This is a genomic window from Koromonas humicola (assembly GCF_059726255.1).
In genome coordinates, this window is sequence record NZ_AP040873.1 from 2,017,534 (window position 1) to 2,075,204 (window position 57,671).

The window sequence follows — 57,671 nt, forward strand, 5'->3', positions numbered from 1 at the left end:
GGAATATGAAGCACTCGACGCTGCACGTCGCATCATTGACGTTTTCGAGCAGGCAAACGTCGATGTGATCGCGTTGAACTCCGCTGGCTGCGGCTCCAACATCAAGGAGTATGGCTATCTCTTGCGAGACGATCCTGAATACGCAGAACGTGCCAGGGTGATCGCCCGTAAATGCCGGGACGTCAGTGAACTCGTTGCTGAGCTCGGTCAGGATCTGCCAATTAAGAATAGCCTTCCGATGAAAGTCGCGTACCACGACTCGTGTCATCTCCAACACGCGCAGAGCATTCGTACGCAACCTCGGCAGATGCTCAAATCTATTCCAGGCATGGATGTTATTGAATTGCCCGAAGCAGCCATCTGCTGTGGTTCGGCCGGGATTTTCAATCTGATTCAGCCCAAACCGGCACACGAACTCGCCGATCGCAAAGCACGGAACATCATCGCGTCAGGTGCGGATGCATTAGTGTCTGCCAATCCAGGATGTCTTCTACACATCGGGAGTGCATTGAAGCGCGAAGGTCACCCGTTGCCCATTTTTCATGTTGTTGAGGTTATGGACAAAGCACTTCGGTCCGAACGACCCGCCGAGCGGGCTTCTTCAACCAAGGTCGTCGAATTTTCAGGTCGTGAATTCCAGCAGCAGGATGGTGTTCCAAAAGCCAGAACGATTTAGCCGAGGTCCATGGGGATGCGAGTAGCGAAGGCCGCCTTGGGACGGCCTTCCTTTTCATTCATGTCCGGACATCATGCTGCTCTAGCTTCGACGTTTACACTTTGTGCGATCCTGTTTAGTGTTGCGTCTGCTTGCTTCTCCTCGTCGAGTGTTTGCTGCAGCAATCTTGAGACTTCGTGGTTTCCGAGCAGGTCGGCATAAGTTCGAACCGTGCCGTAGCTTGCGATTTCGTAGTGCTCCACCTTCTGCGCCGCAGCGATGATTCCGGCATCGATTACGTTTGGCTCCGCACCGGTCGATAGCAGATCGCTTCCCTCGCTGATGATCCCCTTCATGCCTCTGCAGGTCTCTCCCGAGGACTTCTGTTTCAATGTCCCAAAGATCTGGTCCAATCTGCTGACCTGCTGGCGAGTAATCTGGAGGTGCTGCTGTAAGGCCTGTTTCAGTTCCGGAACCGTCGCCTTGTCAATCATCTTAGGCAGGGCGTCCACGATTTGTTGCTCTGCGTCATACAGATCCCGCAGTTCCTTCAGGAATAGCTCATTGAGGTTATCCAGCTTCAGTGAGAACAGTCCCATGTGCTCCCTCGCTTGTCATTGGGTTTTCTGACTCAGCGGTTGGAGGAAGAGCGATACAAGGGCGTTGCCTTTTCAACCCGCGATTCGCAAGCCCCTCAGCACCCCACGATGCGGAGCAAAGCGATTGCCACGAACATCCGGCCAAAAGAATTCCGGCGCAAGTTGCCTCGCGCCGGATCGAGTTTTCTTCGAGGTTGCAGTTCTCTTAGCAGCAACCCATCTTGACTTCGCCCTTCTCCGTTACTGGTGGACCGAATGCCTCAGCGGGAACCGGCGCACCATTCAGCACCATGAACCAGCGTCGGATGGCATCAATCACCACAAGCACTACGCCGACGATGAAGATCACCATCAGCGTTGTATCCAACAGCCCTGTGAAATGCATGCCGGGCTTCAAACGTAGTGGCCAGAAGATGTTCTGTATCGAAAGCACGCCAGCCGAAATCGTAGTTACTCCAACAAAGCACATGGGGAGAATCGTCAGCCAACAATATCTGGCTTTGCCCATGTTGATGAGAAACGTAGTTGAAACTGCTAGAGCAATCGTCGCTAGCAATTGGTTACCCGTTCCAAAAAGCGGCCATATCGTGGAGATATTTCCCGTCCAGATCAGGTATCCCCAACCAGCGACGACCAGCGTTGTTGCGCTCAGGTTGCTGGGCAGCCAAGCGTTGTTTCCGAGCGGCTTGTAAACCTTGCCCATGAGTTCCTGTAACACGTAACGTGCGACGCGCGTTCCAGTATCGACCGTCGTCAGAATGAACAACGCCTCGAACATGATGGCGTAGTGATACCAGTAGCCCATTAGTTTGTCCATGCCCGGCAGGCCGCGGAAGATTTGCGCCATACCGACTGCGAGGGAAACCGCACCGCCGCTGCGTCCCGCAAGTTTCTCTCCAACTTCGCGCGAGAACATATCCAGGTTCACGGTGTGTAACCCAAGCTTCGCAAACACATCAGGCGGGCAGTTGATCGCAAAGTAGTCGCCAGGATACATCGAGCAGGCTGCAATCAGCGCCAGCACGCCTACCAGCGATTCACAAAGCATTGCGCCATATCCGATGAATCGGGAATCCGTTTCCTTGTCCAGCATCTTCGGTGTAGTTCCAGAAGAGACCAGCGAATGGAATCCGGAAATCGCGCCACACGCAATCGTGACAAACAGGAACGGGAACAGTTTGCCTTTGATAATGGGCCCGCCACCGTGGAGGTATTGGGTGAAGTTCGGGAACTGAATGTCGGGGTGGACGACGAACACGCCCAGGATCAGAATCGCAATCGTGCCCAACTTGACGTACGTGGACAGATAGTCGCGAGGTTCAAGCAGCAACCATACTGGCAACACCGACGCGACGAATCCGTAGATCATCATCATTGCCGTAATCTGGTGTGCGTTGAAAGTTAACGCTCCGGCCATGCCGCTGGCTGCGAACGAATGGCCGCCAACCACGGCTGCGATGAGACACACCACGCCAAAAACACTGGGACCGGTGATTTTGATTTGGCCAGAGGGACTCTTGAACATCCACATGCCCATGATGAGCGCAATCGGAATCGTCATGCCGATGGTAAAGACGCCCCAGGGGCTATTCGCGAGCGCGTTCACCACCACTATGCCCAACCCGGCCAGAGTCACGAGAAGGATGAACAGCACCGCGATCATCGCCACCAATCCTGCAAATGGACTGATCTCAGTTCGCGCAATATCGGCCAACGAGCGCCCTCTGTGCCGAACTGACGCTACCATCACCGTGAAATCCTGGACACATCCGGCCAGCACTGCGCCTATCAGCAGCCACAAAAACCCGGGGGCGAATCCAAACTGCGCCGCCAGCGTCGGGCCAACAAGTGGTCCAGCACCAGCAATTGCAGCGAAGTGGTGTCCAAACAGAACCCACTTCGGGGACGGTACGTAGTTGTGTCCGTCTTCGTAGGTGTGTGCGGGAGTGATGCGCCGATCATCTAGCACCATCGCTTTCGCAGCGATGAATGCGCTGTAATACCGGTATGCCAGGGCGTACACGCAGAGAGCACCTAGCATGATTGGAAAAGTATTCATAGAACCCCCTAGCTTCCAGTCACGACTGCGGATCGGGCGCCGACCACCACATCTTGAAGCGAAAACTATAAAGGGGAGCAGGTCACGGCGCAATCAAATTGTGATCACGTCTAACCACTCCACAATCCCCTGCCTGTGCCCGCCAATTGCGCAGCGAGGCAACAGAATCCACGTGCCACAACGGTCGGCCCCTTTCTTTTGAATCCATTACGGCTGCCGAGTTGCCCGCGATTTGTCGATGTTCTACTCGCGAGATCCACTCCAGCGCCCCTGAGCTTTGAGCGCGCCCACTTCCCTCAATGCCAGATTCCGCAACGCCATGTAGTCCGCTTTGGCGACGCGATTCAACGGAGTCTCTCCGACCTTCAGCAACACATAGTGATACGGTTGCATGTACGACGCTAGACTTCGCGCATGCCGTTCCAACTGCGACACAGCGAGTTCCTTTCCGCCTTGTACCTCAACGAAGGCCACGATCGCCTCAGAGGTGATCGGATGCGGAACTCCCACCACGGAACACAACGCGACTCCCTCCAAAGCTGAGAAATGGTTCTCCACGTCGCCCGGAAACACCTGATACCCAGAAGGCTTGATGATGAGCTTCGATCTTCCTGCCATGTGCAGCCCGGAGTTATCTCTGTACCCCATATCGCCCGTGTAGAGATATCCATCCCTCGAGATCGTGGCTGCCGTCGCTTCGGCGTTGTTCAAATAGCCCAGAAAAGTCTGTGGACCACGGAAGCAGATATGGCCTAGCTCGCCGTCCGGCAATTCTCTGCCAGCCAGGCCGTCTTCGCCCATCTGTTCGCGGATTGTCATTGGGTACACAGGCGTATCCCATCCTAGGCTTGCAGCGCACTCGTCCGCATGTTCACTCGCAGCCCTGATGTAAGTGCAGAATCCTGCAGTTTCCGTCAGTCCTAGCCCTGTTCCGACATTCGCAGCCATTCTGGCCATCTTCTCAATGAATGCCGGAGACACCTGCTGGCCCCCATACGCCGCGAACTCTAGGCCCGAGACATCGAACGACTCAAAATCCTTCAATCTCCATTCGAACTGGAACATTGCCGGAATCTGCCCAATTGCTGTGACCTTGTACTCCGCCACAGCACGCATCGAGCGCAGCGGATCGAAGGTCGGCACAAGCACTGCACACCCGCCATCAAAAAGGGTGCTCATCAGCAACTCCGTCTGACATCCAACGTGACTGGGTGGCAGATTCACGAGTGTGACCAACTCCGGCACCGCGCCATGCAGCAAAACTTTGCTTAGGCACATGTTTTGGCAGCTAATATTCCGATGCGACAAGAGCGCCGCCTTCGGAGATCCTGTCGAGCCAGTCGTGAAAATGACGAGCGCCGGATCGTTCGGCACCACTAACTCAGTAGCAAGCTCATATGCGGCATTCGCAGTATAATCGTGCAGCAAAGGCTGAGCTTTCGCCAGCAGTTCCGCGGCAGAAACTGCGCCCTCTACGCATACTTCCTGCTCTGCAAATTGCGCCGTCAGCTTCAATTCAAATCGCTGCTGCAACTCGGAAATAAACTCATCAGGGTCACCCAGCCCCGGGGTTTTCACGAAAGCGAATCCGGCAGGTTGCACCGTATTCAAGCTCCGCATTAGTTCTTCGCGACCAAGCCGCAAATCCAATGGCACGAACACAACCCCGATACGCAAGCAGGCATATTCCAGGATTATGTGCTCGCTTGTGAGTGGCAAAACGCTGGCGAAGAAATCGCCTTTGCAAAATCCCATTTCAAGCAGCAGCATCGCCATTGCCCGACTCTTTTGGTCAAACTCCGCCCAAGAAACTCGCTGGGTTCGGTCGGAATCAATGAGTGCTATTGAGGAAGGCTTCTCCTGTGCCCACTTCTTTACCGCTCCATGGAGCAGGTGACGATCACTGAATCGCAGTTCAAAATCCTCGAGCGTGAATCGAGGAGGCCGAGTTGAGTGCATACCCTCGATGCTATCGTGCTTTTTGCGAATCGTCGCCGGGCGACAGACGTTGAGAGAACAGTATTCGCGTTCCTGATGCTATTAGTTTTTTCGATTAGCCATTGACATACAAGCTCCAATGGCCGAGCATTTCTTATCCACCGACCGCCCGGTCGGTTTTCATATATAAAGGAGCTTCCTTGGCCACTATCTTCTACGCCCACGACGCCAATCCCGATGCGCTCAAGCCCAAAACCATAGCCGTATTCGGATACGGTAGTCAGGGTCATGCCCAGGCGCTCAACCTGCGCGAGAGTGGGTACAACGTCATCATCGGTCTCGACCCGGAACGCGGAACCGCCAAGCGTGCCCGCGAAGATGGCTTCGAGGTGCTTGCTCCTGCCGAGGCAGCGAAGCGAGCCGATTACCTCCAGATACTTACTCCCGACGAAACTCAGGGCGAGTTGTACGCTGAAGCTGTTCGCCCGTACCTCACCAAAGGCAAGGTCCTCGGCTTCTCGCACGGCTTCTCCATTCACTTCAAGACGATCGAAGCACCTGCCGACGTGGACGTAGTAATGATTGCTCCCAAGAGCCCCGGACATCTTGTTCGCCGCCAGTACACCGAGGGACGTGGCGTACCCGCGCTCATCGCGATTCATCAGGATGCCAGCGGACAGGCAAAGGAACTCGCTCTCGCCTACGCGCACGGTATCGGCTGCACCCGCGCCGGAGTTCTGCAGACCACATTCAAGGAAGAGACTGAAAGCGACCTTTTCGGCGAACAGGCCGTTCTCTGCGGCGGACTCACTTCCCTTATCAAGAAGGGGTTTGAAACCCTCGTCGAAGCTGGATACCAACCCGAAATTGCCTACTTCGAGTGCCTGCACGAGATGAAGTTGATCGTCGACCTCATCTACGAAGGCGGCCTCGATCGCATGCGCTACTCGATTTCGAATACCGCCGAGTACGGCGATCTGACCCGTGGTGAAGTCGTTGTTGGAGATACCACTCGTCAGGCGATGAAGAAGGTTCTAGGCCAGATTCAGAGCGGCGAATTCGCTCGCGAATGGATTGCCGAGCATCGCGGTGGCAACAAGAAGTTCAACGAGCTCCGCGCTGCTGAAAAGACGCTCCAGATTGAAGAAGTCGGAGCCAAGCTGCGCAGCATGATGGACTGGCTGCCCGATGCGACCAAGAGCACCGCAAAGAAAGTAAACGCATAACACCATCACGCAGGATTGAAGGAGCCGGGGCGTCGACCCCAATTTGCGACCCCGGCTGCACTATCAGTCCCACTGCGCCATTGTCACATTGAAGTTCCTTCTTGATCACCGCCCGGCTCTTCCTCTGAATGGAAAGACCTCAATGGACTTGAAACACCGCAGCTCTCAAATCACAGACGGACGCGACCAGGCACCCGCCCGCGCCATGTTCAAAGCAATCGGATTCAATGACGCGGACCTCGCCAAGCCGCTCATCGGCGTCGCCAACACGTGGATCGAAACCATGCCTTGCAATTACCACCTGCGCGATCTCGCAGCCAAGGTGAAGGAGGGCATTCGCCGAGCTGGCGGCACACCTATGGAGTTCAACACCATTGCTATCAGCGATGGTGAAACCATGGGCACCGAAGGCATGCGCGCTTCTCTCGTCAGCCGAGAGATCATCGCTGATTCCATAGAACTTGTTTGCCGCGGCCAGCTCTTCGATGCTGTCGTCTGTATCGTCGGATGCGACAAGACCATTCCGGCTGCAGCAATGGCCCTCGCGCGCCTTGATATTCCCGGCTTCGTCCTATACGGAGGCACCATCGCTCCCGGGAAATTCAATGGCAAGGACGTCACCATCCAGGATGTCTTCGAAGCCGTCGGCGCGAATGCGGCTGGAAAAATGAGCGATGCGGACTTGCTCGCGCTCGAAAACGTAGCCTGTCCCGGTGCAGGCGCCTGCGGAGGCCAGTACACGGCCAACACTATGTCCACAGTGATGGAGTTCATTGGCTTGTCTCCGATGGGGTTCAACAGTGTCCCTGCCCTCTCGCCCGAGAAGGACGCCGTCGCCCTCCAGTGCGGATCGGTTGTTATGGATCTCCTTCGCGCCGGTATCACTCCGCGCAGCATTCTCACTCCGCAGGCCTTCGAAAACGCGATTACCTCTGTCGCGACCACCAGCGGCTCCACAAATGCCGTCCTGCACCTGTTGGCAATTTCTCGCGAGGCTGGCGTCCCGCTCGACATCGACCACTTCCAAAAGATCAGTGAGCGCACACCCATTCTCGCCGACCTCAAACCTGCTGGGCGCTTCGTGGCTGCCGATGTTCACACTGCAGGAGGCAATCGTGTGCTTGCACAGCGCCTACTCGATCTTGGCTTGCTTCATGGCGACGCATTGACTGTCTCCGGTGATACGATCGCCGCAGAAGCCCAAAAAGCCAATGAGACACCCGGCCAAGCGGTCATCGTTCCCGTCAGCCAGCCACTAAAAAACACCGGAGGGCTTGTCATTCTCCACGGCAACATCGCACCCGAAGGCTGCGTCGTCAAAGTCAGCGGGCATGAGCGCCCCACGCATAAAGGTCCGGCCCGTGTCTTTGAAAGCGAAGAGGAGGCGATGGCAGCTGTAACCTCCAAGCGCATACGCGCCGGAGACGTTGTCGTGATTCGCAATGAAGGTCCACGCGGTGGCCCCGGAATGCGTGAAATGCTCTCCGTCACCGCGGCGATTGTGGGAGAAGGACTCGGCGAAAGCGTGGCACTCATCACCGATGGCCGATTCAGCGGAGCGACGCGCGGCCTGATGGTTGGCCACGTCTCACCCGAAGCGGCACTCGGTGGGCCGATTGGGGCAATTCAGGAAGGCGACCTGATCGAGATTGATGTCAACAGCCGAAAAATCGAAGTTGCACTCGATGAACAAACACTTCACCAGCGGCTCACGAGCCTTAAGCCACGTCATCCGCATTATCGCAGTGGCGTGTACGCGAAATACATCGCCCTCGTCGCCTCTGCATCTCAGGGAGCGATCACCAACCCCGGGGTGAATACCCAAGCGCCTTCTCGCAAGGTTTGAAGTCCCACAAGAAGGTCCATCGTGAACTCGCCATGTGCGAATCCACGGTGGGCAGTTCCAACCGACAGAGTTATGCGGGCAGCGTCTTCTGTTGCTTCAGTTCCTGCAACATTTTTTCGATTTGCTGCTCTCGTTCAAGCTTCTCGAACTTCCGCTCGATGTCTTCACCACTCATTTCGATTGTGGCCTGAGTGACGGCCTCTGCATGCAGCACCTTGTTGTTCATGCGCTGGAACACGCCGTAGTTGTCCTTCGAATCCGCTTTCTGACTGGCCATTGCGGCACGTCCGACGGCTTTTGTGCGCCGATGCTGCGCGATGAGAACATCGGCCTTTGCCTCGGCCTCGGAAATCTTTCGCTCCAGAGCATTCAACGCATCTTTGAGAATCTCTACCTGTGATTTCTGATCCTCAATCTGCTCTACAAAGTTGTCTGCAAGCTGCTTGTAACTTATGGCGCGATCTAGTCCGGCGCGCGCGAGCTTGTCATCGCCCTTGCCCACCGCAAGCTCCGCTTTGCGCATCCACTCCCGCTCAAGCCCCAGGTTTTCCTGCTGCTTCTTTTCGAGCAGGTGCAGATCCGCAAGCGCAATCGCAACCTGCGTCTTTACCTGCATGAACTGGTTCTGCATGTCGAGGATGACCTGCTTGATCATCTTCTCCGGGTTCTCGGCACGATCCACCAGTTCATTCAAATTGGCCCGGATTAATGTTGCCACTCGTTCCAGCAGTGCCATATGAAGCTCCTTTAGTAACTCCAGCAAACAGAGGGCGCGACCATCGCGCCCTCCCGCACTTCAATTACTTGCCTGCGCCTTTTGCCAGCGTGTTGCTATCCGTTCCGCCGTCTCCGGGCCTCGGTCCCTTGTCGCCGATTACACGAACCTGCGACATCAGGTCCTTCACGCTCATGCCAGAGAGCGCTTCGAACAGCGCCGGAACCTGTGCTGCCATCTGCGCGATGTCGCCAGTGATTTTGTTCACGCCTGCGCTGTGACCGTCTCCGGTGGAAACCACCGTGATCTTGTCCACCTGTGCCAGCGGAGCAGACAGTGCGCGCACCACTTCCGGCAAGCCAGAGATAAGCTTGTCCACAACCGCAGCTTGGTTGTACTCCTGGTAGGCTTCGGCCTTCACGTTCATTGCCTTCGCCTCAGCCTCACCTTTCTTGAAGATGATCTCGGCTTCAGCTTCACCCTGATCGCGAATGTTCGTCGCCTTACCTTCGGCTTCGAGAGTCAACCGCTGCTTCTCAGCCGCGGCCAGCGTCTCGATCCTCTGACGCTCGATCTCTGCCGGTTTCAACACCGTCGCAATCAATTCCTTCTCGCGACGAGCGATTTCGGCATCTTGCACCAGCACCTGCTGTTCCTTCTCGGCCTTTTGCACTTTCACGGCCTCGACCACCACTTGCTGCTGCATTACGTTTGTCTGGATTTCGTATGCCTTGTCAGCCTGCGCTTGCTGCTTCTTCACCGTTTCTGTGTACTCGGCTCTCTTGATGTCGAGATCGCGCTGTGCCTCGGCCTGCTTTGCCAACGAAAGCGTCTCGGCCGTGACTCGCTCCTGGTCAGCCTGAGCCTTTGCGACCGCGGCTTCGCGTTGCGCAATCGCCCGCTTCATCGCCGTGTCTCGCTCAGCTTCGGCCGTTGCGACGTCGGCATCCCGCTTAATGCGCGCCACATCCGGACGTCCCATATTCGTAATGTATTCGTTCTGGTCGCGCACTTCCTTAATCGTGAACGAAATCACGACCAGCCCCATTTTGTTCATGTCTTCGGCGCAAGTGGACCGCATGCGGTCGCTCACCATTTCTGGCTGCTTCACAATCTCTTCAACCGTCAACTGCCCGATAATGCCGCGCAGGTGGCCTTCCATCACCAACCGGATCAGCCCTTCACGCTCGTCTGGCCCCTTCGTCAAGAATTGCTCGGAAGCGGTCATGATCGATTCCGTATCCGACTTCACCTTGATCTGCGCTACAGCTTCGACGGTGACGGCCACGCCTTGCTTCGTGTACAGATCCTGCTTCGGAGCCACATCGAAGGACATCAGCTCCAGCGAAAGCTCGCGTGCGTTTTCAATCATCGGGATTATGATCGTGCCTTTCCCTTTGATGATTCGCATTCCGCGAAAGCCGTAGACCACCAACGCCTCGTGTGGTCCAGCTTTGCGATAGAGCTTCGCGAACGTCGCAAAAGCGAACATGACCACAAGTACGCACAGCCCAGCTAACACCAGCACTTCTGTCGGGATCTGAAATCCCATATTGCCTCCTCAGGCACAGCCAAGTTAAGAAACTACGATTGCAGAGACTTCGAGCCTACTTCTTCCGCCAACTCGTCCCAGCGCCGCACATATGCAATGCCGCGCTCGTATCGAGTCACAACAACTTCCGTGTCCTTCTCAATTTCGCAGCCATCCTCGCTCCGCGCCGCAACTGCACATCGCGCACCTTGCTGCGTGTACATAATCTCTCCCGTCCCTCCCTGCCGCAGACGCGAACTCACTCGCCCCAACACGCCAACCATCCGATAGTCCGCCTCGTCCATCGGCGCCTCAAACTTCATCAGCACCCGCGTAACAAGCATGAAAACTACCGTCGCACCCACGAATCCGCCGATGATCGCAATCAGCAATGCCACAAGCGCATACATATGCGAATGTCGCGTCAGCAGATAACCAATTCCACCAAACCACGCCAGGAATGCCGTGATCGTACCCAGATTGACCGCAGGAAGTGATCCGCAGCCGCCCGCACTGGCGTGAGGAACATGCCCTACATGTCCGACATGCCCAATATGGAAATGAAATGGCAAATGCAGGTTCAAATGAGCTCCGCCCATCAACATCGACAATACGCTGAGCAGAAATCCCACTAGGAAGCACGTCAAATAGAGTTCTGCAATTGTCATTTTCCGTTCCCTTTCTCCAATCGGCTCTCAAGCGGCAGCGATTCTGGTCGTAATACCTCCATCAGCCTCTCGACCAGTGTTGGAGTCTCGAGGATCGCACCCAGCAGCACAAGACAGCGGCGCGAGTCCTCATGCTTCGCCACCTGTAACAGTGCATGCGCCACTTTCCGGTCGCGCCGGAACCGCTCCGCCCCACTAATTAACCAGAGATCGACCGTGTCCTCCATAATGCGGGCGTCGCTAATCAGCTCCGTGTGATAGCCCTCAGGATCATCCACCATGTACCCCGGGTGAACCTTGAAGAATTTCGCCAGCATCATGCGTGTCGAGTTCGTTAGGTGAGGCCGAGCTCCGCTTTCGAGTTGAGACAGATAACTCTGGCTAAGCGCCTTTCCAGTTTCCTTCTTGATCGCCCGCACAGTCTCCAACTGCGTCATCTCGCGGCCCAGGCCGCGCATAGTGCCTTCCATCAAGCGCAAGTACCGTAATTTCTCTCCGAGCTTCATATAACGGATTGCAATACTAGTATTGCAATTTGCAATACGTCAACAGAAATCGACACGACGCTTCCAAGAAGGAGAGAGGAATTCGCGCTCCCCCGCAGCCCACTTCATCTCCGAAGCCATGCGCTGAGCCGAACCCTCCGCCAATCTCAAGGCGCCTTATGCGTCCCACCTCGGATGAACGCCTGCGCGTTTGGAGCCCCCGTGATCGCTGCCTGCGATGGGGCACCACCTCACCAGAGGTTATAGAATGGTGCGCGGAACAGAGGCATACCGCGTCGAGTGGGGGAAAAAGTGGAGCTGCGGCATCTGAAGTACTTCATTGTTGTGGCTGAGGAGCTAAACCTGAGCCGTGCGGCTGAAAGGCTGAACACGTCTCAACCCTCCCTCGGGCAGCAGATGCGAGCTCTTGAGACGCATATAGGAGTGCTCCTTTTTGAGCGGGAAAAGAATCGGTTTGAGCTAACCGAGGCGGGCCGCGTGCTTAAGCAGGAAGCTCAACGTTTACTTGCCCAATTGGACTCATCCATCCGTCTAGTGCGCGCGGCCGGGCGCGGCGAAGTAGGTGCGATTCGCATCGGCAGTTCTCCATCCGCCGAGGTCAAGGTTCTTCCCATTCTGTTGCCGAAGTTGAGGAAAGACTTTCCCGAGATGGAGTTCAACTTGCGCAGCATGTGGAGCCAGGCAGAACTACTCTCTGCTCTTCTCGAGTACAGGATCGACGTCGCGTTCGTTCGGGGACCTATCGCACATCCTGATCTGGGATCGCTTCTGATTTTGAAGGAGCGTTTTGTCGCCGTATTGCCCGCCGAACACCCGCTGGCACAGCGGGACAAGGTCTCTCTTTCAGAGCTGAAGGTCCTGCCTTTCCTCACCAACCCTCCTGCTTCGCTAAGCCAAGCTCTGCAGCAGGCACTTAAAGAAGCGGGAGTGACAGAGCTGACGACCCGGTTGGAGTGGGACACTCGCAACGTGATTCTTGACCTGAATGTTGTGGGATCGGGGCTTGGCTTCACGTTGTTGCCGGACTACGTCTTCAGGATCGCTCCTCCATCTTGCTCCGTGATCGAATTGGATACCGAGCAGCCGCTCGGAACGGACTTGATGATTGCATATCGCCGCGATAATCGCTCTCATATGCTGAGCTATTTTCTATCCACAGTTCGGCAATGCTTCCCCGATTGTGGCGACCAGCCACCACGCGTCTAATACCCAGACGTCCTGCATATAGAACCTCACTGCTCCTCACGCCAGAGATATCGAGAACTCTGAACGTGCGTTCCTCGCTCGTATTCTCCACGTTCTCAGGTGTTACGCGTGCATGGCTCAGGACACAGCGTGCTCCCCTCCGCTTGCCCGATACTTTGCCTCGGTTAGCAAGAACCAGAGGCTTAAATGATGAAGAAATTCTTTTTGATATTGCTTGCCTTCTGCGCAACCGCCTTTTCGCAAGACATGGGGAAAAAGAGCGATGCGTCCACTTCGACGAGCTACTTTGACAAGCTGAACTATGGAATTGAGATTCGCTCACGCTGGGAAGGCTGGAATAACCTTTCTGACCACAGCGATCTTAAGGATGACGAGCGCAACTGGTTCCGTAATCGTACGCGCGTCTTCGTTACGGCACCCATCACGAAGAATGTGACTGCTGACGTCACCCTCGGGAACGAATTCTCCAAGCGTTTCGCCACCGATACCCGCATGGATGTTGGCGAAGGCTACTTTGACCAAGCCGCCCTGACCTTTAAGAACTTCATGACGACCCCGAAGCTGACCCTCAAGGTTGGCCGCATGAATGCGCGCTGGGGTGAAGGCTTCCTACTCGGCGATGGCACCAGCAACGACGGTCCGCGCTCCGGATACTTCAACCTGGGTGTGCTGAGCTATAACAACAAAAACACCAAGGTTGACTTCATCGGCATTGCATCTCCGCGCTATGACGATTACCTGCCCGTGATCAACCGTCGCGTCCGTCGTCCGGTACCGCCGAACAACTACGCCATTTCTGCGCAACAGTTGAACGACGCTGACCAGTATCTAGGTGGCGTTTACGTTACTCAGAAGTTCGCGAACAAAGCCCAAGTCGAGGGCTATTACTTCTTCAACACCGACAACGGTGATCCGCGTGCCGCGACGAAGCCGGTGTTCGGCAATCGACACCTGAACGTGATCGGCGAGCACACGGTACTGCCTTTCAAGCCAGGCTGGACCTTCAATCACGAGTTTGTGTTCGAAAACGGATCGCGCAAAGACGGCGTTGATCTGCAGGCTTGGGGCGGCTACGGATATGTGCGCCGCGATTGGAAGGACAAGGTACTAAGCGGTGTTCAGGTTGGCTACGTTGCTCTCTCGGGAGACGATCCCGCCAGCACCAAGAAGAACGAGAGCTTCGACCCGATCTTCGGCAAGTGGGCACAGTGGGGCGACATGAACCTGTGGACCTACAACACCGAAGGAGGACCTGCAACCTTCGACAACTCCCATTTCCTTACACTGCAAGCCGACTTCAAGCCAGTTAAGAATCTCATCTTGAAGACGTACTACTACCACATGATGACCTTCCACTCTCTGGTTGGTCCGCAGTACGCGCCTGGCAACACGACCAACGGCGGCACGCGTGGCGATGTGGTTCGCCTCCGTGGCGATTACCAAATCAACCGTAACTGGAAGGCGCAGATTGCCTATGAGCGCATGGCTCCCGGCAACTTCTACGTGCACCAGTATCCCTCGAACTACTTCCGCACCGAACTCCAGTACAGCTGGTTCCGCGATGTAGAACGCAAGGCCGCAAAGGCCAAGTAGCAACTCACCAGACGGCGGCGCATCAGAGCGCCGCCTGAGTTTCAAATCGCAGGAGATCAAGAAATGGATCAGTACACGAAGAACGTACTAGAGCAGGGACTTTCGCGTCGGAACTTCCTTCGCAAAGCGGCTGGCGCGGCGGGTGCGAGCATGCTGGCAGTCCCCGGCTTGTCAGCATCGAAGACTGCCGAACATCCGGCAGAAATCAAAGACGTTGAATTCGGTCAGAGTGCTGACGGCGCGGCCACACTCTCCTTCCTCCCCAAGCCCAAGCCAATCGCGAACAAGGACATTCGCAACACGCTGACGTTTGACGTAATCGTTGTAGGCGCAGGCGCTGCAGGTGTTCCGGCTGCGCTCTCGGCCGCTGAGAACGGTGCTAGCGTGGCTGTGATTCAAAAGGCACCCTTCGCTTTGTCACAGGGCAACTCGGGAACCGGTATCGACTTAGAGAAGAGCGATAAAGCTGGTGTTGAGGCTCTGGTAGCTCGCGTCATGTCCGACAACTGTCATCGCTGCAATCCCAAGCTGATTCGGCAGTGGGCTTACAACTCGGGCGAAGCCGTGCGCTGGGTGATTGATCGTGCGAAGCAAGGTGGCTCGCCAGTAATCGATCAAGGCAACCTGCAGCAAGGCCGCATCGTGAACATGAACGGTTACAAGCTGAACTACGTTACCTCTTTCTTCGGCCCGAAGCCGTACACCACGGGCGATGGCATGCGCCACCTCGCAGTGACGGCCGAGAAAGCGGGCGTGAAGTTCTTCTACAACACGCCGGCGCAGCAGCTGGTACAGAGCTCTTCCGGTGAAGTGCACGGTGTCATTGCACAGAACCGCGACGGGAGCTACACCAAGTTCATGGCGAAGAAGGGCGTCATCCTCGCAACCGGTGACTATCAGAACAATCGGTCGATGTCTGATTATTTCCTGCCTGACATCAAGCATCTCGGTCGCAAGCAAATGGGAAAGACTGGTGATGGCTTCCTGATGGCGTACTGGGCGGGTGGCGTGATCGAACCAATCGGCCACACCAAGATGTTGCACGACTTCGATGCGGGGCCAGCAACCATGTGCGACATGCCATTCCTGGCAGTTGATCGCAAAGGCCGTCGCTTCGTCAACGAAACCGTCGACATGTCGCTGCTGAACAACTACCTGAAAGATGCCGAGAACGCTGGACACTACTCGCAGGTATTCGACTCGAACTACATGACACAGGCTGCAAACTGGCCCGGCAAGTTGATTCCGCCGGATGGCCTTAAGAACTACATGCCCGACGAACCGGGAGCGAAGAAGGGCGTCTTTGAGTCGCTGATTGGCACATACAAGGCCGACAGCCTTGAGGAACTCGCTGGCAAGCTTCAGGTTGAGCCCGCAACGTTTATCGCCACTGTGAAACGTTACAACGAACTGGTCGCATCCGGCAAAGACAACGACTTTGGCAAGCCTGCCAATTTCATGATCCCGATTGAGAAAGCTCCGTACTACGGAATCCATCGCCTGGTCCGCGTGTCGGCGATCTGTTCCGGCATGCTGGTTGATGAAAACCATCAGGCGCTGAATGGGGAAGGCAATCCGATCAAGGGTCTGTATCTCGTCGGCAATCTCGGCGGAGGCTTCTACGGAGGTATCGACTACCCGCTCACAGTATTCGGATTGTCGCTCGGACGCTGCTACACGTTCGGCTACCTGACCGGACGCCACGTAGCGAAGCTGTAGGCCAATTATGGAAAGGGTTGAACACAAAATGAAAGCACGTTTCTTAGCACTTCTTCTTGGCCTCGCTGCGTGTGTTTCTGTGTTTGCGACGGGAACAGATACTACGAAGACCGTACCCGCTCATGTTGCAAACGCAAAGGCCGGAGACTGCGCTGCCTGCCACAAGGGCAAGAGCCCGTTGCCGGAAGGACACGTACCGACCAAGGACCTCACATTCAAAGACTGCAAGAGTTGCCATGCGACCAACCTGCAAGGCAAGCTGCCGGGTGGTCATGTACACGCGCTGAACGGGGTTCAATGCGCTCAATGCCACACCAACCAAACTCCCCGCAAAGCTGTCTCCGCGTACCAGTGCACCCAGTGTCACGACGCGAAAGCATTGGCAGTGAAGACGGCGGACGTTAAGCCAAGAAACCCGCACAACAACCGTCACTATGGCACCGACGGTGATTGCAACATGTGTCACCATCAGCATAAGCAATCGGAAAACAAATGCGCGGAATGCCACAAGTTCGCATTCATCGTACCGTAGCCGAATGACACATTGATGAACTGGCGCTGCGCGACCATTCTCAGCGCCAGTTCTTTCTGAAATGAAGATCGGTGAGAACGCGAACATTGTGGACCAGTGTTATTGCCACCCTCCACCGAGAGCGCGATAGAGCTGCACAATCGCCACAAGTTCGTTCCGCCGGAGTTGTGCTAAGCGCAACTCCGCGTCGAACAGATCACGGTCGGCGTCCAGCGCGTCAAGAAGCGTGTCCACACCTCCTCGGTATCGCACATACGACAGCCTGGATCGATCCTGCAAAGTCGCAACTAGCTGTTCCTGTCGTCCTCGAATGTCGCGCACTTTCTGATACTGGACAAGTGAGTCCGACACCTCACGGAATGCGCTCTGGATAGAACGTTCATACTGCACTACAGCTACTTTGCGGCGGGCCTCCGCGATTTGTACGTTTGACTTAAGCCGTCCCCCAGTGAAGATCGGTTGGGTGATCTGCGGAGCGAACTGCCACGCCTTATTAGGTCCATCAAATAGGCTGCTTAGTTGATTGCTCTGGAACCCGAATACTCCGGTGAGGCTGATGGTCGGGAAATATGCTGCGCGAGCCACGCCGATCATCGCGTTGGATGCTATGAGGTTCTGTTCTGCCGAGCGGATGTCTGGACGACGCTCAAGCAGAGCCGAAGGCAGTCCGGCTGGCACCTCGGGTACATGCCATTGATCCAGTAACCTTGTACGCTGCACGGTCCCTGGTTGTTGCCCAATCAGGAAGCTGAGGCGATTCTCTGCCTGAGCAATGCCCTGCTCGATCGCGGGAATCGCTTGCGCAGCCACCTGCACCAGTTGCTCGCCTTGCCGAACCTCGAGTGTCGAGGCCATGCCCGTCTGTTCTCGGCTCCGAATCAGCCTCAGCGAGTCTTCGCGACTGGCCAGCGTTCGCTTTGCGATTTCCAACTCAGCGTCGAGTTCTACTAACTGATAGTAAGTAGCAGCCACATCGCTAACGACGGAAGTGACCACTGTCCTTCGATTCTCATCAGACGCGAGCAGTTCTGCACGCGCCGCAGCCGTGGCATTTCGCAGCCGTCCCCAGAGATCGACTTCATACGATAGAAGGCTCAGTCCGACGCTTCCATATGTACGCGAGGAGTTGAGATTCTCTGGTATTGCAAAGCTGCCATTCGCCGACGCTCGCTCGGTCGTTATGCCAGCGCTTCCCGCAATGGTCGGGAACTGATCGGCACGGGTCACTCCCAACGCGGCACGCGCTTCTTCGACTCGTGCTGCGGCTTCGCGCACATCGTAGTTGTACTTCACTGCGGCGCTTAGGAGTTGCTGTAACTGCTGATCCTTGAAGACGTCGAACCGCTTCAGGTCTCCAACCGAGACAGCCGTGGGCGATGTGTTTCCTCGAAACGCCGCGGGCGGAGACACTGCGGGCCTTTGATATTTCGGACCGACGGCGCAACCAACCATGACGAGTGACGTCGCAACCGCCAGCACGACTTGTGCTTTCATCCTGCCCAGCTTCATGCTGCGATCTCCTGAACTACATCCTGCTCCAAGCTTTCCGCTGCATGGCTCTTCGCTACAACGACATAGATCGACGGAACCACGAACAGTGTGAAGGCGGTGCCAATGATCATTCCGCTGACCAGCATGATGCCAATGCTGTTTCGAGCTCCTGCTCCAGGCCCTCTCGCCAGGATCAACGGGAAGTGCCCTACTACGGTAGCGGCTGTGGTCATCAGGATTGGACGGAGTCGTGTCGCCGCTGCCTCGAGTACTGCATCCAGCTTGCTCCTTCCCGCCTGCTGTAGTTCGTTTGCGAACTGCACGATCAAAATCCCGTTCTTCGAAATCAGACCGACGAGTGTGATCAGTCCGACTTGGCTATAGATGTTCAGAGTCGTGAACCCCAGGAACGAGAACACCAGTGCACCTGAGATTGCCAGAGGCACGGATCCCACCAGAATGATGAATGGATCACGGAAGCTCTCGAATTGGGCCGCCAGAACGAGATAAATCAAGACGCCGGATAGCAGGAAGGTCCCCAGAAACTTGCTGCCCTCCACTCGCAGCTGTCGTGACTGTCCGGCATAGTCCAGCGTGAATCCCTTTGGCAGATCTTTCTGTGCTTCGGTCTCCAGCAGTCGCAATGCCTGATCCAGAGTGACGTTTGGCGGAATCACGCCTTGAATACGAACCGCGTTCAATTGCTGAAACTTTCGAAGATCGCGTGGTTCCGTAGTGGTCTTCAGCGTAGCGAACGTCGACAAAGGAACAAGTTTGCCCTGCGATCCTGTAACGTAGATCTGCGACAGTTGATCCGGCGTGAGTCGCTCGGTACGCTTCACCTGCGGAATGACCTTGTAGCTTCGTCCCTCAATGCTGAAGCGATTCACGTAGTCACCGCCAAGCAGGGTCGAGAGATCACGCCCAGCCTGGCTCAAATCGACACCTTGAGAGCGCACCCGATCGCGGTCAAACACAACTTCTGTCTGCGGCTGATCAAATTTCACGTCGGCATCGGCATAGATGAACAGCCCGCTCTGCATTGCTTTCTGCACAAGCCTGTTTGCGAGCTCGACCAACTGCTTTGGTTCCGCAGGCGACGCGATCACAAAATCGACTGGGAAATCACCACCTCCAGGAAGCGGTGGTGGCGTCGTCGGAATTACTCGGATGCCGGGAACCTGTGACAAGGGCCCCATCGTTGACATCATCAACTGTTGTGCGCTCTTCGTACGCTGGCTCCACGGCTTCGTCACCATGCCACCGAAACCGCCGTTCGGGTTCGTAATCTGGAAAGTGCTCCCCGTCTCCGGAAGAGAGCGGTAAATGTCGTACACCTGCCGCGTGTAGAGGTTCGTCTGGTCAAGCGTCGAGTTCGCAGATGCCTGAATAATTCCAAACACCACACCCTGGTCCTCGGCTGGGGCAAGTTCCTTCATTGAAAACATGTAGAACGGAACCGCCAACAGCACGACCACTGCCCACACCGTCAAGACGACAGGACGATTACGCAACGTCTTGGCCAAAGTGCGACTGTAGGCGTCGCGGAGCCGATCAAAGCGACGGTTTACCCACCCAGCAAATCCGCGCTCGGTATCGCCCTTGCGAAGCAACTTCGCGCCCATCATTGGAGTGAGCACAAGAGCCACAACACCCGAAACTGCAACCGCTCCGGCAAGCGTGAATGCAAACTCACGGAACAGCGCTCCGGTCAGTCCACCTTGAATGCCCACCGGCGTATAGACCGCGGCCAGCGTGATAGTCATTGCGATAATCGGCCCTACCAGTTCGCGTGCCGCATCAATTGCGGCCCTGAACGGAGCCTTGCCGGAGTGCAGATGGCGCTCGATGTTTTCGACAACCACGATTGCGTCATCGACCACCAGACCGACCGCGAGCACGATCGCAAGCAGTGTGAGCAGGTTGATCGTGAACCCGGCAACCAACATCAGGAACACAGCACCCACGAGCGAGATCGGAATCGCAACGACGGGAATCAACACCGACCGTATCGAACCGAGGAACAGGAAAATCACGATCACCACGATGATCAGTGTTTCGGTGAGCGTGTGCAGAACCTCGTTGATGGCATCCTGTATGTATTCCGTCGAGTCATATGGGACCCCAACGTTGATACCAGCAGGTAGCTGTGCTTTGATATCGGGTAGCGCCTCTCGGACGCGATGAATTACGTCCAGCGAGTTCGCCGTCGGAAGCACCCAAACTCCCATGAAGGTCGCCGTCTCACCGTTAAATCGAACGTCCTCGTCATAGTTCTCCGCTCCGAGCACGACATCAGCGATATCGCCAAGACGAACAATGCTCCCATTCCCCTGCTTCACCACCATCTGGCGAAACTCTTCCGGCGAGCGCAAGTCGGTATTTGCAACCAGGTTTACCGACACCATGGAACCCTTCGTGCGACCGAGCGCGGAGAGATAGTTATTTCGTGCCAGCGCCTCCTGCACTGCAGTCGGTGAAATGCCGAGGGCTGTCATCTTGTCCGGCTTCAGCCAGATTCGCATGGCAAACGTGCGATTTCCAAGAATGTCCGCTCGTTGCACACCGCTGATCGCGCTCAGCTTCGGCTGCACGACACGGGTGAGGTAATCCGTGATCTGGTTCTGGTCGAGATCCTTCGACGAAAACCCGATGTAAATCGCCGCGAACTGCGTATCGGCATTTTCCACCTCGATCACTGGCGCCTCAGCCTCTGGCGGCAGATCATTACGCACCTGTGCAACCTTCGCCTGAATCTGCGTTAGCGCTGCATTCGTGTCATAGTTGAGCTTCAAGTGCACGGTAATCGTGCTGACACCTTGAGCGCTCGTCGATTCCATGTAGTCGATTCCGTCGGCGCTCGCGATCACGCGCTCGAGCGGAGTCGTAATGAACCCACGCACAAGATCCGAATTCGCCCCTACATACGTAGTGGTCACCGTGACCACGGCGATATCGCTTCTCGGATACTGACGCACACTGAGCGATCGGATCGACTGCAGTCCCGCGATCAGGATTACGAGACTCACGACAATCGCAAGGACGGGCCGCTTGATGAAGATATCGGTAAACTTCATGACTATTCCTTAGCTGTCTTCCGGCTTGGGCGCGGGGCTGTTGGAGGGCTGAACCTTGTTTTGCACGTTAACGGGCGCCCCGTTGCGCAGCTTGAACGTGCCTGAGGTCACAACCTCATCTCCAGGATTGACTCCTGAGACGATCGCTACCTGATCTCCTCGCCTGCGATCGACCTTCACGAACTGCTGGCGCACGCCCATGTACACCTTTCCCTTCTCGTCCTTCATCTGGCTCACGATATACACGGAATCGCCGAACGGGGCATAGCTCACCGCAGACGCTGGGAGAGAGATGAACGTCTTTCCTCCTCCCGTCCGCAGCTCAGCATCGACAAACATGCCTGGATGGAGCTTGCCTTTCGAATTCGACAAGGTGGCTTGTACGCGAACGTTTCGCGTACCTTCGTCGACCACCGAGTCGATCGCCGTGATGCGCCCTTCAGTCACGACACCGCTGAGTTCGCTCGCAGTGACACGGACCCGCTGTCCGACTTTCACCTCTATTGCTTCCTGCTGCGGCACTCCAAAATGGACATAGATCGGGTCAAGCGACTGAAGCGGAACAATAGGATTTCCCGCTGCGAGGTATTGGCCGAGATTGACCTGGCGAATTCCCAGCACGCCAGAGAAGGGAGCGTGAATCGTCTTGCGAGCGATTGTTGCGCGGATCTCTCCCACCTTTGCTTCAGTCGAATCCTTCTCTGCAGCCGCGCGATCATAATCGGCTCGCGGTACTGCTCCGGCTTCCACAAGGGCTTTCGTGCGCTTATAGTTCAGCAGTGCAAGATCTCTCTGCGCCTCGGCAGCTGCGAGTTGCGCCTTCTCCTGCCTCGTATCGAGTTCCACGAGCACCTCACCCGCGCGAACCTGCCGTCCGGACTCGAACGAGATCTTGTCGATGATGCCCGGTAGGTCTGCGCTAACCGTGACACCTTGAACGGCCACAACTGAGCCGACCGCTCGGAACGATGACGGCCAATCCTCCTGCTGCGCAATCACGGTCGTCACTGCGGCTGGGGGCGGTGTCATGCTGGCAGCCTTCGCCACCGCCGCCTGAATCTGTTGAAACTTCAACGCGCCGAGTCCACCGACCAACAGCAGCGCAATCACGACTGTTAGAACAACTCGCTTCACCATTACGGTTCTCTCTTCACCAATCAGTCTTATCGTTGCACTTAGGCAGATATCGCCACAGTGTTTGCTTGCATTCTGGAGGGCACGTCCGGACTGTTCGCCTGGACAAATGAAATTGCGCGCTGCTTCGCCGTCTCCACTTCTCGTGGGCCACATTTCAAAGAATTCCGCAGTCGCGCACGCTGTAGCGGTCCAACACTGAAAGCACGTACACAAATCGATGGAAGGTGTTTAGCTGTAGCACCACTGCGAGTTCAATCGGCAGATCCTGTACGTTGTTCGGCCGATCGGGCGTCTCCGCCTTCCCCCCCAGCGACGCGATCGGCTGCGCCGCTTTGATGGCCCTATCAATCACTGCGAGCCGACTCCACGATTCGGCCCAGGGGCGAAAGACGGTCGTCGCGTTGAGGCAGTCCCCGAGCGCCTCAGTGAAACACTGCTCCGCGAGCGAGTGACTCCCCGTCAGCATGAGTGCGAGCAGATACAGCGATCCCATTTCCTGTTTGAAAATCGCGCAAAACTCGTCCGTGCTCGTGTACTCGATTTGGATCCTGCTCGGCACCATGTAGTTCCGACCTCTTCTATTCATCCTTCTTTGCACCCTTGCTTTTCCTGTTAGAGCCGAAGCTCCGTATTAAGCGTTCGACAAGGTGTTTCGTTAAGACGCCGCGGCAGCAGTTGAACTCTGTGCCTTCGGCCATCATCCGGTGGAGGAGGTCCTCCCCTTGTTCGCTGATGATGGTGACGTCCTTCAAGTCCACTACGACACCATCGCCCCCGCAGCGAGTGGCATCGGTCCATGCCTTCTCCAGCTCAGACACCCAAGGGGCAATCAGCTTGCCTTCGAGTACGAGTGTTGTTTGCTGTCGAACGCGTGTTGCTGTGATCTTCAACATGGCTAACGCCGCTACTTAATGCATGAGCGTTACCAAACGCGAAACGAACGCCGCGTCCGTCCAAAATGCCAGATTTGTGTGGGGTTTCTGTGAGGTGTGCTTTAGTGTGAAGTTGATTTTAGAAGTGTCGATGTATTGTCGAAGTGTCGAAGGTGTCGAGAAAGTGTCGATAGCCTCTACACTCTCTCGTCGGCAGAGATTCTGAGCTTCTTCATGCGGGAGATCAATGTCGTGCGTTTGAGTCCAAGCCTGGCCGCGGCTCCCTTCGAGCCACCGACTCGACCTCCAGACTCTTTCAGCGCTCGCAATATCTCGTCTCGATCATTCGAATCCACATCCAGATCCGGTGCGCCCATAAAGATTCTGGTCGCAGTCTCAATCTTCAACTCACTCAACGGGAAATCAAGCGAGTGTCCGCGAGAGAGAATAACGGCACGCTCGACGAAGTTCTCCAACTCGCGGATGTTCCCTGGCCAGTGCCATTCACTCAAGCGCCTCAATGCAGAGGAAGAGATTGCGTCAATCTGCTTCTCCATACGGCGCGCGTACTTTTGCGCAAAGTACCGAACCAGCAATGGAATGTCCTCGGGCCGCTCGCGCAAAGGAGGAATACGGATCGGGAACACATTCAACCGATAGTAGAGATCCGCACGGAATTGTCGCTCGTCGATCATCGCCCCCAAGTCCCGATTTGTCGCAGCGATAAGGCGAACATCCACATGCTTCGTGTGATTACTTCCGAGTCGCTCGAACTCGCGCTCCTGCAAAGCGCGCAACAGTTTTGGTTGCAGTTCGATCGGAATGTCACCCACCTCATCGAGGAAGATAGTTCCACGATCTGCTAACTCCAGTCGGCCCAACTTCTGAGACACCGCCCCCGTGAATGCTCCCTTCTCATGGCCAAAGAGTTCGCTCTCCAACAATCCTGTGGGAATGGCAGCGCAGTTCAGCTTTACAAAGGTGCGCTCTTTGCGCCGGCTGCGGTCATGAATGGCGCGCGCCAGTACTTCTTTGCCAGTACCGGTTTCTCCGAGCAGAAGGACGGTGGAGTCGCTGGGCGCCACAGTATCGACAAGGTGCAGGACATGTTTCAGCCCGGAGCTCTGTCCGACGATGCCTTCAAAGTCGAACTCACCTCGAATCTCGTCTTCCAAGTACAGCTTCTCCTGCGCCAGTTTCTCTTTCAAGTCAGCGATTTCGCCGTACGCAAGTGCGTTCTCAACCGCAATGGCGATCTGCCTCGCAATCTGTTGCAGGAAATCGATCTCGTCTCTGGTAAAGCTATGATCGGCAAAACGCGACAACGCCATAACGCCAAGCGCACGGCCACGGCTCATAAGTGGAAGGAAACAGCCGGAGTGCAGTCCCTCCCGCAGTGCGGGATTCGAACAGGCCTCGGGGCAATCACGCTCGATTTCAGACCTGCCGCGAAGTTGAATCTCGCCAGTCCTGTACGCGATGCCTAGTGGCGATTGTTCCAGCGAAATCTTTGTCTCAGGCGTGAGAAATCCCTTCCCTTCCGGGAAGTCGAGGGCGTAAAACCGCATGTACGCGCCCTCCCCATCCGGCAGCGCAACACCAGCGGCATCACAGCTCATCACGCGTCGAACCGTACCGGACACCTCGAGCAGAAGATCATGCAGCTCAAGATTCGATACCAATCGATTTGTCAGATCGAGCACGAGCTGCAGCCGATCTTTCTTGACTTCAAGCTCGGCACGCGCCCGATTCATTTGCTCAAAACTGAGAGCGCTGTCAACGGCCAACGCGATGTGCTCTGCTACAAGTCCAAGAAAGCGAACCTCATCCTCGCTGTATGAATTGGGGGCCGAGAGCCCAACTGCCAACACTCCAACCTTTCTCTGCACAGTCGACAGTGGAAGGATGCATGAGGAGCGGATATCAATTCCCAGCAGAAACTCTCGCAGACGTGGATACCGATCATCCGTCTGCCAGTCGGGCACCACAACAGGCTGCTGCGTCTCATAGGCACAGTCGCTCGGGGACTCGTACGGCATGAACTCTGGGAATTCGAGGTTCTTATTGCTTCCGAAGGCCTGGAACGCCCTCCATCGAAGCTCACCGGAACGGTCGTCCAATACCTTGATCATGACGTAGTCGAACTCGACGAACTTCCTTAGCTCCTCGGCAAATCGCTGAATGACGATTTTGCCATCGCGACACGCAGCCACAGCGCTGGAGGCCCGCAGCAACGCTTCGTAACGCTGGATCGACGACTCAGACAATGCCTGCACTGCAACAGAATTCAGCATAGAGTTGGTTGCCAAGCTCCCGAATTTGGCCTTAGACGTAACAGATTCTACAAAGCGGTGTTCGGATTCGAAAAACACACAAGGGGTGTGCTGAAGAAAAATTGCTTGTCGCTCACTGTGGATGTGCGCTACAACTCCATGCAAAAATGAGTGTTGCGTCGGTGCTTTACGGTGCAGCTACAATGATCTGGAAGCTTGCACACCTGTAACTAAATTGCGAGCTTCCAGACGAGAGCCAACGTGCTCCAATACTCATACTTAATCGGAATTGGTTTCGTTTTCTTATCGATCACGGCTGTTGGGGTATATGCCGCGGGTAAGGTGAAGTCGGCCCTCGATTTTTCTGTCGGAGGCCGCCAGGCAACCGCCACGCTGGTCGCTGGCAGTTTGATGGGCACGATGGTAGGCGGGGCGTCAACCATCGGCACGGCCCAGGTAGCCTTCCGTTATGGACTCTCGGCGTGGTGGTGGTGTTTAGGGGCTGGCATAGGATTTGTGGTGTTGGCGTCAGGCTTGGGAAGTCGACTGTATGAAAGCGGAACGACTACGGTGCCGGAGTTGTTGGCACGAAGCTACGGCCATCAGGTTCGCCCGATTGTAGCGATCTTTACGTCGCTTGGAATTTTCTTCAGCTTCATAGGGAACAGCCTTGCTTTTGTCGCCTTGTGCAGTTCCGTGCTCCACACACGTCCATTGATTTCGGCGGTCCTTGGAACTGTGTTGATGCTCGTGTACGTCATGTTCGGAGGCGTGTGGGGCACAGGTCTTGGCGGAATCCTCAAGGTCGTTCTTGTCTATGTATCGCTGTTGTGCTGTGGCGTTGTAGCCTGGCACAAACTGGGCGGCATCTCTGGGCTGACTAATACTTTTCCTGCCTATCCATGGTTTTCGCTTTTTGGGCGCGGTTATGCGGTGGACGGCGCTGCAGGTTTCTCCATGCTGCTCGGTGTCCTCTCAACCCAAACCTATTTCCAAGCCGTGGTGTCAGCCAAGAATCTGAAAGCCGCGAGAAGCGGAGCTCTGATATCGGCCCTGCTCACCCCACTGATCGGGCTCGGCGCTGTGCTTGTTGGGCTTTGCATGAAAGCTCAATTCCCCGCGACCCAATCCGCTGAAGCAATGCCTGCGTTTGCATTGAAATTGCTTCCTCCGATGCTCTCGGGCATTGTCATTTCCACTCTGCTCGTCACAATAGTGGGCTGCTCCGCTGGGTTGGCACTTGGAATGTCAACGATGTTTGCAGTGGACATTTACAAGCAGCATCTGCGGCCCGCCGCCTGCGAAATAGAAATCTTGAAGGTGCAGCGCGTAGCACTCTTGCTCATATCGGTGGTCCCGCTGTGGTTCGTCACCGGCAATTCCAGCACGTTGATCTTGGACTGGAGTTTCCTCTCCATGAGTCTGCGTGGTTGTTCGGTGTTGTTCCCTCTGCTTGGGTCCTTGTTCCTCCCGCAATATGTTAGCCAGAAAGCAGGAATGGCCGCAGCATGCCTGGGGCCGCTAACAGCTCTTCTCTGGCATATCGTGGTCCCAAAGGGAGTCGATCCGCTTTATCCTGGACTCGCCGTAAGTTTTCTAGCACTCGCCGTTCTGAGCGCCCTTTCTCCAAGGAACTCATCCACTGCGCTGAGTCGCGAACTCGGCCCCGACTCTGAGACGTAAACGAATGGATACCCATCGATAGCCTGGAGCCTCTGAGGTGGTTTGAACAAAGCGATCTTCGAGCGCCGCAAAATGGGACATCGTTTTATCGAGATCAATACCGACGCCCTTCTGCGAAAATGGAGAAAACGGGCAACACAAATAAAGGAGAAATAATGAAACACGCACGTGCAGACTACGACCATATTCAAGACCCCACAGGAAAGATTCCCGAAGACGAGCCCGTCATGATGTTCCGTGGCCAGGACATCTTCGCTCCAGTGGCGTTGGAAGCGTACGTAGCAATGTGCGAGGCAATGGCTTCAACGTTGCCGCTGGATTCTCCGGAGCGGCAGAACCTCCGTGACATGGCCGTAACTGTGCGCGTTCACATCAACCGGATGCATAAATGGCAACGTGAACACAGAGCCAAAACCCCGGACCTATAAGTCCTGAGCTGCTTCACTTACCCCGCGACTTGCTGAAGCCCTTCGGCCCAAAACTGATGCCGCATCTGTGATCTATCGCGTTGCCGTCTTCGCGCAGCGATCTAGAGCATGAGGTAGGCGCAAAGAATCCTGACGTCGTCCGCCACCACTCCTGAGAAGGAGCGGTAGCGGCGGATTCAGCTATTAGTAGGAGGGACTCTTAGCGCTATCTGCGGATGAGAAGTATCTTAGCCAGAAATCAAGTTTTGCAGCATCAGTCGGCGGAATAGACTCACATTTCGCTCCAAGCCGCATTACAGCAGGGCTTGCTTGATCGACGGGGCTCCACCTCGGCACCGAGTCCCCATTCGGATCGCCTTTTGAGGCCATGTTCTTCCAGTACGTCATCATCATTCGCGAGATTTCGAAGTCCACCAGCTGCCAAGAACGGTCGAGCGTCCGCAAATTGCCGAAAGCATACGGTATTTCCCCAGTGTGGAACGCTCCAAACTCAGGATGTTCAGGCCATGGGATAGCGCGGTCAAAATAGTACACATACACCGCGCTTTTGTGAGTCTTCGTTCTACTGCTTGCCCACCCATACATTCCTGCTTTCAAACGGTCCTGCCCGCTTGCCGCATCTGCGTGCTTCACATCATCGTCGGTGCGCGCTGGATAGAGCTTCAAGAACTCCTCGGCCATTGATCCATATCTGACATGAGCATGCTTCTGGTACTCCGACACAGTTGCGAGCCGCAGCGCTGACATATCCGAATCGCGCTCCTGAAACCCAGTAATCACGGGCACATCATTATCTTTCCCCGGCTCAGTAGTGAGCACCGTCGCGTTGTCAGGCAGCACCCATCCGTCAATGATCGGACCTGACGTCGCCTCTCCCGCCAGAAGTTCCTTCGCTGGCACTCCACGTAACATCTGTATCGAAGTAGCTTTCTTACTCTCCGCGAAGCTAACGCCAGCGGCTTCAGCTTCGCTTAGCGTTTTCACTGCGCCGCGCCCATTAATTCCACTGTCCGCGATGGCAGCATGGAACAGACCGCGACTCAGCGGCGTCGCCAACAAATCCCAAACACTCTTCGCGCCTGCAGACTGACCAGCAATGGCCACGCGTGACGGGTCTCCTCCAAACGCTGCGATGTTTTCCTGTACCCACTTCAGGGCAGCAATTTGATCGAGCAGACCATAGTTGCCCGAGCTGTGATGTTCGGATTCAGATGTCAAATCCGGATGTGCCAGAAACCCAAACACACCCAGGCGGTAATTAATGGTCACAACTACCATGCCCGTCTTCGCCAGTTGCTCGCCATCATAGATCGGAACATCACCTGATCCCGCACGAAATGCGCCGCCATGAATGAAGACGAGAACCGGCAATTTATCCGTCTTGCCTGCAGCCGGAGTCCATACGTTCAGGTATAAGCAATCCTCACTGACCGGCGTCATATACAAGAACTCTTTCGTATAGGGTCCGAATTCTGTATTAGGTCCCTGCATGCACGAAGGTCCGAAATGATCGGCTCTGAACACGCCCTTCCACGCCGCGGGCGGCTGCGGAGCGCGCCATCGCTTCGCCGCAATCGGAGGGTCCGCATAAGGGATGCCCTTGAACCTCAGCACAGTGCTGTCACTGTTGGCGACTCCAACCACCGTGCCATAACTGGTCTTGACCGCATCCCTCAATGCGTTCGAACTTGCCGCCACACATCCTGCGGCAACGAACAGCACCACCCCGATCACCACCAACTTCCTCATTGATTCCCTTCCCGTGCGGGACCGATTGATTTACGCGACATCAGCCCCGCAATTTCCAGACATGAACAATTTAAGTGTCTGCTCCGCAACCAGCAACCATCGATTTACAAAGGGATACAATTCCTTGCTGACCAGCGAGTGACGCCCATGACCACCTCAAACTCCATTCCCACCGTGACCCGCGCCGAAGGCTTCCGCCAGCACACAGCCATCATCGACACGCAAGGCCCACACTCGTATGCCGATTTGCTCGACCACTCGGGCCGCGTTGCTTCTGCATTGCTTCGCGGACGCGAGGACCTCCGCGAGCAGCGAGTCGCGTTCCTCGTTATTCCGAGTTATTCGTGGGTTGCTGCCTTATGGGGAATCTGGCGAGCAGGAGGAATTGCCGTTCCCTTGCCGCTGGGTTCACCGCTGCCAGAGCTCGAGTACCTAATCGAAGACTCCCGCCCTGACACCGTGGTCTTCGACACGCAATCCGCCGAACTGCTCTCCTCTTTCGCCAGAGAAAAAGGAATCCACGCGTGCCCCGTGGACGAGGCTCTTCGGTCGCTCCCCTTACCGCTCCCTTGTGTCGAACCGGATCGTGCAGCAATGATTCTGTATACCAGTGGCACAACCAGCCGACCCAAGGGCGTAGTCACAACACACGAAAACATCGCCGCCCAGATCACATCGCTCGTTCAAGCTTGGGAATGGAAATCCAGCGACGGCATTCTGCTCTGCCTCCCACTCCATCACGTGCACGGAATCATCAATGTCGTGAGCTGCGCGCTGTGGTCGGGAGCCACATGCGAAATGCTTCCCCGCTTCGATGCCCCTGCCGTGATGCAGCAGATAGCATCCGGCTCCCTGACGCTTTTCATGGCCGTGCCCACCATATACTCAAAGCTAATTTCTGCTTGGGACGCTGCACCTGACGACCTCAAATCCTCGTTCACTGCAAGCTGTCGCAAACTTCGCCTCATGGTTTCCGGATCAGCCGCTCTGCCAGTAGCCACGCTCGAGCGCTGGCGGGAGATTAGCGGACACACACTACTTGAGCGCTACGGCATGACCGAGATTGGCATGGCTCTCTCCAACCCACTGCAGGGGACTCGGGTTCCTGGCAGTGTAGGCACGCCCCTGCCGAGCGTCGAGGTCCGACTCGTAGACGAATCCGGACAACAAGTTCCCTCGGGCACTCCGGGAGAGATCGAGATCAAAGGCCCAAGCGTATTCAAGGAGTATTGGAACAAGCCCGACGCCACTCGCGCAGTTTTTCGCCACGGATGGTTCCGCACCGGGGACACCGCCGTCGTGGAAAACGGGGTCTATCGCATCCTCGGTCGAACAAACGTAGACATCCTTAAGTCCGGAGGACACAAAATCTCCGCCTTGGAGGTCGAAGAAGTTCTCCGCCAGCACCCATCGATAACTGATTGCGCAGTGGTTGGCATCCCTGATTCAGAGTGGGGCGAGCGCATTGCGGCGGCCATCGTACTTCGCGACGGAGCCTCGCTCACTCTTGACGTCCTTAGATCATGGGCGAAAGAACGACTTGCGGGCTATAAAGCGCCGACGCGTATCCTGATTTTGTCGGAACTGCCGCGCAATGCCATGGGCAAGGTGACGAAGCCGGCTGTGGCAAAGCTATTTGAAACGCAGGAGCAACATTCCTGACTTCGGAAGGATAGATGTACGACGTGCAGGGCCAAAGTTTACGATCCAGCTGTTTCCCTTGATAATGGAAACAGTCCTTAACAAGGAACGCCATAATGACAATTATCCAGCAAGAACATCTCGTTCAGAGCGTGGCTGACGCGCTCCAATTTATCTCCTACTATCATCCGGTGGATTTCATCCGCAGCCTCACCGCGGCTTACGAGCGCGAGCAGGCTCCCGCGGCAAAGGATGCAATCGCGCAGCTTCTCATTAACTCGCGCATGTGCGCCGAGGGTCATCGCCCTATCTGCCAGGATACCGGCATCGTTACCGTTTTCCTGAAAGTTGGCATGGATGTCCACATTCAAGGCACCCTGTCGCTTGAAGAAATGGTCAACGAAGGCGTACGCCGCGCCTACACGCTGCCGGAGAACAAGCTCCGCGCCTCTGTGCTCGCGGATCCCGCCGGAGCCCGCAAGAACACCAAGGACAACACTCCGGCCGTGGTGAATGTTTCCATCGTGCCCGGCGACAAGATCGACGTCATCGTTGCGGCCAAGGGCGGCGGGTCCGAAGCAAAATCCAAGTTTGCGATGCTCAATCCCTCCGATTCAATCGTCGAATGGGTGCTCAAAACCGTTCCTACAATGGGCGCTGGTTGGTGCCCTCCTGGAATCATCGGCCTCGGAATTGGCGGCACGGCCGAAAAGGCCATGCTCTTGGCCAAAGAAGCGCTCATGGAGCCCATTGATATTCAGGACCTCAAGGCCCGCGGCGCAAAGAATCGCGCTGAAGAACTCCGTCTTGAACTCTATGACAAGATCAACGCGCTCGGCATAGGCGCACAGGGACTCGGCGGCCTCACCACAGTTCTCGACGTCAAGGTGAAGGACTACCCCACCCACGCCGCCAACCTGCCCGTGGCGATGATCCCCAACTGCGCTGCCACACGCCATGCGCACTTCACACTGGATGGTAGCGGACCGGTTGCGCTCGAACCGCCATCCCTCAAGGACTGGCCGGAACTCACCTACAGCCCTGCCTCAGCCCGCCGCGTCGATTTGAACACCGTCACGCGTGAGGACGTGCAGTCGTGGAAGCCCGGCGAAGTCATCCTGCTTAACGGAAAGCTTCTCACCGGACGCGATGCAGCCCACAAGCGACTGACCGACATGCTGAATCGCGGCGAAAAGCTGCCGGTCGACTTCACCAACCGCTTCATCTACTACGTTGGTCCCGTCGATCCTGTTCGTGACGAAGTCGTCGGACCCGCAGGCCCCACAACTTCGACCCGCATGGATAAGTTCACCCGCCAGATGCTTGAGCAGACCGGATTGCTTGGAATGGTCGGCAAGGCTGAGCGTGGTCCCGCAGCCATCGAGGCGATCAAGGACAACAAGGCGGTGTACCTGATGGCAGTCGGAGGCGCAGCTTACCTGGTCGCCAAGGCCATCAAGAGGTCCAAAGTTTTGGCCTTCGCTGACCTCGGCATGGAAGCCATCTACGAGTTCGAAGTGCAGGACATGCCAGTAACCGTAGCAGTGGATTCCAAGGGCACGGCAGTTCACGAAACCGGCCCGCGCGAGTGGAAAGAGAAGATCGCCGAACTTCAGGTGATCGGGTAGTCAACCCAAAATAACAACGGCGGAGCTCACCGTCTCCGCCGTTTTGTTCGTGCTAACCATCTGTCGCAGTAGTCAATCGCTTCTACAATGTCGCTGAAGTTATCGCGACTGATTCCCCACCGCTTCCTCCGCACTTCCCGCGCTCGACTTCTCCGCCCCCGGACTGTTCAGGTACTCCACAATCACCGAAATCCTGCGATTTGACGCATCCTCTCGATTTTCCACCACGCGCGGCCTCTGGTCGGCAAATCCTCGAACCTGTGAAATCTGCCTCGCAGTCAGGCCCGAGCCCTGCATAATTCTTCGCGCCGCATTCGCCCTGTCCACCGAAAGTTCCCAGTTGCTGTACCCGCTCAAGCCGCCGGAATAAGGGCGTGAATCCGTATGCCCCTCGACCGAAATGTGATTAGGCAGCTTGCCAAGCTCCTCCGCCAGCGCAACCAGCAGTTCCCTTCCATTCCGTGTCGGAGCCGGGCTGCCCAATTCGAAAAACGTTCCGTTCTCATCCTCGGTCAACTCGATCCGCAACCCTTCCCGCGTGATCGTCATGTCGATATGCTTTTTGAGCTTTTCGAAATCGGGCAGCGACTTTATCTGGGCTTCCAGTGCCTCTTTGATCTTCTTCATATCATCTTTCTTCAGCTCCAGATTCTGCCCTGAGCCCTGCATTGAACTGCCCGCCTGCTTTGCCGTTCCTGACGGGTCCTTGAAGTATCCTCCAACCGCCTGTTGAACCTGCTTGCTCGAATTCATGAGCCACAGCACGATAAACAGCGCCATCAGCGCCGTTACGAAATCCGCGTAAGCGACCTTCCATGCGCCACCGTGATGCCCGCCATGTCCCGCTACTTTCTTGATGATGATCGGCGTATTCGGCATCTACTATGCTCCAGCAGTCGCGGTCGCAGCCCCGCCCCCTTTGCACGACTTCTCCATCTCATTGAAGCTCGGCCTCACGTTTCCCGGAATCGCTCTTCTACCAAACTCCAATGCCTGTATCGGTGCCGCACCCTTGATGAACGCAATCAGCACGACGCGCAGCACGTATTCGTACGCATGCTCTTCTTCTGCAATCTTCGCCATGTTTGCGGCCACAGGCCCCACCACCCCGTAACACAGCAGAATTCCGAGAAACGTTCCCACTAGCGCCGACGCCACCTTGTGTCCAATCTCTTCGGGTGGACCACCCAATGCCCCCATTGTCACCACTACCCCCAGCACAGCGGCAACGATCCCCAACCCCGGTAACGAATCAGCCACGGTGCTCAGAGCCGCGACTGGAGCGTTCTGGTCTTTATGCGAAACCTCCATATCCAGATCCATCATTTGGTCGAGATCAAACGGGTCGATGCCGCCCGTCACCGCCATTCGCAACGTGTCGCAGAGAAAATCACGTGCATGATGCTCTTTCAGAAAGTCGGGATATTTCGAGAACACTGGGCTCTTCTCTGGCTCCTCAATGTCCGCCTCAATCGCAAGCAGCCCATCCTTCCTCGCCTTGTTCAGAAGTTCGTAACACATCTTCAGCGTCGTAACGTAGTACGCCTGGTTGAACGGTGAGCCTTTCAGGGTTCCGACAACGCCAGCAGCGATCTTCTTCATCACGTGCAGCGGATTAGCAATCAGGATAGTTCCCGCTGCCGCGCCCCCAATGATCAGCAGTTCCGCTGGCTGCATCAACACCTTCAGATTTCCGTGCTCCAATAGAAATCCGCCGATGATTGAGCCAAACACAAACACAATGCCAATGATGATGAACATCGACTACTCTTCCCTATTCATAGCGTTTTCGATCTCCTGCTCCAGTCACCTCAAGCCCTTGCTTCACCTCGCAAAGAGAAGCAATTCACTCTGCACTCTCGGGAACGTACACCACTCCTGAGAGCCATATCGGCAAGCACGCAAATAGCTTGAGTCAGCCGACGTCATCCTGCGACAACTGAGCGCAACAAAAAGGCCTGCCGACTTGGCAGGCCTTCTAGGTTCAACGTTCAGTCGCGGTCGATCACCATTTCAGCAAACTTAGCAATCCATGCACCGGAAGCCCGACCCAATCAGGTCTGTACTCCAGTTCATATGAAATCTCCAGCAGGGCTTTCTCGATCAGGTGTGCTCTCAGCAAGACTTGCTTCTCGTGATCTGTCTTTGGCAGAAAGTCCACTCCCTTCGAGGTCTGCAGATAACCCTGAAGAAACATTCCTGTAACCCAGTTGTGCCAGCGTTCCGCCCATCGATCGATGCGAGACTCCTGATCGCGCCCCTTCACAATTCCAGGCACATATCCAAACGAGACGGCATGAGCCGCGTAATGAAGCGACCGAATAATGCTCGCCACGTCGCGGAGAGCCGAACGCTTGATCCGCCTTTCACTGAGCGGCCTCCCCGCCGGACCGTCGAAATTGCGTATGATCACATCGTTGCCCGTGAATAGCAGGTTTCCGAGCTGATAGTCCCCGTGAATTCGGATCCTCGCTCCCGAGATTCTCTGATCCCTCAGTGGAAGCAATCCTTTCCTGATCTCGGCCTCGCTTCCTAAGAGCTGTTCTGCTCCTTCTCGCGAGTTTTCAGGCAAAGCGTTCAGTCGCGACCTGAGGCTCTCCAACGACCTTCCCATCAACCCGAGCATCCCGTGATAGAGCCCATGGCGATAGAAATCCGTAAACGGCTCGGGAGAAAAGTCCTGTATCTCTGGACGACTGCTCAAAGCTGCATGCATTTCTGCCGTACGGATTCCCAACAGATGCACCATGTTATCGAAGCTCCCGAGCAGGTCGCCTGCAAGAGGAGGAAGCGTCTGCTGCCCCAGCGTTAGAGGACTCTCGTCCACAAGGCCTTTTGCTCTCGAATCCTCTTCGTTGACTGCAAGCGCACGTTCGAAATACAGGCTCAGATGGTCAATCGCATATTGCCATCCCAGCGTTGCATTACGCACATAGCTAGTCAATAACCCCAACGTGGTCCACCGCTCCTCGTCATCTGTACGCTGGCAATAATCCAGCCACCCCAGCGCTCGAGGCATGTGCGAAAAGCTTGTCTTGTCTGTTAGAAACTCTTCAACTTCGCGATCCGGATTGATACCCTCTTCGACCTCGCGGTAAATCTTCAGGATGAAGTCCTCTCCGAGATTCACAAATGTGTTTGGCGACTCCACAGAGAGGACTTGCGGCTCCCGGTTCGAGCGTACATGCGACCACGCCTCGCGGAATGCCTTCGTATGTCCAGCCACCACTTCACCGTGCATTCCTTTGAACTTGCTGCGCTTCAACACCGCGGTCAATAGCGCATCGCTGAAGCTTCGCTCAAGCAGCGCGCTATACAACACAGCAGAGCTCTGATCTGCAAACTCCAGCTTTGCCAACACCGCTTCAGAGTGGTCATGCAATATCTTCTGAGCCATTTCTCCCGAAGCGATCGCAATCGGAATTACATACCTGTCATCTTCTCCGTCGCGGTACTCCACCTTAATCAGCAGGATCACGATGTCAGTTCGCCGTAGCGGAACCATCTCTTCTACCGACACCTGCGTGATTGCCTTATGGCGCCCCAAGAACCAGCGTCGTTTGCGCAGAACGCGAGGAAGTACCCGAGAAATCCTCTCTAGCGTCGCTTCATTCCACACGTCCGCAACCGAATCCAGAGCCAGCGTTGCGACTCTCCCATCGCTTTCGCCTGCAACAACCAGTTCATCTCCTGCCTCTTTCGGAAGCAGCTTGAACCAGTAGAACGAGTATGGGGCCAGAGATAAAAAGTAAGGCTGCTCTGTAACTGCCGGGAATCGGCTTACGCCAAACATCTCAAGAGGAACTACTCCTTGGTACTTGCTTAGATCCAGTTCTACTCCCTGGCTAAAGCGCGACAAGTTAGCCACAACCAACAGGCGCTCATCCTCAAACTGTCGAAAGAATGCCAGCACCTTGCGGTTCGAAGGATATAGAAACTCAAGCGATCCACGCCCAAATGCTTTGAACTGCTTTCGCTGCGCTATGCATCGCTTCATCCACCAAAGCAGCGAGTGCGGATTGCGCTGCTGGGTTTCAACATTCACCGCCTCGTAGTGATATTCCGGGTCGATGTTTACAGGCAGATACAGTCGCTGCGGATTCGCTCGCGAAAACCCGGCATTGCGGTCTGCGCTCCACTGCATCGGAGTGCGCACGCCATTCCGATCGCCAAGATAGACGTTGTCCCCCATTCCGATCTCGTCGCCGTAATACAAAATCGGTGTGCCTGGCAGCGAGAATAACAGCGCATTCATCAGCTCGATCTTTCGCCGATCATTCTCGAGCAAAGGAGCCAATCGGCGCCGAATACCGAGATTGATTCTCATCTGGCGATCGTGCGCATAAGTGCGATACATGTAGTCGCGCTCTTCATCCGTCACCATCTCCAGAGTCAGTTCGTCGTGATTACGCAGGAATAATGCCCACTGGCAATTGGGAGGAATCGCCGGGGTCAGTTTCATGATGTCGGTCAGCGGATGCCGATCTTCCATCTGCAGCGACATGAACATTCGGGGCATCACCGGGAAGTTGAATGCCATGTGGCATTCGTCGCCATTGCCGAAATACTCCACGGAGTCTTCGGGCCACTGATTAGCTTCCGCCAACAGCATCTTGTCCTGATATCGCTCTTCCACATGCGCGCGTACTTCACGCAACGCTGCATGAGTCTCAGGAAGGTTTTCGCAGTTCGTGCCCTCCCGTTCGAACAGGTATGGCACGGCGTCCAATCGCAACCCATCCACGCCTATGTCAAACCAGAAATCGATGGCGGCGAGCATCGCCTGCTTAACTTCCGAATTGTCCCAGTTCAAGTCCGGTTGATGAGAGTAGAACCGATGCCAGTAGTACGACTTCGCGACCGGATCCCATGTCCAGTTCGAAGCCTCAAAGTCCTTGAAAATGATTCGCGCCTCTGCGTACTTCTCTGGGGTGTCGCTCCACACATAAAAGTTCCTCCAGCGGCTTCCCTTCGGAGCTCGGCGGGATCGCTGGAACCACTCGTGTTGATCACTCGTGTGATTCAGAACCAACTCCGTGATCACACGTATGCCGCGCTTATGTGCCTCCTTCAAAAAGCGATGGAAGTCCCGCAAGCTGCCATATTGCGGGTTTACATCGTTGTAATTCGAAATGTCATATCCGTCGTCGCGTAGGGGCGATGGGCAAAACGGCAAAAGCCACAGTGCCGTAACACCGAGATCATCGAGGTAATCCAGTTTTTGGGTCAGTCCGCCGAAGTCGCCTATCCCGTCGGTCACGCTGTCATAGAAGGCTCTAACGTGTGTTTCGTAGATGATTGCGTCTTTGTACCAGGTAGGATCTGAGCGCGATGCCATGTCTGAGCAGAATTCCTTTCACGCCGTTGATCGGCTTCTGACGAGCCGTTTCAGCAAAAAGCCCAGCCGGTTGTTCCAGTTGGGCCAACGCGCGACTCAGGTACACTGCAACCGGAACTCGGCACCGAATGCACGCGATGCCTCTTGGATGAACACGCCTCTGCTTGGGTTACCCCACCCCGGTCATACCTGAAGTCCGGCATCTCGACTAAGTTTTTGTTCCAATTTGCAAATCTGATTACGCTTTACGAATAACGGTGGTACCCTTCCCAACGCTGTTTCAGCATCAAAGAAGACAGCTATGAAAGCTCCGAAGCGGCCACAACTCAAAATCGCTGATAGGCCCCGCATTGTAGGCGACAAGTATCCACGCATCTTGGACGCCGCTGTCTCTGTGTTCGCTGAGAAAGGATTTCACAGCGCCCGAGTCTCTGATGTGGCGGATCGGGCATCTGTTGCTGACGGAACGATTTACTTGTACTTCCGAAACAAAGAAGAGTTACTCATGACGGCTATCAATACCGCATTCAATGCGTTCATGAGTAGGGCCCGTAGCGAACTGGAAGCTATTCCATCACCCGCGGCAAAGCTCCGCCGCCTCGCTCGGTTGCACCTTGAGGCCTTAGGGTCCAACCGTGATCTGGCAGTTGTGTTCCAGATGGAACTACGCCAGAGTGCCCGTTTTCTGGCTCCCTTCTCTCATCAGCACATGGTGGAGTACCTCACGCTTGTCCGGGAGGTAATTCGAGAAGGGCAAAGTCAAGGAGTCTTTCGGCCCGATCTTCGTGAGAAAATCGCCGCCAATTGCTTTTTCGGTGCCCTGGACGAGATGGTCACCTCCTGGGTGCTCGATGATCATTTTTATCAGCTATCCGAAGTAGCCGATTCCGTGGCAGACATCATCTTACTTGGTTTGAAAACGTAAGCTCTTTGATCAAAAGTAAGCTCTTTGAGCCGTGAGCTTCCGAAGGGGAACGGAATGAACGCTCAACCAACACCAGCCACTTTGGCCGATATCTTCTTTGAACTTGTGGATCGCAACCAGCCCCGCGTGATGCTCTACGAGCACAACTCCGCCTGGCATGCGATCTCCTCCTCCGAGCTTTATCAACGCGTGATGGGAGTCGTCCAAGCTCTTCGAAACCATGGCATTGGCAAAGGCGACCGTGTCGCGATACTTTCCGAGAATCGCCCCGAATGGACAATCGCCGACATTGCCGTACTCCTGCTTGGCGGCGTTACAGTTCCCATCTACTCCACACTCACGGGCGAGCAGGTAGCGTTCCTCCTCCATCATTCCGGCGCCCGTACCGCTTTCGTGTCAACCGCAGCCCAGCTTGCAAAGCTGCGCTCGATTCAGTCGGACACCTTCATTGACACTGTTTTCCTGATGGACGACCCCGCTCCGGAATCGGGTGCTTTCTCCATGGCAGCGCTGATGGAATCCGGCCCTCGGCATCGTGTCCCCGAACTCGACGCCCTAGCCCGATCCATACGCGCCGATGACCTCGCGACCCTCATCTACACCAGTGGCACGACCGGAGTACCTAAGGGCGCGATGCTTACACACGGCAACATCGCTTCCAATCTCTCCGTCTCCCTGCAAGAGTTCGGGTTCCGGATGAATTCCGATCTCGCCGTAAGTTTCCTCCCCTTGTCCCACATCACTGCTCGCCATGTTGATTTCGGATTGCTTTATCGGGGAGTGACGATAGCCTATTGTCCAAACTTCGACGACCTGCCGCGTGTGATTCGCGAACTGCACCCTACGATCTTTGTCGCCGTTCCCCGCGTGTACGAAAAGATCCACAACCAAGTCCAGCGGAGTTGCAGCGCAGGTTTCAAAAAGTCCGTGTATCGCTGGGCGATGTCCGTTGGGCGCTCCTGCCTGAAGACGGTTCTCACAGGCAAGCGTCCGAAATGGATTACTTGGAAGATTGCCGACCGGCTCATTTTCTCCAAAGTGCGTGAAGCGATGGGCGGCAAGGTCCGAATCTTCATATCGGGCGGCGCTCCCCTCGGAAAGGAACTCGCCGAGTGGTACGCCTACCTCGGCATTCTCATCCACGAAGGCTATGGCCTCACTGAGACCTCTCCAGTCATTGCCGTTAACTCCCCTCGCGCGCATCGCATCGGAACCGTCGGATTGCCCCTTTCCAACGTGGAAGTCCGTATTGCGGATGATGGCGAACTTCTGGTCCGTGGCCCGAGCGTTTTCAAGGGCTATTGGAATATGCCAGAAGAATCCGCCGCGGCCTTCGATGGCGACTGGTTCAAAACCGGAGACATCGGCCACCTGGATCCCGACGGATTCCTCTCCATCACCGACCGAAAGAAAGACCTCATCAAGACCTCCGGAGGCAAGTTCATTGCCCCCCAGCCAATCGAAAATTCGCTCAAGTCGAATCGATTCATCACTGAAGCTGCCATTATCGGCGACCGCCGACGATTCCCTGCCGTGGTGCTCGCTCCCGCCTTTCCCGCCCTCGAGGACTGGGCAAAGGAAGGTGGCATTGCTTTCCGCAGCCGCGAAGAGCTCGTCTCCGATCCTCGCGTCCAATCTCTGTACGAAGGTATCGTCGAGAAGGTCAATCACAACCTCGCCAAGTACGAGCGCCTCAAGAAAGTCCTGGTCATCCCCGAAGAACTCAGTATCGAGAATGGAACTCTCACGCCAACCCTCAAACTGCGCCGCCGTCACGTCGAGGCCCGCTACAAGGATCAGATCGAAAAGCTCTACGCCGACACCGCTCCGGCCAACATCGCTCGCACGGCATAATTCTCCGCTCGGTGGCCCAGAGTTGGCGATTTTCCAACTCTGGGTTCCATGATCCCTGTACCCTACATCCGTTATCTGAGCACAAATCACTTTCCATTTGGGATCCGGATGACTTCCGTGTTTGCAATCTTGCTCCGCTGTTTTGAACGTATTCCCGCCGAAAACGATTAAAATAGCTGCATGGACTCGCTCGTCATAGCAGGGAAAGCTTTTCAATCTCGTCTCATAGTAGGCACTGGAAAGTACAAGGACGGCCCCCAAACGGCCGCCGCCCTCGAAGCTAGCGGCGCTGAAATGGTCACCGTCGCCGTGCGCCGCGTCAATCTCGATCGCAGCAAGGAATCGCTGCTCGACTACATCGATCCGAAGAAGTACTTCCTTCTGCCCAATACTGCCGGCTGCTACACCGCCGACGAAGCAATTCGCGTTGCCCGCCTTGGCCGCGAAGTCGGCCTGAGCGATTGGGTCAAGATCGAGGTCATCGGCGACCAGAAGACCCTCTATCCAGACGTCGCCGCCACCATCGAAGCCACCCGAGTGCTAGTGAAGGAAGGCTTTACAGTTCTCCCCTACACCTCTGATGATCCGGTAGTTGCGCTCCGCCTCATCGACGCTGGAGCGTCTGTTGTGATGCCACTCGGTGCTCCCATCGGCAGTGGCCTTGGCATCCAGAACCTCGCAAACCTTCGCATCCTTCGCGAGCTCATCACTTCGGTTCCGCTGATTGTGGACGCTGGGGTAGGCGTTCCTTCGGATGCCGCGCTGGCTCTAGAACTCGGTTTTGACGCCGTTCTGATGAATACCGGAATTGCCGCCGCCAACGATCCCGTCCTCATGGCCTCAGCCATGAAGCACGCAGTTATCGCTGGACGCGAGGGCTATCTGGCCGGACGCATGCCACGCAAGCTTTACGCCTCCGCTAGCTCGCCGATGGAAGGAATTTCGCGCTAGTGGCTTCGGCAGTCACGGCCCTCGCCGCCACCGTCGAAGCCTCTCAGGCGTCGTCGCGTCCCGCATGGCTGCCAGCCTTCATTCCTGCGTTCGACGGACTCCGTGGCTTGGCCATACTTGCCGTCGTCCTCTACCATTGCCACCCGCGATTCCACGGCACCATCTTCGAACCTTTCGTCGTTTGGGGATGGTGCGGTGTCAGCCTCTTCTTCGTCCTATCCGGATTCCTTATCACCGGAATCATCCTCGACGCCGGTGAATCGCGTAGCTTCTACCAGAACTTCTTTGCTCGCCGCTTCCTTCGAATCTGGCCCGTTTATTGGCTGCTTCTGGCCCTCTACTACGGATTCTTCCCGCTCGTCTTCAAGGGCCCTCGCGCGATGTTCCATGACATCGCCGCTGCGCCTTGGCTGATCCTTCTTTTCTTCATTCAGAATCTCTGGCACATATCTCTGCCCGGAGCTATTGGCCCGACCTGGAGCCTCGCCATTGAGCAGCAGTTCTATGTCTTCTGGACGCCTATTGCTCGCCGTCTGCCCTCGCGCTGGCTCATTCTCGCCGCTGTCGGAATGCTCGCCACCTCGCCGTTGACGCGCCTCTACTTTGGCAATCGCTTCACAGCGACTCACACCCTCCCCCATCTAGACGGGCTGGCCGTGGGCTCACTCATCGCGGTCTCGTTGCGCACCTTCGACCTCTCCATCGCCGCATGGAACTGGATCTCTCGTCTCGCACTCGCGGCCGGACTTTCCGGGGTCGCGCTCATGCTCCACCACGGCTCCGCTTTCACAGACACACTCCTAGCTCTTGGCTTCGGAGGCATGCTGCTCGCCGCGCTCCTCGGACAGGCTTCTCCCCGCCCAAACCTCTACTGCCGGGCACTCAACTGCCCGCCTTTGCTCTTCACTGGAAAGATCAGCTACGGACTCTACGTCACGCACATCCTCGTCTTTTCCGTAATCGGCGGCTATGTAGACATCCCCCTTGATCGATTCGGTATTCCCGGTAGCATGGCCGTCGTAGCCATTCGCCTCGCCACATCCATCGGTTTCGCCACCTTGATGTGGTACCGCTTTGAAAAGCCGATCTTACGCCTGAAGCACTACTTCAACTTCCAATAGCCAAGTACAAGAGACAAGTCGCCCAGAGCGCAGCGAAACCTCTCGTCTGGCTCAGGCGCTCCCAATTCAGGCCACTACGCCAAGTATTCTCTATAACGCACACGTTCAACAGAAATCGGCCGATTCCGGCTAACATTTAATGGCCATGACCACCATCCGCCTCGCGCTCGCCAATCTTCGCTTCCCAGGCTCTCCCGAAGAATCTGTCTCCCGCGCCGCTTCGGCCATTGCCCAAGCCGCACGTGAACACGCGTCCATCATCTGCTTCCCTGAGTGCTACGTTCCCGGATACCGCGTCGGCAAATCCGTTCCACCGCCCGATGAGGACTTTCTCCAGAGCGCTTGGAGCACCATCTCCGATGCGGCCCGCGAATCGCACATCACCGTCGTACTCGGCACCGAACGCATCTCCGGAAAGTCCGTAATCCCCGCGGCTCTGATCTTCAATCCCGATGGCACTAACGCTGGCTTTCAAGACAAGGTCCAACTCGATCCCTCAGAGGACAACCTGTATTCACCCGGAACCGCACGCCGCGTCTTCCATAGCGGTCCGCTGACCTTTGGCGTGGCAATCTGCCATGAAGGATGGCGCTATCCCGAAACCGTGCGTTACGCGGCCTACCACGGCGCGCAGCTAGTCTTTCACCCACATCTTCACGAAGCCGAGCCAGGCAGCTATCGCCCGACCAATTTCGCGGATCCGGCCAACAGCTTCCATGAGAAAGCTGCTCTTTGCCGCGCTGCCGAAAATACCATTTACTTCGCGACCGTAAACTACGCAAGCGAAGGCTCGCCCACCACCTCCGCCGTGGTCCGCCCCGATGGAACGTTGCTGACCTACCAGCCATATGGCAAAGAAGGTCTGCTGCTGGCGGACATTGATCTCTCCGCCGCGACAGGCCTACTGGCATCGCGCTGCAAATATGTTTAGATCTTGTTGTTTCTCGATCAGAGCGAATAAACCCTTGGGTGCCCCAGGTTCGCCGCGCGCTCTTGCGCGGTTAACCTGGGATGGGCAGACAGTTCGGCTCGTGTCCCGCGAGATTTCCTATTGCCAATACCGATCTGGAAACAGCTCGAGGCTCTGCTTCTCCGCTTACTTGTGTGCCGATTGCGTCGGCTGAGGCGTCTGCGCTGCCTTCTGCGCGCCCTGCTCCGGCAATAGATAAATCACTTCGCCCGGCTTGGCATACCGTAGCTGCTCGCGAGCTTCTTTCTCGATCGCTTTCGGATCGTTCTTGAGCTGCTTGATCTCCGAATCCAGCTTTTGGTTCTGTTCATCCAGCTTCTGCACTTCCTGCTGTAGCTGGCGATACTCTGCCTTCTTCTGCCGATACGTCACCCAGCCGTTGTTGCCCAGCAGCACATGCGCACACAACCCAATCGCAATCAGTGCAAATGCGGCGCTGGCCAGCAGTCTGCGCCACTGTACCAGCTTCTCCACGAACTCTCGAAACCAGTTCACCGAATCCAAATCCTCTCTACCGCAATTAATCATTCACCCAGTGCTTGGCCGCCGCGCTCAGCTTCGCAAGGTCCTCCGCGCTCCGAGCTTCGGTGTAGGCCCTTACCACCGGCTCCGTACCACTCACCCGATAGCAAACCCAAGAGCCGTCGTCCAGCACCAGCTTCAAACCATCCGTACGCACCACGTTGGCGACCTTGCGTCCCGCGAACTCCGTCGGATTGGTCTCCAGCTTCGTAGTGAACTTCGTTTTAGCTGCGTCCGTCAAGCGAAAGTTCTGTCTTTCCGGATAATACGAACCAACTTTGCCAAATAATTCTTTGAGCTGCGTCCCCAAACTCTTGCCGCGCTTCGCCACCATCTCGCACATCAGCAGTCCCGCGAGCACGCCATCTTTCTCCGGTACGTGATAACGAACGGTCAGTCCCGCGCTTTCTTCCCCGCCAATCGCAATCTTATCCTGCTTAATCAGCTCGCCAATGTACTTGAAGCCCACCGGCGTCTCATACAGTTCGACTTTGTGATAGTCGGCAACCGCATTGATCAGGTTCGTCGTGGCCACGCTCTTTGCCACGCCGTTCTTCCACCCGCGCGTCTCTACGAGATAGTCGAAGAGCAACGCGATCACGTAATTCGGGGCAACGTAAGTGCCATCCTCATCGACAATTCCGAATCTGTCTGCGTCGCCGTCACACGCAATCCCGATCTTCGCGCCTGTTTCCTTCATCTTGTGACGCAATTCATCCAGCAACTCCCCGTCCGGCTCCGGAGCATGCCCACCGAACAGTACATCGCGAGTGTCGTGAACTACCGCGCATTCAATTCCCTGCTCGGCGAGTACTTCGTTGCTGTACCCACGAGACGCTCCCCACATCGGGTCAAACGCCACCTTCAGCCCGCGATCCTTGATCGCCTTGAAGTCCACAATTTCCTTCAATCGATTCAGGTAGTTCGACTTGACTTCGATCGACTGCCGTTGAGCCTTCTTCACCCCCTCTGGAGGCGCGCCCCCATCCTCATCAGCCTTCAGCACCGCCGCCTCAATCTGCTTCGTGAACTCCGGCAGTGCTGGCGCTCCGTCCGGAGTCGAGAACTTGATCCCGTTGTATTCCGCCGGGTTATGCGATGCGGTGAAATTGATGGCGCCGTCGGCCTTCTCGCGAATAACTTCCCACGCGATAGCCGGAGTCGGTGCCGCGTCGGCAATCACCAGCGGAGTAATCCCATAGCTTTCCAGGATCGTCGCCGCGATATCCACGAAAGTTTCGCCCATGTACCGCGGATCGCGCCCCACAACCAACTTCGGATTGGCCTTCCCGGTTCCTGCCACATATCGTGCGATGCCAGTCACCGCGCGCTTCACGTTTGCCACCGTGAATTCATCAGCAATTACCGCTCTCCAGCCAGACGTTCCGAACTTGATCTGTGTTGCCATTCTTCGCTCTCCGAAAAAGTGATCTGAAGCTTTTAGTTTCAACTGCCTCTTGCGTTCAATGGTCGATTCTAACAGCGCCTGAGTGCCTTGCGCTCGATTCCTGCTCAAATGCACTTGCTCGCCGCGCTGCTCTTCGGTAGCGTATTCCTGCTTAGCACGGGAGTACTCCAATGACGAACAAGCGACTGATTCTGACCACCACCTCGTCACGCGACGAAGCCGACACCATCGCTAGCGAACTCGTATCCCGCCGTCTGGCTGCTTGCGTCAATATTCTCGGCCCTGTCTCATCGACCTACCGTTGGCAAGGCGATGTAGAGCGCGCAGAGGAATTCCTGCTTTTCATCAAATCTACCGAAGCTCACTTCCCCGCCATTCAGGCAGCTGTTCGCGAGCTTCATTCATACGAGGTTCCCGAGATTATCGCGTTCAACATTGAAGAGGGTGCAGCTCCGTACCTCGAGTGGATCGCCGCTTCCGTTCGCAAATAAGAGCTTTCTAATTCAAGCCCTAGACCTTTCCGTCCGTTCTCATGAACGGAGAGGACAAACATGCTCATTGAATGGAGTGATTCTTACAATTTGGGGATACCCGCAATTGACCGGCAGCACGTCGAGCTCTACAACATGCTTAATCGGCTAAGTTCGGCTATGGAACAGGGACACGGGCGCTCGGCAGCCGCTGACATCATGAAGCGCTTACCATTTCTTATCGGCGAGCACTTTGCCGAAGAAGAGCGCACTCTTCGCGACCTGAACTCACCTCACTATGATGAACGCTGCCTGCGACATCAGCAGGATCTCGCGATACTCGAGGATTTCCTGCGCCGAAACAGCGCGTCCGATCCCTCTTCCGTCATCGATCTGCTTTATCTTCTTGACCGACTACTAGACGGACATATCGATGCCGAACGACAGGCGCTCTGTGCCGAACCGCTCGTACATTAGCTGAACTATGCGTGCGCCCTCAGGGTTAAGCGGACGTAGTCCAGCGAATATTCTCCCTGCTCACGGCAGGTGCGATCGGAGACTTCGGACAGGAACTCGTTTTGCAGCCTCTCCGGCAGCTTAGCCACAGCCTCTCGCATCACGACTGTCCGCAAGAACGCCTCATAGCGCTTCTTGAGCTCAAACCGTGGCACTACCGTGTGCAATCGGGCTTCGTCCACCGTAAACCCGGCAGCCTCCATGCGCTCCCGCGTGCTGTCAACATCCTCGAAGTGAGGTGACTCCCTCACACCACCTAAATAGTCGCGAAATCTCGGCAATTCCGAAACCTCGTGGGCTCGTCCGTAGGTCTTCGCCAGATTCCCAACACCTCCAAACTGTGCCACCAGCCACCCGCCCAGCTTCAGTGCCCGATGGAGACTGCGAAACATCGCCGCATGATCTGGCACCCAATGAAAGACGGCATTGCTAAAAATCCCATCCACCGGAGGATCCAGTTCAAAATTCTCGAGACTACCCTGCACGAACTGAACCCGCGCGCTGAAATCCGCAAGCTTTTCTTTCGCCTGCTCGAGCATCTTCGGCGAGAAATCCAGTGCTACCACTTCCCCTTGCGGCAACCTTCGCAAAAGTTCTGCAGTTAACCTTCCGCTGCCGCATCCTGCATCCAGCACGCGCTCCGAACCGCTCAGCCCCACCGTGTTCAGTACAGCCATTCCCCACTGAAACATCGGATCGGAGAGTTCGTCATACGCCACCGCATTCCAGTCTGTCTCACTCACGCCCATCCTAGCCTTGCTCTTTGAAACCGCTGCCGGTTTGCTTTTAGATTTGGTCTTGTTTGTGCTTTGGTTTTGCTTTGGCTTTTGTTTTTGCAGTCGCTTTTGGTTTCGCTTTTGAAGTCAAAGTGTCATCCTGAGCGCAGCGAAGGACCCCAACGAACCGTGACATCGCCGCAACCACCCAAGGGCACTTCCTCTTAAGTCCGGTGCCCCACCGCAAGCGCCCTACACAACCGCCAGCGCCTGCTCCAGATCCTCCACGATGTCGTCCACTTCCTCGATTCCTACCGAAATCCTCACCATGCCATCGGTCAGCCCGATCTTCGCTCTTCCTTCCTCGCCAACGGCCGCATGTGTCATCGTCGCCGGATGCGAAATCAGGGATTCAACGCCCCCCAGTGACTCACCCAAGACACACAGCTTCACCGCCTTCAGCAGCTTCTTCGCATTTTCGAGCGATCCCGTTTCAAACGTGATCATCGATCCGAACCCCTTCATCTGCCGCGCCGCCAGTTCGTACTGAGGATGGTCCTTCAGGCCGGGATAAAAAACCTTCCTCACCTTCGGATGTTTCTGCAAGAACTCAGCTACTACTCGCCCATTGCTGTTGTGCTGCTTCATCCTGATCGCCAGAGTCTTCACGCCGCGCAATATTAGCCAGCTCTCAAACGGAGACATGATTGCCCCCGAAGCCTTCTGAATGAATGCCAGATCGGCAGCCTGCTGTGGCTTCGAGCACACGACCACCCCACCCAACCCATCGCTGTGCCCATTCAGAAACTTCGTCGTCGAGTGCAGCACCATGTCCGCGCCCAATTCTAGCGGGCGCTGAAAATACGGCGACATGAACGTGTTATCGACAATCACTTCTGCCCCGCCCTTGTGCGCTACCTCGCTCACCGCCATAATGTCTGTCAGCGACATCAGTGGGTTCGTCGGAGTTTCCAGGAACACGAACCGCGTATTCCCCTTCATCGCTTTTGCGACATTCTCCGGATTCCTCGTATCGACATATGTGAATTCAATGCCGAATTTCGACATCACCTGATTGAAGAACCTCGGCGTGCCGCCATACAGATTGTCTCCGGCTACAACGTGATCGCCCGCCTTCATCATCTGGCACAGCGCCGTCACCGCCGCCATCCCACTCGCAAAGACCCTCGCTGCCACGCCACCCTCGAGCGACGCCAGGTTTGCTTCCAGTCGATCCCTCGTCGGATTCGACACGCGCGAGTATTCGTACCCAAGGCGCGGCTTTCCTAGTTCGTCTTGCTGGTAGGTCGAAGTTGCATAGATCGGAACTCCCACTGCGCCCGTCAGTGCTTCAGGCTCCTGCCCATCGTGGATCGCCCGCGTTGCAAATCCCTTATGATCTTTCATGGTCGCCTAGTCCGAAACTTCCTGCGGCTTTGGCTCAACCGCGCCTTTATAGTTAAAAATGTCCTTCGACAAATACCGCTCCGCCGAATCCGGAATCAGCGTGACCACTCGCTTACCCTTCCCCAGCCGCTTCGCAACCTCTATCGCCCCACACACATTGGCTCCGCTGCTGGACCCGCCGAGCACGCCTTCCTCCACTGCCAGACGCTTCACCATTGCAAAGGCCTCAGCGTCCGTCACAATCACCGTGCCATCACACACCGTCCTATCAAACGTCTCCGGGATGAAACTCGCTCCAATTCCCTCGACATCATGCGACCCGGGCGTCTGTCCGCTGTAGAGCGAGTGCTCCGGATCGCTCAGGATCGCCTTCACCTTCGGGTTCTGCTCCTTCAAATATCGCGCAACTCCCGTAAACGTTCCCGCCGTTCCAGCCCCGCACACGAACGCGTCGATACGCCCTTCCGTCTGCTCCCAAATCTCGCGCCCCGTTGTATCGTGATGAATTCGCGGATTCCCCTGGTTCGAGAACTGCGCTGCAAACCAGTAGTGCTCATTCTCCGCGACCAGTTTCTTTGCTTTTGCGATCGCTCCCTCCATCCCCTCATCCGTTGGAGTGCGATACACCGTCGCCCCGAAGCTCTCCATCAACATCACTTTCTCTTTGGAGAACTTTTCGGGCACAAAGAAAACGACTTTGTATCCCTTCTGAACCCCGACGAGCGCCAGTCCAACCCCCGTATTTCCCGCGGTGGCTTCCACGATAGTATCCCCAGGCTTCAGGGTGCCGTCCCGTTCGGCCTCCTCGACCATGCCCAGCGCGGCGCGATCTTTGATGCTGAATCCGGGATTGAATGCCTCAAGCTTCACCCAAATCTCTGCAGCATCCTCTGGGACCACTTTTCCCAACTTCAACATTGGCGTCGAGCCAATCAGTTCCAGTACGTTGTCTACCACTCGCATCGAGCATTTCATCCGAGAGTCCTGTACCTGGTTTTACGAACCATTCAGCCTACGGCTTCCGCCACCACGGGTCAACCACGAACAAAAGAAAAGGCCCGAATTCGGGCCTCATCCTTGCAACGAGTCTGTTATTGCATACAATCGCGGGACATCACTTACTCGCCGAAGCCGCCCTCTCTCCCGTGGCGTAGTATCCGCTGCGGGTCCGCACTTGTAATCTGCGATATCCACGCGCCGCCGCGTCCACTTTCACCTGCCGATATCCACCTTCAGCCTTCGGAGTTGAGGGCTTATATCCAATCGAGTATTGATTCCGTATGTCATGTGCAATCTGCTGTGAAATCGCCTCAACCTCGCTCACGTCGTTGGGGAAGAAAGAAACCCCGCCAGTTTGCTCTGCCAGAATTCGCAACGCACGCCGCGCCTTTTTTTCCGGCTCGCGCCCCATCAGACCGATGCAGTACACAGTCGGGCCACCATCAACTGCTATCGCCCGGATAGCCTGCTCCAGCGAATCTCGACTGGCATTGTCTTCGCCGTCGGTTACCACCAAGATAATCTTCTTCTGCAATTTGGCAGATTTCATCAAGTGATCAGCCGTTGCGACCACTGCGTCGTACAGCGCAGTCCCGCCTCTCGACTCAATCCGTTCGAGTGCATCGCGCAGCAGAGAGATATTTCCCGTGTAGTCTTGGTCGAGGTAATACTCGTTGTTGAAGTTAACGATGAACACCTGGTCCTGCGGATTACTTGCCCGAACAAGGTTCAGCGCCGCGGCATTCACGCTCGGACGCTTCTCACGCATCGACCCCGAGTTATCAATCACAATTCCCAACGCCACAGGAACATCTTCACGTCGGAATGACGTGACCCGCTGTGGCCGGCCATCTTCATATACTTGGAAAGCACTGCGATCAAGAGTGGTTACTGGACGCTGCCGGTCATCCACCACCGTAGCGTGCAGCGTCACTTCCTGCACATCGGCCCTGAAGACGAATCCGCCACCTGCAGTCCTGTCCGCCTCGTTGCCCTTCTGTTGCTGTGGGACATTAACAGTATTCCCCGGCTGGTTTGCGGGAGCTGGAGCCGGAGCCTGACTCATCGCAGGTTGACCAGATGCAGGATGGTTGGCTGGTGCGCTAGCCGTGGGCTGCGCGGCCGGCGTCTGATACACCGGCGGAGGCGTCTTTTCCGGGCTTTCGCCTTCTGGCGGCAGAAGCACGTCATCAGCGTTCTGTCCCTGAGGAGTCGCGCCCTGCTGACTTCTTTGCGCGCCGGAACCGTTTGAGCTCTGCGAAATAGCAATGCTGCCCAGCATGACGCAGAGCAGCATCAGTACGGCAAACCTACGTATCTGTCTTTTACTACTCACTTGGAGCATAGTACCCCGTCTTCGCATATACCGAGAGCTGTGGCAATCCCTTGGGCGTGTTCAACTTCACTTTGAGTTTGCGCCACTTGCCATCGTGAGTCGCCCTTGTTGGACGGTACCCGAGCACGTATTGGTTGCGCAGCTCTACTCCAATCTTCGTGGCCACGTCGGCGAGCTCGTTCGGGTTGTCGACGGTAAACGTCCGTCCGCCGGTAACATCCGTTACCTCGGCCAGCAGTTGCGGGCCAAAGCGCTCCTCGTCGCTGCGCGGAGTAGAGTCAAAGATTCCAATGGCATATATCTGTACATCGGCTTCTTTCACCATCGACTTGATCTCGTTCTCCGTGTAGCGGCTCCGATTGTCACCACCATCAGAAATGATAAGCAGAGCTTTCTTCTGATGCCTTCCCTCCCTCATTTTTGCCATTCCCAGATAAATGGCATCCAGCAACGCTGTTCTGCCCTTGGGAGCCGCATATACAAGCTGTGACTGCGCTTGCTCCACGCTGTTCGTGAAATCACAAATTAAGGTCGGCTTATCGTTGAAGGCGATCATAAAGAACTCGTCCTCAGGATTGGCGGTTTTGAAGAATTCGACCACCGCATCGCGCGCCTTCTCGATCTTGTTCGACATCGAGCCGCTCATGTCGAAAATAACTCCGAGCGAGATCGGGGCGTCTTCGCTTGAGAAGTGCTGAATCTTCTGCTTCTCTCCGTTATCCATCAGCACAAAATTCTCTTTCTCAAGCCCTGTCACAAGGCGATTCATCGGATCGGTAATTGTCACCGGAACCAACACCAGGTCCACATCCACGCGGATCGGCTTCGTATGCGTCTTCAGGGACGGGTCCATCGCCGATTCTGCCGCCGCGGTTGAATTCGGATTGAACTTCGCCGCGTCTTCCGACTTCACCATCGGCTTCACGTGTACTTCGTCGTAGTTGGTCTCGGTCGGAACCTTGCTCTTCGTTGCCATCGCTGGCGGCAACACAACAGATGTACTAGCGTCGCCTTCCGGTTTCTTCTCCTCCGAGCCTTCAGCTTTCGCCGTCTGCTCACCTGCTGTGGGAGCAGAAACCTGCGGAGCGTTTTCGGTCTTATCGCTCTCACTCGCCGCAGTCGCAGACTCGCCTCCACCGTTGGGCGTCAACCCTGGCTGTTCTTGTCGAGCGGCTTGATCTGAAACTTGGGACGGACTCTGGAATTGCGAATCGCCAGGTGCATTCTGCGCAAGCATCTGCCCTGTCGGAATCGTGATCGCCATTATGACCAATAGGAGAAGTGAACGACGAACCGTGAGCACGCTCATCCGCTCATCGCGGAAATAACCACTGCTCACCGTAACCTGCGACTTCAATCGTGCAGCCCTGCACCCGGACCTGTACTCGCGGGACATGGTGACCCTCTTTTTCCATCATCGAATGATGGGCGGCGTAGCGTTTTCGCCACATCTGAACCCGCCTTCGCGCCCCCATGCTCATCCGTACAAGCTTGGATGTGACACAAGCGACCTTGGTTACTCTGCCACGGATCACGATACCGCTATTTTGGCTTGGCTCAAAAGAAAAATGCCCCGGGGCAGGGCATGTACCGCCTGGATCTGATTCGGGACCACCCGAGCTCAGGCTACGCCGCGAGCTTTCGGTGTTCCTTGTATATACACTTGTCCATCACCACCGTGACGCCCGCTTTTCGAGCCTTGTCCGCGGCTTCCTCATGAACCACGCCTTCCTGCAACCACAACACTGGCAGCTTCAGCTGCAGCACTTCGTCCACGATCGCCGGTACCGCGTCCCGCTTCCGAAATACATCCACGATATCGATCTTCTCGGCCTTGGCTGCTTCGCTCAGTGTTGCATAGGATTTCTCGCCCATCACCTCGCGCACGTTTGGATTCACCGGTATGATTCTGTATCCCTGACTCTGCATGTAGCTCGAAACGCCGAAACTCGGCCTGCTCGGATCGTCCGTGAGTCCCACGACTGCGATTGTCTTTGCGTCTTTTAGAAACTTATCAATCCGCTCCGCCACAGTATTCGCTCCTGTCGCCTAGTTCTTCTTCCCTTCCATCGTCTTGCGGTGAACTCTGAGTGCCATTTTGCGCAATGTCTCGTTCACGTTCTTGTTGATCGCCAGCGCCCGCTGATCTTTTGCCAGTAGATGCACAACGAGTGGCATCGACACGTCCAGCGGCGTCTTTGGATTGTTCGCCAGAGCTCGCACGACGCTGTAGTTCTTGATGTAGTTTCGCTTCTTTGAGATTGCCCGCAGCACGGTTTCCTGGATGTTCTTCATCGACGCGAACGCTTCCATCTCCGACTCGTTTACCTTGGGAGACTCCAGCACCGCAATCGCAACCAGTTTCGAGCGGTCACGGATCAGCACCATGCGCTCTTCCCGATTGCCTCGCATGGCCAACTTGATTCGCTCGCCCACTCGCATTAGAGCGATCTTTTGGAAGATAGACAGCCTTCTGAGGTCTTCTTCGCTCTCTGGCTGCTCGCCCTTCTTCGCGCCATCGAGCACTTTGTCCAGAGCGTCGTCTTCACCGTCGGTTCCGGCGACAAGTTCAAAAGGCTCCAGGTCCGTCCGTGCGACCTCGTCTGCATTCCGTGCCAGAAATTCCGCCGCCGCTCGCTCTGCTTCCATTCCCTCAGCCAACTCGGCCCTATGCGCTAACTGCTCAAGCATATCTTCTGCCGCCGGATTCTCTTGCATCAGGCTGAGCAGCCGCCCCGAGCCCTGTACCCTCAAGCTCTCAAGCATCGCCCGCAGCACCTCGCGATCTCCGCGCGACGCGATTGTCTCCAAAACGCCGATTGGCACCGCCGGATTGTCACACAGTGCCCTCAGTACGGCATGGCGATGTATGCAGTTCTGCAGCAGATACTTCAGTGTCTCTGGTGATGAAATATTTGCGCACACCTCGGCCAATGATCGGTCGTCCCAATCCGCTAGCGTCTGCTCGGCCTCCAGCCCAAACTCCCTGTCACCCGCCAGCCACACCAGGAGTTCGATTGATTCCGTCGGCGGAATCGATAGTTGGCCTTGAGCCGCGCGCCGCACCATGGACACTGGCGCTGCGCCTTCTCGAATCAAATCCAAGAGCTGCGCCATCAACGCAGCTCCTTGATCTGCCTTACGCAATCACACAGTGTGTCGTACAAGACAGGCGAGAGCGTGCGGTCAAATGCATCCAGCAACGATTCGTAGTACCAGATCGTTCTCTCTCTCGGCGCGCTGAACCGGTTCCAGACAGCCTCTCCCACCCGCGCGTGATCCGCCAGTATGGAGCGAGCGTTATGCACCTTATCGGCCAGCATGATCAGCCGGGCTTCGCGGTCTGCCCTAGGAATCTCTTCCAAGTGCTGCCGTTTTCTCGTCTCCCAGTTCGGTTTCGGAAGAGCAAACGTATCGCTTGCCTGCCGCACCCATCGCGCAACTGGCTCACCAAAAGACTCGGCGATCACCGTCAGGATCTCCTCGCCGCCTTGGTCTTCGGCAGCATCGTGCAGCAAAGCCGCAATAGCCATATCCTCGCTGCCGCCCTCCTCCAGAACCAGGGAAGCCACCGAAAGCAGATGGGACACGTAGGGAACACCGCTCGCCTTACGTGCCTGCATCCGATGCAGTGACGAGGCCAGTACAAGGGCCTCGTCAAAGCGCGCGCTCAGGGGCACCGTCACTCGCTTCCGAAATTCAAGAACGGGCTGCTGCTTTTCCATGCTCTTACCTCTGCTGCTCTGCTCTCCTCATCAGCAGGTAGGCGCGAATGAACGGATCGATATCCCCGTCCAGCACGCGATCCACATCGCCCACTTCCAGCTTTGTCCGATGATCCTTCACCATGCGGTACGGCTGCAGAACATACGAACGAATCTGAGATCCAAAATCGATATCCAGCTTCGAATCTTCTACTTTCTTGCTTGCCGCTCTCTTCTTTTCCAGCTCGAACTCATAGATTCGCGAACGCAACATCTTGAATGCGCGTTCCCGGTTACTGTGCTGCGAGCGTTCGTTCTGGCAAGCCACGACGATTCCAGTCGGGAAATGCGTTATTCGCACCGCCGAATCCGTTGTATTCACGTGCTGCCCGCCCTTGCCGCCAGATCGATATGTATCGATCCTTATCTCTTCCGGCTTGATCACGACTTCAATGCTGTCGTCGATTTCCGGCGAGACATAAACGCTGGCGAACGACGTATGCCGCCGTGCCTGAGAATCGAATGGCGAGATTCTCACCAACCGATGGACTCCTATCTCGCTGGTCAGCATTCCGTAAGCGAACTCGCCCGCCACGCTCGCCGTCACCGACTTGATCCCGGCTTCATCTCCGGGCTGCAGATCGTTGATAACCGTGCCGAATCCTTTGCGCTCGCACCAGCGCAGGAACATTCTCAGCAGCATCTCGGCCCAATCCTGAGACTCCGTTCCGCCCGCGCCAGGATGGATCGTGATGATCGCATTACTACGATCCATTTCACCGTTCAGCAGAGTTTCGGTCTCAAGCTTTTCGACCAACTCACGCAAGCCATTCATCTCTCGCGCAATGTCTTCATCGACCGGCTCTCCTTCGGTTGCAAGCTCGAAGTAGGCGGAGATATCCTCCACTCGTCGCCCAAGTTCGCTGTCGATCGCGAGTGCATCCTCCAACCGCTTGCGCTCGCGCATCACCTTTTGTGAATTTTCGGAATCGTTCCAGAAATTCGGATCTGCGACTTGCTTCTCTATTTCCTCTAACTCAGCCTTTAACTTCGGCGAGTCAAAGATACTCCTGTAGCTCACGTACCTTGCTTCGCAAAGCCGAGAACTCTTGTTCTAGTTGTTGATCAATCATGTAAATCAAGACTCCTACACAGGCAATGGATGCGTCATGTGCGCGCCTGTACGGTCGCGCCACAGCAATCCAGTGATTGAGATTATGGCACACAGTGCCGGAAACCAGTCGCCATACCGCGTATAGAACGTAGTCTCCGAAATCAAGCCGTAAGGCGCATTCAGCGCTATTCGCTGATTCCTCGGCACCTCGGCCACCACACGTCCCAAGGGGTCAATCGCGGAGGTTACCCCCGTATTCGTCGAACGCAACAGCCAGCGATGATTCTCCACCGCCCGCATCCGTGCCATATTCAGATGTTGCCACGGTGCTCCCGACTCCCCGAACCAGCCATCGTTCGAGATATTTACGAAGACCTCTGCCCCGTGTTCCGCAAATTGCCTTACCTCGTGCGGAAACACCGATTCGTAACATATAAAGGTCCCGTACTTGTGCCCGCCCACATCCAGCGGTATTCTTCCCGAACCTGATGCCGAGAACGCTCCGACCTCATGCGTCAGCGCCTTCGCAAATCCAAAAGCCCACGAGAACGGAACATATTCGCCCCAGGGCACCAAGTGAACCTTGTCATAGCGCTGCACAGCCACTCCCGACGGGTTCACCAGCACGGCCGAGTTATATACCTGCTCTTCTTGAGGTTGAGCCGCTGGGCTCTTTACCGCTGACGGAATTACCGCTGTAGCTCCAGCCAACACCCACGAGCGTTGTGACTTGGCCAGTTCTGCCGTAGAACCTGTGAACGTCCGATCATCGGTCTCGAACGGTGCTGGCGACTCCGGCCACACAATTACCTGAGCAATACTGGCATCCTTTGTTGCCTCGGGTGCCAGGCTAAGTCCGTCAAGCTGCTTTAAAAGTTGATTGTAGTTCTCAAATGTCCACTGCCGCTCTATGGGAACGTTCTGCTGAACTAGAGTTGCGTGTGCCTCTATGGCGCTCGCGGGTGCCTTCACCAAAACAGTGGATTGCAGCGCCACCGCTCCCGCCAGTGCTGCAATCAGAGTTGCTATACGACGTTTGCGATTGACCAGCATTGCCGCCGCGAACACCGTATTCACCAGCGCAATTTCAAATGACAGCCCATACACGCCTGTCACGCTGGCCAGCTTTGCCAGTGGCAGATTGTCAATCTGCGCCGTTCCCAGAAGCATCCAGGGGAAGCTCACGATATGAGCCCGGAGCAGTTCCACCGCTACCCATAGAAAAGGAGCCAACACCAGTGCTTTTCGGCTGAAGCCCGCCTTCGAACGCCCCGCCACTGCCATCAAAGCGCCGAAAACTCCGTGATGGAGGCCGATATAGAGCGAGAACAGAATGAGCAGGAGGAACGATATCACCGGCGAAAGCCCGCCGTGGATGTGCATTACGGAATAAACCCAATAGCAAGTCCCGAAATAGAAGACCGTGCCCGACGCCCAACCCAGCAGGAATCCCTGCCACGCTCGTGCAGGAACCAGAAAGGAATCGCTCTCCTCATTCAGCAACTCCGCTGCGTCTCCCTCGCGTGCTCGCAGTAGCGCATAGAACAG

Annotated in this window: 47 protein-coding genes (2 of these 47 only partly in view); 18 read left to right on the top strand and 29 right to left on the bottom strand. The window is 56.0% G+C overall.

Translation table 11 applies throughout. From position 1 onward, the window contains the following. A protein-coding gene (gene glcF, locus AC6IZD_RS08750) for a glycolate oxidase subunit GlcF (protein ID WP_497787308.1) crosses the window boundary here: on the top strand, nt 1-676 show its 3' portion. The gene continues 764 nt to the left of window position 1, outside the view; the window shows 676 of its 1,440 coding nt (coding positions 765-1,440); its start codon lies beyond the left edge, outside the window; the stop codon is at nt 674-676. Between the two features lie 71 nt (nt 677-747). Here glcF and AC6IZD_RS08755 read toward each other — a convergent pair whose 3' ends face one another. The 3 genes from AC6IZD_RS08755 to AC6IZD_RS08765 form a co-directional block, all read right to left on the bottom strand. Then, the gene (locus AC6IZD_RS08755; RefSeq protein WP_497787309.1) at nt 748-1,254 is read right to left on the bottom strand and encodes a ferritin-like domain-containing protein; all 507 of its coding nucleotides are present in this window, start codon (nt 1,252-1,254) and stop codon (nt 748-750) included. Nucleotides 1,255-1,459: 205 nt separating this feature from the next. Next, nucleotides 1,460-3,313 (bottom strand): carbon starvation CstA family protein, encoded by a 1,854-nt coding sequence (locus tag AC6IZD_RS08760; RefSeq protein WP_497787310.1) that lies wholly within the window; start codon nt 3,311-3,313, stop codon nt 1,460-1,462. A 243-nt stretch (nt 3,314-3,556) separates the two neighbouring features. Further along, nucleotides 3,557-5,272 (bottom strand): class I adenylate-forming enzyme family protein, encoded by a 1,716-nt coding sequence (locus tag AC6IZD_RS08765; protein WP_497787311.1) that lies wholly within the window; start codon nt 5,270-5,272, stop codon nt 3,557-3,559. A gap of 179 nt (nt 5,273-5,451) precedes the next feature. On the opposite strand from AC6IZD_RS08765, the gene ilvC reads away from it, so the two are divergent. Together ilvC and ilvD are read left to right on the top strand one after the other, a co-directional pair. Beyond that, nucleotides 5,452-6,477 carry a ketol-acid reductoisomerase gene (gene ilvC / locus AC6IZD_RS08770; protein WP_497787312.1) on the top strand — a complete coding sequence of 342 codons (1,026 nt, stop codon included), beginning with the start codon at nt 5,452-5,454 and terminating at the stop codon, nt 6,475-6,477. 142 nt (nt 6,478-6,619) lie between these two features. Next, a complete protein-coding gene (gene ilvD, locus AC6IZD_RS08775; RefSeq protein WP_497787313.1) occupies nt 6,620-8,323 on the top strand; it encodes a dihydroxy-acid dehydratase in 1,704 nt (567 codons plus the stop codon). 70 nt (nt 8,324-8,393) lie between these two features. Here the strand turns inward: ilvD and AC6IZD_RS08780 are convergent, their stop codons facing one another. The 4 genes from AC6IZD_RS08780 to AC6IZD_RS08795 form a co-directional block, all read right to left on the bottom strand. Further along, nucleotides 8,394-9,059, bottom strand: coding sequence for a PspA/IM30 family protein (locus tag AC6IZD_RS08780; RefSeq protein ID WP_497787314.1), 666 nt, complete (start codon nt 9,057-9,059; stop codon nt 8,394-8,396). A gap of 64 nt (nt 9,060-9,123) precedes the next feature. Further along, nucleotides 9,124-10,590: a flotillin family protein gene (locus tag AC6IZD_RS08785; RefSeq protein WP_497787315.1), complete on the bottom strand. Its 1,467-nt coding sequence runs from the start codon at nt 10,588-10,590 to the stop codon at nt 9,124-9,126. Nucleotides 10,591-10,622: 32 nt separating this feature from the next. After that, complete coding sequence (locus AC6IZD_RS08790; RefSeq protein WP_497787316.1) at nt 10,623-11,237, bottom strand: NfeD family membrane protein; 615 nt, start codon at nt 11,235-11,237, stop codon at nt 10,623-10,625. Beyond that, on the bottom strand, nt 11,234-11,695 hold the full coding sequence (locus AC6IZD_RS08795) for a transcriptional regulator (RefSeq protein WP_497787317.1): 462 nt from the start codon (nt 11,693-11,695) through the stop codon (nt 11,234-11,236). Before AC6IZD_RS08795 ends, AC6IZD_RS08790 begins: the two co-directional genes overlap by 4 nt. A gap of 327 nt (nt 11,696-12,022) precedes the next feature. Here AC6IZD_RS08795 and AC6IZD_RS08800 point away from each other — a divergent pair, with 327 nt between their 5' ends. The 4 genes from AC6IZD_RS08800 to AC6IZD_RS08815 all read left to right on the top strand — a co-directional run bounded on the left by AC6IZD_RS08800 (nt 12,023) and on the right by AC6IZD_RS08815 (nt 16,793). After that, nucleotides 12,023-12,949, top strand: a complete 927-nt coding sequence (locus AC6IZD_RS08800; protein WP_497787318.1) for a LysR substrate-binding domain-containing protein — start codon at nt 12,023-12,025, stop codon at nt 12,947-12,949. 186 nt (nt 12,950-13,135) lie between these two features. Then, entirely contained in the window at nt 13,136-14,542 is a 1,407-nt protein-coding gene (locus AC6IZD_RS08805) for an alginate export family protein (RefSeq protein ID WP_497787319.1), read from the top strand. A 63-nt stretch (nt 14,543-14,605) separates the two neighbouring features. Then, nucleotides 14,606-16,261 (top strand): FAD-binding protein, encoded by a 1,656-nt coding sequence (locus tag AC6IZD_RS08810; RefSeq protein WP_497787320.1) that lies wholly within the window; start codon nt 14,606-14,608, stop codon nt 16,259-16,261. A gap of 28 nt (nt 16,262-16,289) precedes the next feature. After that, a complete protein-coding gene (locus AC6IZD_RS08815; RefSeq protein ID WP_497787321.1) occupies nt 16,290-16,793 on the top strand; it encodes a cytochrome c3 family protein in 504 nt (167 codons plus the stop codon). A gap of 99 nt (nt 16,794-16,892) precedes the next feature. Here the strand turns inward: AC6IZD_RS08815 and AC6IZD_RS08820 are convergent, their stop codons facing one another. The 6 genes from AC6IZD_RS08820 to AC6IZD_RS08845 all read right to left on the bottom strand — a co-directional run bounded on the left by AC6IZD_RS08820 (nt 16,893) and on the right by AC6IZD_RS08845 (nt 25,664). Next, nucleotides 16,893-18,302, bottom strand: a complete 1,410-nt coding sequence (locus AC6IZD_RS08820; RefSeq protein ID WP_497787322.1) for an efflux transporter outer membrane subunit — start codon at nt 18,300-18,302, stop codon at nt 16,893-16,895. Beyond that, nucleotides 18,299-21,361, bottom strand: coding sequence for an efflux RND transporter permease subunit (locus AC6IZD_RS08825; RefSeq protein WP_497787323.1), 3,063 nt, complete (start codon nt 21,359-21,361; stop codon nt 18,299-18,301). Before AC6IZD_RS08825 ends, AC6IZD_RS08820 begins: the two co-directional genes overlap by 4 nt. A gap of 9 nt (nt 21,362-21,370) precedes the next feature. Beyond that, the gene (locus tag AC6IZD_RS08830; protein WP_497787324.1) at nt 21,371-22,498 is read right to left on the bottom strand and encodes an efflux RND transporter periplasmic adaptor subunit; all 1,128 of its coding nucleotides are present in this window, start codon (nt 22,496-22,498) and stop codon (nt 21,371-21,373) included. A 154-nt stretch (nt 22,499-22,652) separates the two neighbouring features. Next, nucleotides 22,653-23,084: a hypothetical protein gene (locus AC6IZD_RS08835; protein ID WP_497787325.1), complete on the bottom strand. Its 432-nt coding sequence runs from the start codon at nt 23,082-23,084 to the stop codon at nt 22,653-22,655. Then, a complete protein-coding gene (locus tag AC6IZD_RS08840; RefSeq protein ID WP_497787326.1) occupies nt 23,077-23,391 on the bottom strand; it encodes a hypothetical protein in 315 nt (104 codons plus the stop codon). The genes AC6IZD_RS08835 and AC6IZD_RS08840 overlap by 8 nt, the downstream gene beginning before the upstream one ends. A gap of 176 nt (nt 23,392-23,567) precedes the next feature. Next, nucleotides 23,568-25,664, bottom strand: coding sequence for a sigma 54-interacting transcriptional regulator (locus AC6IZD_RS08845; protein ID WP_497787327.1), 2,097 nt, complete (start codon nt 25,662-25,664; stop codon nt 23,568-23,570). A 240-nt stretch (nt 25,665-25,904) separates the two neighbouring features. On the opposite strand from AC6IZD_RS08845, the gene AC6IZD_RS08850 reads away from it, so the two are divergent. Both AC6IZD_RS08850 and AC6IZD_RS08855 read left to right on the top strand, forming a co-directional pair. Continuing rightward, nucleotides 25,905-27,326 (top strand): sodium:solute symporter family protein, encoded by a 1,422-nt coding sequence (locus tag AC6IZD_RS08850; protein ID WP_497787328.1) that lies wholly within the window; start codon nt 25,905-25,907, stop codon nt 27,324-27,326. A gap of 155 nt (nt 27,327-27,481) precedes the next feature. After that, the gene (locus AC6IZD_RS08855) at nt 27,482-27,754 is read left to right on the top strand and encodes a hypothetical protein (RefSeq protein ID WP_497787329.1); all 273 of its coding nucleotides are present in this window, start codon (nt 27,482-27,484) and stop codon (nt 27,752-27,754) included. A 183-nt stretch (nt 27,755-27,937) separates the two neighbouring features. On the opposite strand, the gene AC6IZD_RS08860 is transcribed toward AC6IZD_RS08855, so the two are convergent. Further along, nucleotides 27,938-29,503: a carboxylesterase/lipase family protein gene (locus AC6IZD_RS08860; protein WP_497787330.1), complete on the bottom strand. Its 1,566-nt coding sequence runs from the start codon at nt 29,501-29,503 to the stop codon at nt 27,938-27,940. 147 nt (nt 29,504-29,650) lie between these two features. On the opposite strand from AC6IZD_RS08860, the gene AC6IZD_RS08865 reads away from it, so the two are divergent. Together AC6IZD_RS08865 and AC6IZD_RS08870 are read left to right on the top strand one after the other, a co-directional pair. Beyond that, a complete protein-coding gene (locus tag AC6IZD_RS08865; RefSeq protein ID WP_497787331.1) occupies nt 29,651-31,165 on the top strand; it encodes an acyl-CoA synthetase in 1,515 nt (504 codons plus the stop codon). A gap of 95 nt (nt 31,166-31,260) precedes the next feature. Continuing rightward, nucleotides 31,261-32,772, top strand: coding sequence for a fumarate hydratase (locus tag AC6IZD_RS08870; protein WP_497787332.1), 1,512 nt, complete (start codon nt 31,261-31,263; stop codon nt 32,770-32,772). Nucleotides 32,773-32,871: 99 nt separating this feature from the next. Here AC6IZD_RS08870 and AC6IZD_RS08875 read toward each other — a convergent pair whose 3' ends face one another. The 3 genes from AC6IZD_RS08875 to treS form a co-directional block, all read right to left on the bottom strand. Continuing rightward, entirely contained in the window at nt 32,872-33,651 is a 780-nt protein-coding gene (locus AC6IZD_RS08875; protein ID WP_497787333.1) for a flagellar motor protein MotB, read from the bottom strand. Between the two features lie 3 nt (nt 33,652-33,654). Continuing rightward, nucleotides 33,655-34,533: a flagellar motor stator protein MotA gene (motA, locus tag AC6IZD_RS08880; RefSeq protein ID WP_497787334.1), complete on the bottom strand. Its 879-nt coding sequence runs from the start codon at nt 34,531-34,533 to the stop codon at nt 33,655-33,657. A 244-nt stretch (nt 34,534-34,777) separates the two neighbouring features. Continuing rightward, nucleotides 34,778-38,110: a maltose alpha-D-glucosyltransferase gene (gene treS, locus AC6IZD_RS08885; protein WP_497787335.1), complete on the bottom strand. Its 3,333-nt coding sequence runs from the start codon at nt 38,108-38,110 to the stop codon at nt 34,778-34,780. A 301-nt stretch (nt 38,111-38,411) separates the two neighbouring features. Between treS and AC6IZD_RS08890 the strand changes: the two genes are divergently transcribed. The 5 genes from AC6IZD_RS08890 to AC6IZD_RS08910 all read left to right on the top strand — a co-directional run bounded on the left by AC6IZD_RS08890 (nt 38,412) and on the right by AC6IZD_RS08910 (nt 43,892). Next, a complete protein-coding gene (locus tag AC6IZD_RS08890) occupies nt 38,412-39,035 on the top strand; it encodes a TetR/AcrR family transcriptional regulator (protein ID WP_497787336.1) in 624 nt (207 codons plus the stop codon). A 54-nt stretch (nt 39,036-39,089) separates the two neighbouring features. Further along, the gene (locus AC6IZD_RS08895) at nt 39,090-40,889 is read left to right on the top strand and encodes an AMP-dependent synthetase/ligase (RefSeq protein WP_497787337.1); all 1,800 of its coding nucleotides are present in this window, start codon (nt 39,090-39,092) and stop codon (nt 40,887-40,889) included. A 180-nt stretch (nt 40,890-41,069) separates the two neighbouring features. Then, complete coding sequence (locus AC6IZD_RS08900) at nt 41,070-41,840, top strand: thiazole synthase (protein ID WP_497787338.1); 771 nt, start codon at nt 41,070-41,072, stop codon at nt 41,838-41,840. Then, a complete protein-coding gene (locus AC6IZD_RS08905; RefSeq protein ID WP_497787339.1) occupies nt 41,840-42,961 on the top strand; it encodes an acyltransferase family protein in 1,122 nt (373 codons plus the stop codon). The genes AC6IZD_RS08900 and AC6IZD_RS08905 overlap by 1 nt, the downstream gene beginning before the upstream one ends. Nucleotides 42,962-43,100: 139 nt before the next feature. Continuing rightward, complete coding sequence (locus AC6IZD_RS08910) at nt 43,101-43,892, top strand: carbon-nitrogen hydrolase family protein (RefSeq protein ID WP_497787340.1); 792 nt, start codon at nt 43,101-43,103, stop codon at nt 43,890-43,892. A 165-nt stretch (nt 43,893-44,057) separates the two neighbouring features. Here AC6IZD_RS08910 and AC6IZD_RS08915 read toward each other — a convergent pair whose 3' ends face one another. Continuing rightward, nucleotides 44,058-44,426, bottom strand: a complete 369-nt coding sequence (locus AC6IZD_RS08915) for an FtsB family cell division protein (protein ID WP_497787341.1) — start codon at nt 44,424-44,426, stop codon at nt 44,058-44,060. 25 nt (nt 44,427-44,451) lie between these two features. Beyond that, complete coding sequence (locus AC6IZD_RS08920; RefSeq protein ID WP_497787342.1) at nt 44,452-45,861, bottom strand: phosphoglucomutase/phosphomannomutase family protein; 1,410 nt, start codon at nt 45,859-45,861, stop codon at nt 44,452-44,454. 170 nt (nt 45,862-46,031) lie between these two features. Between AC6IZD_RS08920 and cutA the strand changes: the two genes are divergently transcribed. Together cutA and AC6IZD_RS08930 are read left to right on the top strand one after the other, a co-directional pair. Further along, nucleotides 46,032-46,352 (top strand): divalent-cation tolerance protein CutA, encoded by a 321-nt coding sequence (cutA, locus tag AC6IZD_RS08925; RefSeq protein ID WP_497787343.1) that lies wholly within the window; start codon nt 46,032-46,034, stop codon nt 46,350-46,352. A gap of 60 nt (nt 46,353-46,412) precedes the next feature. Continuing rightward, on the top strand, nt 46,413-46,808 hold the full coding sequence (locus tag AC6IZD_RS08930; protein WP_497787344.1) for a bacteriohemerythrin: 396 nt from the start codon (nt 46,413-46,415) through the stop codon (nt 46,806-46,808). A 5-nt stretch (nt 46,809-46,813) separates the two neighbouring features. On the opposite strand, the gene AC6IZD_RS08935 is transcribed toward AC6IZD_RS08930, so the two are convergent. The 10 genes from AC6IZD_RS08935 to lnt all read right to left on the bottom strand — a co-directional run. Further along, nucleotides 46,814-47,590, bottom strand: a complete 777-nt coding sequence (locus tag AC6IZD_RS08935; RefSeq protein ID WP_497787345.1) for a class I SAM-dependent methyltransferase — start codon at nt 47,588-47,590, stop codon at nt 46,814-46,816. Between the two features lie 225 nt (nt 47,591-47,815). Next, nucleotides 47,816-48,970, bottom strand: coding sequence for a trans-sulfuration enzyme family protein (locus AC6IZD_RS08940; RefSeq protein ID WP_497787346.1), 1,155 nt, complete (start codon nt 48,968-48,970; stop codon nt 47,816-47,818). A 6-nt stretch (nt 48,971-48,976) separates the two neighbouring features. After that, nucleotides 48,977-49,933, bottom strand: coding sequence for a cysteine synthase A (gene cysK / locus AC6IZD_RS08945; protein WP_497787347.1), 957 nt, complete (start codon nt 49,931-49,933; stop codon nt 48,977-48,979). A 151-nt stretch (nt 49,934-50,084) separates the two neighbouring features. Then, nucleotides 50,085-51,305, bottom strand: a complete 1,221-nt coding sequence (locus tag AC6IZD_RS08950) for a VWA domain-containing protein (protein WP_497787348.1) — start codon at nt 51,303-51,305, stop codon at nt 50,085-50,087. Continuing rightward, nucleotides 51,298-52,662 (bottom strand): VWA domain-containing protein, encoded by a 1,365-nt coding sequence (locus AC6IZD_RS08955; protein ID WP_497787349.1) that lies wholly within the window; start codon nt 52,660-52,662, stop codon nt 51,298-51,300. The genes AC6IZD_RS08950 and AC6IZD_RS08955 overlap by 8 nt, the downstream gene beginning before the upstream one ends. Before the next feature lie 269 nt (nt 52,663-52,931). Then, on the bottom strand, nt 52,932-53,336 hold the full coding sequence (locus AC6IZD_RS08960) for a CoA-binding protein (protein WP_497787350.1): 405 nt from the start codon (nt 53,334-53,336) through the stop codon (nt 52,932-52,934). A gap of 18 nt (nt 53,337-53,354) precedes the next feature. Continuing rightward, the gene (locus AC6IZD_RS08965; RefSeq protein ID WP_497787351.1) at nt 53,355-54,422 is read right to left on the bottom strand and encodes a hypothetical protein; all 1,068 of its coding nucleotides are present in this window, start codon (nt 54,420-54,422) and stop codon (nt 53,355-53,357) included. Further along, the gene (locus tag AC6IZD_RS08970) at nt 54,422-55,030 is read right to left on the bottom strand and encodes an HD domain-containing protein (protein ID WP_497787352.1); all 609 of its coding nucleotides are present in this window, start codon (nt 55,028-55,030) and stop codon (nt 54,422-54,424) included. The genes AC6IZD_RS08965 and AC6IZD_RS08970 overlap by 1 nt, the downstream gene beginning before the upstream one ends. A 4-nt stretch (nt 55,031-55,034) precedes the next feature. Beyond that, nucleotides 55,035-56,139, bottom strand: a protein-coding gene (gene prfB, locus AC6IZD_RS08975; protein ID WP_497787569.1) for a peptide chain release factor 2 whose coding sequence is annotated in 2 segments (ribosomal slippage) — nt 55,035-56,069 and nt 56,071-56,139 — 1,104 coding nt in all. Because the reading frame shifts where the segments join, the coding sequence is not laid out codon by codon here. 17 nt (nt 56,140-56,156) lie between these two features. Further along, a protein-coding gene (gene lnt, locus AC6IZD_RS08980) for an apolipoprotein N-acyltransferase (protein ID WP_497787353.1) crosses the window boundary here: on the bottom strand, nt 56,157-57,671 show its 3' portion. 114 nt of this gene lie beyond the right edge of the window; only the last 1,515 of its 1,629 coding nucleotides appear in the window; its start codon lies beyond the right edge, outside the window; the stop codon is at nt 56,157-56,159.

Coding starts and splice junctions, on each gene's coding strand:
- AC6IZD_RS08755 (WP_497787309.1), bottom strand. CDS start 1,254: ATGGGACTGTTCTCACTGAAGCTGGATAACCTCAATGAGCTATTCCTG.
- AC6IZD_RS08760 (WP_497787310.1), bottom strand. CDS start 3,313: ATGAATACTTTTCCAATCATGCTAGGTGCTCTCTGCGTGTACGCCCTG.
- AC6IZD_RS08765 (WP_497787311.1), bottom strand. CDS start 5,272: ATGCACTCAACTCGGCCTCCTCGATTCACGCTCGAGGATTTTGAACTG.
- ilvD (WP_497787313.1), top strand. CDS start 6,620: ATGGACTTGAAACACCGCAGCTCTCAAATCACAGACGGACGCGACCAG.
- AC6IZD_RS08780 (WP_497787314.1), bottom strand. CDS start 9,059: ATGGCACTGCTGGAACGAGTGGCAACATTAATCCGGGCCAATTTGAAT.
- AC6IZD_RS08785 (WP_497787315.1), bottom strand. CDS start 10,590: ATGGGATTTCAGATCCCGACAGAAGTGCTGGTGTTAGCTGGGCTGTGC.
- AC6IZD_RS08790 (WP_497787316.1), bottom strand. CDS start 11,237: ATGACAATTGCAGAACTCTATTTGACGTGCTTCCTAGTGGGATTTCTG.
- AC6IZD_RS08795 (WP_497787317.1), bottom strand. CDS start 11,695: ATGCGCGGCCTGGGCCGCGAGATGACGCAGTTGGAGACTGTGCGGGCG.
- AC6IZD_RS08805 (WP_497787319.1), top strand. CDS start 13,136: ATGATGAAGAAATTCTTTTTGATATTGCTTGCCTTCTGCGCAACCGCC.
- AC6IZD_RS08810 (WP_497787320.1), top strand. CDS start 14,606: ATGGATCAGTACACGAAGAACGTACTAGAGCAGGGACTTTCGCGTCGG.
- AC6IZD_RS08815 (WP_497787321.1), top strand. CDS start 16,290: ATGAAAGCACGTTTCTTAGCACTTCTTCTTGGCCTCGCTGCGTGTGTT.
- AC6IZD_RS08820 (WP_497787322.1), bottom strand. CDS start 18,302: ATGAAGCTGGGCAGGATGAAAGCACAAGTCGTGCTGGCGGTTGCGACG.
- AC6IZD_RS08825 (WP_497787323.1), bottom strand. CDS start 21,361: ATGAAGTTTACCGATATCTTCATCAAGCGGCCCGTCCTTGCGATTGTC.
- AC6IZD_RS08830 (WP_497787324.1), bottom strand. CDS start 22,498: ATGGTGAAGCGAGTTGTTCTAACAGTCGTGATTGCGCTGCTGTTGGTC.
- AC6IZD_RS08835 (WP_497787325.1), bottom strand. CDS start 23,084: ATGAATAGAAGAGGTCGGAACTACATGGTGCCGAGCAGGATCCAAATC.
- AC6IZD_RS08840 (WP_497787326.1), bottom strand. CDS start 23,391: ATGTTGAAGATCACAGCAACACGCGTTCGACAGCAAACAACACTCGTA.
- AC6IZD_RS08845 (WP_497787327.1), bottom strand. CDS start 25,664: ATGCTGAATTCTGTTGCAGTGCAGGCATTGTCTGAGTCGTCGATCCAG.
- AC6IZD_RS08855 (WP_497787329.1), top strand. CDS start 27,482: ATGAAACACGCACGTGCAGACTACGACCATATTCAAGACCCCACAGGA.
- AC6IZD_RS08860 (WP_497787330.1), bottom strand. CDS start 29,503: ATGAGGAAGTTGGTGGTGATCGGGGTGGTGCTGTTCGTTGCCGCAGGA.
- AC6IZD_RS08865 (WP_497787331.1), top strand. CDS start 29,651: ATGACCACCTCAAACTCCATTCCCACCGTGACCCGCGCCGAAGGCTTC.
- AC6IZD_RS08870 (WP_497787332.1), top strand. CDS start 31,261: ATGACAATTATCCAGCAAGAACATCTCGTTCAGAGCGTGGCTGACGCG.
- AC6IZD_RS08875 (WP_497787333.1), bottom strand. CDS start 33,651: ATGCCGAATACGCCGATCATCATCAAGAAAGTAGCGGGACATGGCGGG.
- motA (WP_497787334.1), bottom strand. CDS start 34,533: ATGTTCATCATCATTGGCATTGTGTTTGTGTTTGGCTCAATCATCGGC.
- treS (WP_497787335.1), bottom strand. CDS start 38,110: ATGGCATCGCGCTCAGATCCTACCTGGTACAAAGACGCAATCATCTAC.
- AC6IZD_RS08890 (WP_497787336.1), top strand. CDS start 38,412: ATGAAAGCTCCGAAGCGGCCACAACTCAAAATCGCTGATAGGCCCCGC.
- AC6IZD_RS08895 (WP_497787337.1), top strand. CDS start 39,090: ATGAACGCTCAACCAACACCAGCCACTTTGGCCGATATCTTCTTTGAA.
- AC6IZD_RS08900 (WP_497787338.1), top strand. CDS start 41,070: ATGGACTCGCTCGTCATAGCAGGGAAAGCTTTTCAATCTCGTCTCATA.
- AC6IZD_RS08910 (WP_497787340.1), top strand. CDS start 43,101: ATGGCCATGACCACCATCCGCCTCGCGCTCGCCAATCTTCGCTTCCCA.
- AC6IZD_RS08920 (WP_497787342.1), bottom strand. CDS start 45,861: ATGGCAACACAGATCAAGTTCGGAACGTCTGGCTGGAGAGCGGTAATT.
- cutA (WP_497787343.1), top strand. CDS start 46,032: ATGACGAACAAGCGACTGATTCTGACCACCACCTCGTCACGCGACGAA.
- AC6IZD_RS08930 (WP_497787344.1), top strand. CDS start 46,413: ATGCTCATTGAATGGAGTGATTCTTACAATTTGGGGATACCCGCAATT.
- AC6IZD_RS08940 (WP_497787346.1), bottom strand. CDS start 48,970: ATGAAAGATCATAAGGGATTTGCAACGCGGGCGATCCACGATGGGCAG.
- cysK (WP_497787347.1), bottom strand. CDS start 49,933: ATGCGAGTGGTAGACAACGTACTGGAACTGATTGGCTCGACGCCAATG.
- AC6IZD_RS08965 (WP_497787351.1), bottom strand. CDS start 54,422: ATGGCGCAGCTCTTGGATTTGATTCGAGAAGGCGCAGCGCCAGTGTCC.
- AC6IZD_RS08970 (WP_497787352.1), bottom strand. CDS start 55,030: ATGGAAAAGCAGCAGCCCGTTCTTGAATTTCGGAAGCGAGTGACGGTG.